This window comes from Streptomyces sp. NPDC031497 (assembly GCF_055580905.1).
Genome location: NZ_JBVIKO010000031.1, coordinates 1 through 55,640, shown reverse-complemented (window position 1 = coordinate 55,640; position 55,640 = coordinate 1). Strand labels below are relative to the sequence as shown.

Genomic DNA, 55,640 nt, shown 5'->3' with positions numbered 1-55,640 from the left:
GGCCCGGGCCGGGCACCAGGTGACCGGCATCGAGCGGGAACCGACGATGATCGCGGCCGCGCGGGAGGCCCTGGCCGGTGAGCCCGAGGGCATCCGCGAGCGGGTGCGGATCGTCGAGGGGGACGGCCGGGACACCGGCGTCCACTTCCTGCCGGGCAGCTTCGACGTGGTGCTCTGCCACGGGGTGCTGATGTACGTCGAGGAGCCGGACGCGCTGCTGGCCGGACTGGCCCGGATGCTGGCCCCGGGCGGACTGCTGTCGCTGCTGGTGCGCAACGCCGACGCGCTGGCCATGCGGCCGGGACTGAGCGGGGACTGGACGGGCGCGATGGACGCCTTCGACACCGTCTCCTACCGCAACCGGCTGGGCCTTGAGGTGCGGGCCGACCGGCTGACCACCCTCACCGCCGCGCTCGCCGGCATCGGTGCGCCGCTGCACTCCTGGTACGGCGTACGGGTGTTCACGGACACGGCCGCGGACGGCGCCGAACCGCCCGCCGGCCTGGAGACGCTGCTGGCGGCGGAGGAGCGGGCCGGACGGACGGATCCGTACCGGGCGGTCGCGGCGCTGCTGCACCTGTGCGGGGTCCGCGGCTGAACCCGTCGCGTGCTGCTCGTTCGGGTCAGCAGCACGAGCCGGACCGGCACCCCGCCACGAGACTCGGGAGCATGGACGCTTCCCGTACCCGTCGGATCCTCCGGACGGCCGCCGTACTCGGCTCCTGCTGTCTCGCCCTCGTCGCCGGCTGCTCCGCCTTCGGCGACGACACGGCCGAGGACGGCTCGACCACCCGGGCCGCCCAGATGGCGGCCGTTCCCGTGGCGGCGGCCGATCTGCAGAACCAGTACCAGAAGGTGATCAAGGAGGTCCTGCCGTCGGTCGTGCAGATCCAGGCCAGCAGCGATCTGGGCTCCGGCGTGGTCTACGACGGCAGCGGACACATCGTCACCAACGCGCACGTCGTCCAGGGCGAGAAGAAGTTCAAGGTGACGACCGCCAACAACGAGGAACCGCTCACCGCGACGCTCGTCTACTCCTACCCCGAGCAGGACCTGGCGGTCATCAGGCTCGACAAGGTCCCCGGCGGGCTGAAGGCGGCCACCTTCGGGGACACCGGGAAGGTCGAGGTCGGGCAGATCACGCTCGCCATGGGCTCGCCGCTCGGGCTGTCGTCCAGCGTCACCGAGGGCATCGTGTCGGCGACCGGACGGACCGTCAGCGAGAACCAGGAGGGCGGCGGCACCGGCGCCACCATCCCGAACATGGTGCAGACCTCGGCCGCCATCAACCCCGGCAACAGCGGCGGCGCCCTGGTCAACCTGGACGGCGAGGTCATCGGCATCCCGACGCTCGCCGCGAACGACCCCGACCTGGGCAACGCCGCGGCGCCGGGGATCGGGTTCGCGATCCCGGGGTCGATGGTGAAGACGGTCGCCGACCAGATCATCAAGCAGGGCAAGGTCGTCGACTCGGGGCGGGCCGCGCTCGGCATCAGCGGGCGGACCGTGGTCGACGTGAACTACCAGCCGGCCGGGGTGGCCGTGGTGACCGTGAAGCCGGGGGACGCGGCCGACAACGCGGGCATCCGGCCCGGGGACATCATCATCCGAGTGGGTGACGACGACGTCACCACCATCACCTCACTGGCCGAGTCGCTCGCCACGGACCGGCCGGGGCAGAAGACGAAGGTGACGTACAGCCGGAACGACGTCGAGCGGACGGTGGATGTGACGCTGGGCGAGCAGTGACGGCGGGGCGGCCCTCGGTGGGCCGCCCCTGACCGGCACCGCTCAGGACTCGTTCGCGTGCAGGCTCATCGGGCCGTAGATCTCGGTGGCGTCCTCGAAGAGCCGCACCTGGTCGGCGCCGCCGGCCAGCAGCTCCTTCCACTGCTCGCCGATCCAGGACTCGGCGTCGCCCTGGGTGGTGAACTCCTCGGGCTCCACCGCGGGCTGGACCTCCGTCCCGTCGGCCTTCTCGAACCGCCACGTCCATGCCGCCATGTAGGCCTCCTTTGATCCAACTGGTGCATCGTATGTGGTCAGTGCAGGGCGCAGGACCCCTTCGGGACTACCACTGAGGGCAGGACTCATCGCGTCGGGTGAAAATCAGGGCGTGGAAGTGACTTTGCTCGGTACCGGTGCTCCCGCGGGTCTGCCCCGCCCGGACTGTCCCTGCGCGGCCTGTGCCTGCGCCGTCGGGGCGGACGTCCGGGCCGCCACGGCGGCGCTCGTCGACGGAACGCTGCTGCTCGATCTGACGCCGGGCGCGGCGTTCGCGGCGGCACGCGCCGGGCGGTCGCTCACCGGCGTACGGCAGGTGCTGCTGTCGCATCCGCACGACGGGCCCGCCGTCGAGGTGCCGGCCGGGCTGCCGCAGCCGGGGCGGGTGCCGGACGGCCGGGAGCTGGCGCTGCTGACCGGGCACCGGGTGCGGGCGCTGGCGATGGACGCGGGCGGCACCGGATACGCGGTGACCGGCCCCGACGGGCAGCGGCTGCTGTACCTGCCGCCGGGCGGCGCGCCGGCCGGGCTGGAGAACGGGAGCGGGAGCGCGGAGTCGTACGACATGGCGCTCCTGGATGTCGTGGGCCGCCCGGACGCGCTGGCGCGCCTGCGGGCGGTGGGGGCGGTGGGCCCGGCCACCGACGTCATCGCCGTCCATCTCGACCACGACGTGCCGCCCGGCCCGGAGTTGCGGCGGCGGCTGGCGGCGGCCGGGGCGCGGGCGGTGCCGGACGGTACGACGCTGACGGTGGGGGTGTACGAGGACGTGCCCGACGTGCCGCGCCGGACGCTGGTGCTGGGCGGGGCGCGGTCCGGGAAGTCCGTGGAGGCCGAGCGGCGGCTGGAGTCCTTCCCCGACGTGCTGTACGTCGCCACGGGCGGGACGCGCGGCGGGGACACCGAGTGGGCGGAGCGGGTCGCCGTGCACCGGGAGCGGCGGCCGGGGTCGTGGCGTACGACAGAGACGTGCGACCTGGTGCCGTTGCTGACGCAGGACGGGCCGCCGTTGCTGGTGGACTGTCTGTCGCTGTGGCTGACGGACGCGATGGACTCCGTCGGGGCGTGGGACGACACGGAGTGGGCGTCGGGCGGGGAGAAGGCGCTGCGGGAGCGGGTGCGGGAGCTGGCGGAGGCGGTGCGGGCGACCCGGCGGACGGTGGTCGCCGTCTCCAACGAGGTGGGGTCGGGGATCGTCCCGGCCACGGCGTCGGGACGCCGGTACCGGGACGAACTGGGCAGGTTGAACGCGGCGTTCGCGGACGAGTGCGAGCAGCTGGTGCTGGTGGTGGCCGGGCAGGCGGTGGTGCTGCGGTAGTGGAGGGTGCGGGGGGGTGGAGTGCGGGGGTCAGCGCCCCTTTCTCGCGATGATCCGGTACCCGTTGGAGAACGGCGTGCGGCACAGCAAGGGGGCCAACGCGTGGTCGACGGCCGCCGCCACGGCCACCAGCGGGGCCGTGGCGCGTACCGCTCGCCTCGGCAGCACCCGGCCCAGCACCAGCGTGAGCGCCGCCGAGATGTCGTACGGGATGTGGGGCGATTTCCGGTCGGCTTTCAGGATCTCGCAGCCCAGGGATTCCAGCTCGGCCCGCAGGTTGGCCGGCGGCAGCAGATGCAGATGGCGGGGCTGGCCGTACGGGATCCACCACTTGCCGAGGAGCGCGCCGAAGGCGCTGCGCGGGTTGGCGATGTCGATCAGGAGGTGCCCGCCGGGGCGCAGCGCCGCGAGCGCGGCGCGGAGTTCGGCGCGCGGGTCGGGGGCGTGTTCCAGGTGCCGGAACATGCTGACGACGTCGTAGCGGGCGCGCAGCCGGACCAGCATGTGCGGGGCGGTCAGGTGGCCGCAGTGGGCCTCCTCGACGTGCTCCTCGGCCTGGGCCCACGTCACCCGCAGGGTCGAGTCCAGGCCGTCGAACGACGTGTACGGGAAGAGTTCCTTCGCCGTGCGCGGGAAGTGGGCGCGGCCGGTGCCGACGTCCAGCCAGCTCTCCGGCTCCGTCAGCGCCTGCATCGCGCGGGCGGCGGCGCGGTGCCGGCGGCGGCCGCCGGGGGTCGCGAGCAGGCGGTCGGTGTAGTCCTCCAGACGGCCCTCGTAGTAGTCCCGGTGGTAGAGCGTGAAGCCCTCCGCGGTCAGCCGGGGGTTCTGGAAGGCGTGGGCGCAGTCGCGGCACTCGTCGACGGCGAACGTCCCGGGCCGGTGATGGAGGAGGTCGGGCGTGCGCAGCCGGGTGCGCAGGCGTCTGGAACCGCACCAAGGGCAGTCCTCGCGGCGCGGCTCGTGGAACCGGTCGGTGCCCGGGAGGAGTTCGGGTGTGGGCGGCATGGGCGGCTCCCTGTGCTCCCTGTACGCAATCCACTGCAAAACGGAACGTATGGGATACCGATCTTGCCTGCCAAGACGCCGTGCGGGTGTGGTGGCGATCTGGCACCGAACCGTTAGTTCGGTGCCGGTACTGTTCGGCGAATGAGCTCGCTTAATCTCGACGACTTCACCGATCTGATCGAGCGCCCCGACGGCGGAGTGCGCCGTGACGCAGAGGCGCGCCGGGAGCGGCTGATCGTGCCGCCCGGGTCGCTGGGCCGCCTCGACGACCTGGGTGAGTGGCTGGCCGCCGCACAGGGTTCCGTGCCGGTACGGCCGGTCGAACGGCCACGGGTCCTGCTCTTCGCCGGTGACCACGGCGTCGCCGAACTCGGCGTGTCCGCGCGGCCCGCGGGAAGTGCCGGGCTGCTGGTGCGGGCGATCCTGGAGGGGGCCAGCCCGGTGGCGGTGCTGGCCCGGCGGCTCGGGGTGCCCCTGCGGATCGTCGACATGGCGCTGGACTGCGACCCGGACACGCTGCCCGCGGAGGTCGTACGGCACCGGGTGCGGCGGGGCAGCGGCCGTATCGACATCGAGGACGCGCTGACCCTGGAGGAGGCGGAGGCGGCCTTCCGGGCGGGGACGGCGCTGGCCGACGGGGAGGCCGACTCCGGGACCGATCTGGTGGTGCTCGGCGATGTGAGCGTCGGGGGGACCACGGCGGCCTGCGTACTCGTCGCGGCGCTGTGCGGGACCGACGCGTCCGTGGTGACCGGGCGGGGCGGGCTCGCCATCGACGACCTCGCGTGGATGCGCAAGTGTGCGGCGATCCGGGACGCGTTGCGGCGGGCGCGGCCGGTGCTCGGGGACCAGTTGCAGTTGCTGGCGACCGTCGGCGGGGCCGACCTCGCGGCGATGACCGGGTTCCTGTTGCAGGCGGCGGTACGGAAGCTGCCGGTGGTGCTGGACGGGGTGGTGGCCGCCGCGTGTGCGCTGGTCGCGCAGCGGATCGCGTTCCGGGCACCGGACTGGTGGCTGGCCGGCCACGACAGCGGGGAGCCGGGCCAGGCCAAGGCGCTGGACCGGATGGCCCTGGAGCCGCTGCTGGAACAGGGTCTGACGGTCGGTGAGGGAGCGGGAGCGTTGCTCGCCCTGCCACTGGTCCAGTCCGCGGCAGCCCTGGCGGCGGAACTCCCGGAGAAGCCGGAGGATCCGGAGCCGGACGAGAAGCCGCAGGAGTAGAAACCGACGAGCCGAGGCCGCACGGGCACCGCCGAACCACACCGTCTCGGCCGAGCACCGTCGCGGCGGGAAAGAAAGACCGGCGGAGCAGACGTCCCGGGGGGACGAAAGGACCGGCGGGCACGACGGGCCGGGGGGCGGAAGAGACCGGTGGGCGAGAGGGGCCGGGGGGACGGAGAGACCGGCGGGCACGACGGGCCGGGGGGCGGAAGAGACCGGTGGGCGAGAGGGGCCGGGGGGACGGAGAGACCGGCGGGCACCACGGGCTGGGGGGCGGAAAAGACCGGCGGGCACCACGGGCCGGGGGACGGAAGAGACCGGCGGGCACGACGGGGCGGGGGACGGAAGAGGTCGGCGGGGGGCGGTGCGGTCTGGGTGGGTGACGGTGTTCGTTGCGGGGCGCCCATATGATCCATCTCCATGGGAGATGTCCGAATTGCCGTTGAGCGGTGTGGTGGACGTGCGGTGGGGCGGCGGGCCGGCGGGGTTTCCCGGCGGGGCGCCGCCTTTGCCGTGTGGTACTTGCGAGCCGTCGCCTTCGTCAACTTCCTCAGCGCGGTGTGGGTGTCGTTGGGTCAGGACGTGCGGCGGCACAACCAGGAGGACTTCTTCACGCCGTACCTGCTGACCGCCGGCTTCGCCTCCGGCGTGTTCACCGCGTTCCTCGCGATCACGATGCGGCGCCGCAAGCGGGCCGCCTGGATCCTCAACCTCGTCCTGAGCGGCCTGTTCCTCGCGCTGTTCGCGTTCGCCATGGCGTTCCCGGAGATCCGGCGGTACCCGCAGAACTGGCTCTCCATCGCGCTGACCGCCGCCTTCGTGGGCGCACTGCTCGCCGGCCGCCGGGAGTTCTACGCCAAGGGCGACCGGTCGAATCCCCGGCTCGCCGCGACCGTGGCCGTCGGCGGCGGCCTGCTCGCCTCGCTGCTCGCCGCCCTCCTCGTGACCGTCACCAACCAGGCCCCGCACGCCGCCCGTTCGACGTTCGCGGAGCGCTGGCACTACGGCACCCTGCGCCTGGTCTCGGTCGCCGCCGACCCCTCCCGGTTCCCGTACATCGCACCGCCCAACTGGGTGAACGTCTCCGTCAACGTGCTGAGCACGCTCCTCGTCCTCACCGTCCTGTACGCCGCCTTCCGCTCCCGCCGCGCCGTCGACCCGATCACCGAGGACGACGAGAAACGGCTGCGGGCGCTGCTGGAGCGGCACGGCGACCGGGACTCGCTCGGGTACTTCGCGCTGCGCCGGGAGAAGAGCGTGGTGTGGTCGCCGACCGGGAAGGCGGCGGTGGCCTACCGGGTGGTCGGCGGGGTGTCGCTCGCCTCCGGGGATCCGATCGGGGATCCGGAGGCCTGGCCGGGGGCGATCGTGCCGTGGCTGGCCGAGGCGCGGGCGCACGGGTGGATCCCGGCGGTGATGGGGGCGAGCGAGGAGGCCGGGACCGTGTACGCGCGGCACGGGCTCGACGCGCTGGAGCTGGGTGACGAGGCGATCGTCGAGGTCGCCGAGTTCACGCTGGAGGGGCGGGCCATGCGGACCGTCCGGCAGGCTCACAACCGGGTGGGGCGGGCGGGCTACTCGGTGCGGATCCGCCGGCACGAGGACATCCCCGCGGACGAGATGTCGTACCTCCTGCGGCGCGCCGACGACTGGCGGGACGGCGCCACCGAGCGCGGGTTCAGCATGGCGCTGGGGCGGCTCGGGGACGGGCGGGACGGGCGGTGCGTGATGCTGGAGTGCACCGACGGGGAGGGCCGGCTGCGGGCGCTGCTGTCGTTCGTGCCGTGGGGTCCCGGCGGGCTCTCCCTCGACCTGATGCGGCGGGACCGGGACTGCGACAACGGGCTGATGGAGTTCATGGTCATCGAGTTGCTGCGGCGCGCCGGGGAGATCCGGATCACGCAGGTCTCGCTGAACTTCGCGATGTTCCGGTCGGTCTTCGAGCGTGGCGCGCGGCTCGGCGCGGGGCCGGTGCTGCGGTTGTGGAGGTCCTTGCTGAGCTTCTTCTCCCGGTGGTGGCAGATCGAGTCCCTGTACCGGGCCAACGCCAAGTACCGGCCCATCTGGGAACCCCGGTTCCTGCTCTTCGAGAAGAGCGCGGACCTGCCGCGCATCGGCCTCTCGTCGGCTCGTGCGGAGGGGTTCCTGGAGACGCCGGTGCTGCCGAGATGGCTGCGCCGACGGCACCTGGACACGGACCGGGACTCCCGCCGGTGAGGACCACCGCATGAAGTCGCTCGCCCGCCGGGCCCGCGCCGAGTGGGGTCCGCTGTACACCACCGTGCGCGGCGCGCTGGCGAAGCGGCGGCTGCGGGCGGTGCCGATGGCGGTCGCGGCGGTGTGTCTGACGGCGCTGCTGCAGTTCGTCCAGAACCAGTCGTGGGGCTACCGGTTCGTGCAGGACATCGGGGGCGTGCGCGCCGCGGACCCGCTCTGGCTGGCCCTGCTGCGCACTCCCCTGTCGCTGTTCGTCCCGGCGCTGGACCTGCCGGTGTGGGGCGCGCTGGCGCAGATCCTGGTCGTGTTCGGCATCGCCGAGGTGTGCCTGGGCTGGTGGCGGACGCTGACCGTCGCGTACGTCGCGACCCTCGCCGGCACGCTGTACGCCCGCGTCGGCATCGCGCTGGGTCCGCACAGCCCCCTGGGCCTGCCCGCCTCGGACGCCTGGGTGGTCGACACCGGCCCCTCGGCCGCCGTCGTCGGGCTCGCGGTCGTCCTGGGATGGCGGTACGGCGCGTACGTCACCGCGGGTGCGGTGGCGGCCGCGATGGTGGTCGAGGTGGCGCTCAAGGACAACCTCGCCGGCAAGGAGCACCTGGCGGCGATCGCCGGCGTGGTGGCGCTGTACGCGGCGGTGGCGGCGGGACGGCGGCTGCGGCGGCGGTGGCGTCAGCGGCGGCCGGGCAGCCGGGCCGGTTCGGGGCGGTCGGGCTTGCCGCCGATCCAGTCCTGAAGGGTCCTGCTGAGCCGGGCCCAGCGGAGGTCGTGGTGGTAGGCGCGCAGCCCGGCCCTGGCCCGGGCGCGCGGGCGGTTGCCGTAGAAGCGGCGGGCCCAGGCCGAGCCGGGACGGGCCAGGCGGACCGCGCCGACCAGACCGACGAACGGGACGACCACCCCGAAGATCGCGAGACGGGCCTTGCCCTTGCTCAGGGCGACGAGCGAGAAGAGGAAGTTCGCCACGGTGTTCGCGATGACGGCGCCCCGGTCCTGGAGTTCGTCGGCCGAGATGTCGTTGACGCCGAACGGCGAGAACCCGGCGAGCAGCAGCCCGACCATCGCGGCGGTGATGACGACGACCTCGACGCTCTGGCGGCCCTCCTCGGTCCAGTAGACGTCGTCGAGGTGCAGGATCAGGGCGAACTCGTCGAGCACGAGCCCCGCGCCGATACCGAAGACGATCGCGGCGAGGGCCGCGCCGAAGCCCTGCCGGCCGCCGGCGACCGCGCCGAAACCGCCGATGACGACGAGGACGACCCCGGGGACCACATGGTGGATGTGCAGGCCGCCGGCCTTCACGTTGCCGAACGGGCCCTTCCCGGCGCGGATCAGCCGGGTGACGACCCGTGTGATCACGAAGGTCAGGACGAAGGCGGTCAGGGCGAGCAGCATGGGGAGTTTGCCCGGCTCGATGACGTTCCGCTCCAGCCAATGTCCCATGTGCGCACTTTATCCCCGGCCCTGGCGGGGACCCTCCTGACCACCGGGTAACCTGCGCCGGTGGCTGCGACCTCTGCGACTCCCTGGCGTGACGGCCTGCGCTTCGCCTTCGGCACGCTCACCGTCTTCCCCGTGAAGGTGACCCGCTGGGACCGCGAGGCCGCCCGGGGCGGCATGCTGCTCGCGCCGCTGGCCGGCCTCGCCGTCGGGCTCTGCGCGGGCGCGGTCGGCGCGCTGCTGGTCCTGGCCGGGGCGAGTGCGTTGGTGGCCGCGGTCGCCGCGGTCGCGGTACCGGCCGTGCTCACCCGGGGGCTGCATCTGGACGGGCTCGCCGACACCGCCGACGGGCTGGGCAGCGGCAAGCCCGCCGAGGAAGCCCTGCGGATCATGAAGCAGTCGGACATCGGGCCGTTCGGCGTGATCACGCTCGTCCTCGTGCTGCTCGGCCAGGTGGCCGCGCTGGCCCAGGCCTACGGCGGCTCGTGGCAGCACGGGATGCTGGCCGCGGTCGTCGCCGCCACGGTGGCCCGGCTGGCGATGAGCCTGGCCGCGGTGGAGGGGGTGCCCGCGGCCCGGCCGGAGGGGCTGGGGGCGGCGGTGGCCGGGGTGGTGCCGAAGGTGGGGGCGTCGGTGGTCACGGTCGCGGTGATGGTGGTGGCGGCGGGGGCCGGAGCGCTGGTGGGGTCGGCCGACAGTCTGCGGGCGCTGCTCGCGGTGGTGGTGGCGGAGGCGGCGACGGATGTGCTGCTGCGGCTGTGCCGGCGGCGGTTCGGTGGGGTTACGGGGGATGTGTTCGGGGCGCTCGCCGAGACGGCGGCGACCACGGCGCTTCTGGTGTTTTCTTTGGGGGGCTGAAGGTCGAGTCACGTCTGAGGCGTCCTCAACAGGTTCTGCGCCACACCCCCAGCTCGTACTTCTTCTCCAGTGAGCTCAGTTTCAGCTTGCGCGACTGGGCGCAGAACTTCGCCGTCGGCAGTTCGTACTCCACGTGGAAGACGGCCTTGTCCGCCTTGATGAACGGCTTCAGGTCGTCGCACTCGCCGTACTGGGCGCACTGCTCGTTGACCGCGAAGTCGAAGTCGGCGACCAGCTGCGGGATCTGGTCCAGGTCGTTCTTCAGGCCCACCGACATGCCCCGGTCGTGGGCCAGCCGGGCGATGAGCCGGTTGTAGCGGAGCTGGTCGGCCGCCTTGAGGGGGAAACCCGTGCGGTTCTTGTAGCCGTCCATGTTGTCGGGCTCCACCGCGTCGAAGCCCTTGTCCTTGCACATGTCGAAGCGGGCCGCCATCAACGGCTCCAGGACGTCCGTACGGCGGATGTCCAGCCAGCGCTCGCCCTTCCAGCCGTTGCCACGCCCCAGCACCGACCCGGGGAACTTCTTCGCGTCGGGGCGCCAGTCCTCGAAGGCGCCGGTGGAGAGGTAGCAGATGACCTTGCGGCCCTTGCCGTGCAGGGTGCCGACCGTCGCCCTGGACTGGTCGAAGCCGTCAATGTCGTACACCGACGCCCGCACGGACGTGTCCACACGGCCGCTCAGTTGCCACTGCCAGGTGGCCCCTGGGCTCGGCTGCCACCGCCCGGCGTCGTCCGGGGCCGGGGCCCCGGTGCAGCCGGCGAGCAGGGCCAGCGGGACGAGCAGGGGTGCGGTGGTGCGGATTTTCACCGGGCGGGCTCCAGGGTGTGCGACAGGGACCCCGTCGATGATCTCCCACCCCGGGTACCGCCCGGCACACCGAGGCCCACGCGCGGGCCTCGGTGTGCCGCGGTCGCTCCGCGGGGTTGCGCCTACGGCAGTTTCAGCGAGACCGCCGACTGCGGGAGCCCCGTGTGGTCCAGGCCGAGCGCGCACCGGCGTACGACGTTCCGAACGTCTGCGCGGCGACCAGGAGTTGCTGTTTCGTGCCCTCCGGCGCGGTAACCGGGACCTGGATCCCGGAGGGGGCCGTGACGGTGACCGGGCTGCCGACGCGGTAGGCGGTGACCTTGCCGGCGTCCGGTGCGGCCTGCCACGGGATCAGTGGAAATCATGCGAAGTGGCAGGCTGCCCCACCCACCGGAACGCGACGAGTGTGGCCCAGGTCACCAAGCGCGAGAGGGGGAAGTGGCCATGACGCCACCCTCAGGTGAACGCCCGCAGGAATGAGCGAACGCATCCACACGCGTAGGCTCGTCCCGGGTGTTCGCCGACAGGGTGAAGGCCCCGGTGGCAACGCGCCCCCAGGCCACTGCCTAGGGTCGCTTCCCGGGCCCGGTCGACCCACCCACTCGGCCACAGCAACTCAACATCGGAAGCGAGATTCCACCACCGTGACTGCTCTCAATCTCAGCACCTCAGCGGCGCCCGGCCTCCGGGCCGACGCGATCGTGATCGGTGTCGCCAAGGGCACGGGTTCCCGGTCCGGGGACCTCGTCGTAGCGCCGGGCGGCGAGGCCGTGGACAAGGCCTACGCCGGCAAGCTCGCCGACGTCCTGGAGACCCTCGGTGCCTCGGGTGCCGAGGGCGAACTGACGAAGCTGCCCTCGCCGGCCGGCTTCAAGTCCCCGCTCGTCATCGCGGTCGGCCTGGGCGCCGAGCCCGACGGCGACGCCGGCTACGACGCGGAGGCACTGCGCCGAGCGGCCGGCGTCGCGGCCCGCACGCTCAACGGCGCGAAGAAGGCGGCCTTCGCGCTGCCCGTCGAGGACACGGCCGCCGTCGGCGCGATCGCCGAGGGTGTGCTGCTCGGCGCCTACTCCTTCGACGTCTACAAGGACAACGGCGGCAACGGGAAGGCGAAGAACGGCAAGGCGCCGCTCGCCGAGGCCACGCTGCTCGGCGGCAAGCCGCGGGACGCGGCCCACAAGGCGGCCCTCGCCCGCGCCATCGCGGTCTCCGAGGAGCTCAACCGTGCCCGCGACCTGATCAACACCCCGCCGAACGACCTCACCCCGGCCGCGTTCGCCTCGATCGCCCAGGAGGCGGCCAAGGAGCACGGCATCAAGATCCAGGTGCTCGACGACAAGGCGCTCGTCAAGGGCGGCTACGGCGGCATCCTCGGCGTCGGCGGCGGCTCGGCCGCGACCCCGCGGCTGGTGAAGCTGTCGTACACGAGCCCCGAGGCGGACAAGCACCTCGCCTTCGTCGGCAAGGGCATCACCTACGACTCGGGCGGTATCTCGCTCAAGCCGGCCGGGCACAACGAGACGATGAAGTGCGACATGAGCGGCGCGGCGGCGGTCTTCGCGGCCGTCGTCTCGGCGGCGCGCCTCGGCCTGCGGGTCAATGTGACCGGGTGGCTGGCGCTCGCCGAGAACATGCCGTCCGGCTCCGCCGTGCGCCCGGGTGACGTGCTGCGCATGTACAGCGGCAAGACGGTCGAGGTGCTCAACACGGACGCCGAGGGCCGGCTGGTCCTCGCCGACGCGCTGTGGGCGGCGTCGGCGGAGAACCCGGACGCGATCGTCGACGTGGCGACGCTGACCGGGGCCATGATGCTGGCGCTGGGCAGCCGGACGTTCGGGATCATGGGCAACGACGACGCGTTCCGTACGGCGATCCACGAGGCGGCCGAGGAGGTCGGCGAGCCGGCGTGGCCGATGCCGCTGCCGGAGCACCTGCGCAAGGGGATGGACTCGCCCACGGCGGACATCGCGAACATGGGTGAGCGGATGGGCGGCGGCCTGGTGGCCGGACTCTTCCTGCGCGAGTTCGTGGGCGAGGGGATCACCTGGGCGCACCTCGACATCGCCGGGCCCGCCTTCAACGAGGGCGGTGCGTTCGGTTACACGCCCAAGGGCGGGACGGGGTCGGCGGTGCGGACACTGGTGCGGCTTGCCGAGCTGACCGCCGAGGGTGACCTGGGCTGATGTCACCGACGGGACCCCGCGCGCGGGTAGGGCGGGGTCCCGTCGCCCACTGACCCGGTCCGCTCCGTCGTCAGGCGACCGCGGGCCGTGGGGGTTGCTCGCGCGGTTCCCCGCGCCCCTGAGGGGCGCTGCGTGTGGCGTCTCACACCCCAGCCCGGCGTCTCGTTCACCTCCGACAAGTGCGAAGATGGGGCTCGGCAGGACAGGGCCCCCACCACAGGGCCGAAGAAGAGCGGCCGGACACCAGCCGACCGACCGGTCAACCACCCGTATGGGAAAAAGGTGCCCGGCGTACGGCGCACATGCATGGAGGACGTGACGTGGCGAACGACGCCAGCACCGTTTTCGACCTAGTGATCCTCGGCGGTGGTAGTGGCGGTTACGCCGCGGCCCTGCGCGGGGCGCAGCTGGGCCTGGACGTCGCCCTGATCGAGAAGGACAAGGTCGGCGGTACCTGCCTGCACCGGGGTTGCATCCCCACCAAGGCCCTGCTGCACGCGGGCGAGATCGCCGACCAGGCCCGCGAGAGCGAGCAGTTCGGCGTCAAGGCCACCTTCGAGGGCATCGACGTCCCGGCTGTCCACAAGTACAAGGACGGCGTCATCGCCGGTCTGTACAAGGGCCTGCAGGGTCTGATCGCCTCCCGCAAGGTGACGTACATCGAGGGCACGGGACGTCTCTCCTCCCCGACCTCCGTCGACGTGAACGGCCAGCGCGTCCAGGGCCGCCACGTCCTCCTCGCGACCGGCTCCGTGCCGAAGTCGCTGCCGGGCCTGGAGATCGACGGCAACCGCATCATCTCCTCCGACCACGCCCTCGTCCTGGACCGCGTGCCCAAGTCCGCGATCATCCTGGGCGGCGGGGTCATCGGCGTCGAGTTCGCCTCCGCCTGGAAGTCCTTCGGTGCGGACGTCACCGTCATCGAGGGCCTCAAGCACCTCGTCCCGGTCGAGGACGAGAACTCCTCCAAGCTTCTTGAGCGCGCCTTCCGCAAGCGCGGCATCAAGTTCAACCTGGGCACCTTCTTCTCGAAGGCCGAGTACACCGCCGACGGTGTCAAGGTCACCCTCGCCGACGGCAAGGAGTTCGAGGCCGAGGTCCTGCTCGTCGCCGTCGGCCGCGGCCCGGTCTCGGCCGGCCTCGGCTACGAGGAGCAGGGCGTCGCCATGGACCGCGGTTACGTCCTGGTCGACGAGTACATGCGGACGAACGTCCCGACCATCTCCGCCGTCGGTGACCTGGTCCCGACACTGCAGCTCGCGCACGTCGGCTTCGCCGAGGGCATCCTGGTGGCGGAGCGTCTGGCCGGTCTGAAGACCGTTCCGATCGACTACGACGGTGTCCCCCGGGTCACGTACTGCCACCCGGAGGTCGCCTCCGTGGGTATCACCGAGGCCAAGGCCAAGGAGATCTACGGTGCGGACAAGGTCGTCGCCCTGAAGTACAACCTGGCGGGCAACGGCAAGAGCAAGATCCTCAACACCGCGGGCGAGATCAAGCTCGTCCAGGTGAAGGACGGTGCCGTGGTCGGCGTCCACATGGTCGGCGACCGCATGGGCGAGCAGGTCGGCGAGGCCCAGCTGATCTACAACTGGGAGGCGCTGCCCGCCGAGGTCGCCCAGCTCATCCACGCCCACCCGACGCAGAACGAGGCGATGGGTGAGGCGCACCTGGCCCTGGCCGGCAAGCCGCTCCACTCGCACGACTGACCCTCGGTCGACACACGCGACGACTCAGACTTCCGCAATTCGTAAGGAGCAACCGAAACCATGGCGGTTTCCGTAACCCTTCCGGCGCTCGGCGAGAGCGTCACCGAGGGCACCGTCACCCGCTGGCTGAAGGCCGAGGGTGAACGCGTCGAGGCCGATGAGCCGCTGCTCGAGGTCTCGACCGACAAGGTCGACACCGAGATCCCGGCCCCCGCGTCGGGCGTGCTCGCCTCGATCAAGGTCGCCGAGGACGAGACCGTCGAGGTGGGCGCCGAGCTGGCGATCATCGACGACGGCACCGGCGCGCCCGCTCCGGCCGCCCCGGCCCCGGCCGCCGAGCCGACCCCGGAGCCGGCCGCTGCCCCCGCCCCGGCCCCGGTGGCCGAGGCCCCCGCCGCTCCCGCCCCGGCCCCCGCCGCCGCCCCGGCCGCGCCGGCCGGTGGCGCCTCGGGCACGGACGTGGTCCTGCCCGCGCTCGGTGAGTCCGTCACCGAGGGCACCGTCACCCGCTGGCTGAAGTCGGTCGGCGAGGAGGTCGCGGAGGACGAGCCGCTGCTCGAGGTCTCCACCGACAAGGTCGACACCGAGATCCCCGCGCCGGTCGCCGGTGTGCTGCTGGAGATCGTGGTCGCCGAGGACGAGACCGCCGAGGTCGGCGCCAAGCTGGCCGTCATCGGCGCCCCGGGTGCCGCTCCGGCGGCCGCCCCGGCTCCGGCCGCGCCCGCTCCGGCGCCCGCCGCCGCTGCCCCGGCACCCGCCCCGGCCGCCCCCGCGGCCCCGGCACCCGCGCCCGCCCCGGCCGCCCCGGCTCCCGCGCCGGTCGCCGCAGCTCCGGCTCCGGCCGCCCCGGCCCCCGCGCCGGCGGCTCCGGCCCCGGTCACCCCGGCCGCGGCTCCGGCCCCGGCCGCTCCGGTCGACGAGGGTGCCTACGTCACCCCGCTGGTGCGCAAGCTCGCCGCCGAGAACGGTGTCGACCTCGGCGCCGTCAAGGGCACGGGTGTCGGCGGCCGGATCCGCAAGCAGGACGTCATCGCCGCCGCCGAGGCCGCGAAGGCCGCCGCGGCCGCTCCGGCCCCCGTGGCCGCCGCCGCTCCGGCCGCCGGTGCGAAGAAGACCCCCAAGCTGGAGGTCTCCCCGCTCCGCGGCCAGACCGTCAAGATGCCTCGCATCCGCAAGGTCATCGGCGACAACATGGTCAAGGCGCTGCACGAGCAGGCGCAGCTGTCCTCGGTCGTCGAGGTCGACGTCACCCGCCTGATGCGCCTGCGCGCCCAGGCCAAGGACTCCTTCGCCGCGCGTGAGGGCGTCAAGCTCTCCCCGATGCCGTTCTTCGTCAAGGCGGCGGCCCAGGCGCTGAAGGCCCACCCGGCCATCAACGCCCGGATCAACGTGGAAGAGGGCACGATCACCTACTTCGACACCGAGAGCGTCGGTATCGCGGTGGACTCCGAGAAGGGCCTGATGACCCCGGTCATCAAGCACGCGGGCGACCTCAACATCGCCGGTATCGCCAAGGCCACCGCCGAGCTCGCGGGCAAGGTCCGGGCGAACAAGATCACCCCGGACGAGCTGTCCGGCGCGACCTTCACCATCTCCAACACCGGTTCGCGCGGCGCGCTGTTCGACACGATCATCGTGCCGCCGAACCAGGTCGCGATCCTCGGCATCGGTGCCACGGTCAAGCGTCCGGCCGTCATCGAGACGGAGGAGGGCACGGTCATCGGCGTCCGCGACATGACGTACCTGACCCTGTCCTACGACCACCGCCTGGTGGACGGCGCCGACGCGGCCCGTTACCTGACGGCCGTCAAGGCGATCCTGGAGGCGGGCGAGTTCGAGGTCGAGCTCGGCCTGTAAGCCTTCCGAGAAGTCGTACGGTGCCCCGTCCGGAGCTGCTCCGGGCGGGGCACCGTCGTCTCACCCGGGCGTCAGCCGGGCGTCCGACCAGCCGACGAGCGTGGCCACCCACACGTTGGGGATGTCGAGGTGGGGTGCCGGGGTCAGGTGCCGGGTCCGGTAGGCCCTGAGGACGTCGTACGTCGCGTCGAGGCAGTCCCGGGAGGTCAGCTCCCCGGTCCTCGGGTCGATGCCGACGAGGAAGCCGCGCCCTTCGACGGTACGGATCATCTTCCGGGCGGCGGGGACGTCGCTCGTCGAGGACGACGTGCACCGGTAACGGCTGTAGGGGTGGGCGGACTTGCCGGGATAGTTGGCGTCGGTCGACATGTCGTGGAGCATCTGCCGGTACGACCCCTGGGCGTGCCAGGCCCCGATGTCGCCGCCGGGCGGGGTGTAGAGCCTGCCGCTGGGGTTCTCGACGGCGCCGTACTCCCACCGGTCCGTGCCGGTGATCCGGAAGCCCCACCCCACGTGGCCGAACTTCTGCGCGCCGTCGGGTTTGACGAAGACGCAGGCGCCGCCGGCGTCGCCGCGCGGCCGGGTGCCGAGGAGAGCCGTCCCGACGGCCGGGGCGGCCATGCTCCTCACTTTCCCGGCCTTGCCGCCGTGCGGGCCGGTGCCCGTCGGTCCGCACGCCGTGATCCCCAGGACCGCCGCGACGGCCGCCGCGGTGACCGCCCAGCCGGTCCGTCCCCCGATGTTCATTTCGCCCCCAGTGCCACGGAGGGGCCGCCCCTGCCGGAGCCCCTCTGCACACCGCGACAGCGAACGGCCCGCGCGGGTTCTGCCGGTGACACGGCGGTGACGACTCCGCAGCGACCCCGGTACGGGGCTTTACGGATCCGGCCCGCCTGGGAAGCGTGTAAGTCTCGTCTCACCTGCGCGAAAGCGCCCCCGTGCGCCTCTCCCGAGAGGCGGTCCGGCCGTATTGTCTAAACGTCAACGCCCTTAAGGAGCTCCCATGACCGCGCCCGTCGTCCACTCGCTGCGCGAACAGATCCGCGAGCACATCGTGGAGGGAATCGTCAGCGGGCGCTGGAAGCCGGGCGAGCGGATCGTGGAGCGACGGATCGCCACCGAGCTGGAGGTCAGCCAGACTCCGGTGCGGGAGGCGTTGCGGGAGCTGGAGTCGCTGCGGCTGATCGAGTCCGCGCCGAACAAGGGCGTACGGGTGCGGAACCTGACGGCGGCCGACCTGGAGGAGAGCTACCCGGTGCGGGCCGGTCTGGAGGCGATCGCGGCGGAGCTGGCGGCGGAGCGGCTGGCGTCGGACTGCTCGGCGCTCGACCCGCATGTCACGGCGCTCTACGAGGCCGACCGGAACGCCGACGGCACGGCGCAGGTCCGCCACACGGTCGGCTTCCACCGCGAGCTGGTCCGGGCGGCCGGCAACTCGGTGCTGCTGCACACCTGGGAGGGCCTGGGCATCGAGGTCTTCACGGCGCTGTCGATCCGCTGGCTGGGGACGGTCCAGCAGTCGTACGCCGAGGAGCACGAGGAGCTGGTGGCCGCGTTCCAGCGCCGGGATCCGCGCATCGCCGATATCGTGAAGGCCCATGTGCTGGGGTGCGCGCCGCGGCCGTGAGCCTCCACCGGAAGCCGTGAGCCCCCGGGGCTGCGGCGAACCCGCCACCCGGAAGCCGTGAGCCCCCGGACTTGCAGCGAACCCGCCACCCGGAAGGCATGAGCCCCCGGCCTTGCGGCGAGTTCGGTGCCGCCGAAGAGCGCCGTCGCGGCCGATCACCGTCGCGGCGGAAGAGAACGCTTGGCCGACCGCCGCTTTCGCCAAGGCCGACGATGCTTCAGACGCCTTAGGTCAGTATCCCGCCGCAGCGGTGCTCAGCCGTCGCGGCGCGCTCCGGCGGTGCCGGACCCCCTCGGTCGTCTCTCGTGCCCCCTCCCCACACAAGAGCACTCCCTCGCTCAAAACACCGTCTCACCTGCAGAAACCCCGCCCCGGAAGCGTCACCCGGTGCCACCGCCGGAGGCACCCCGTGCCGACTTTCTCGGAATCGAGAAGTTTTGCCCCTCAACCCTTTGATCGATCATCGATCAGGGAGTTATTGTCGCCGACGGGCCCGCACCCGGGCCCGCCGCCCTGTCCTGCCAAAGACCAAGGGCACCCCCGAACCCTTACCGATGAGGGAACCCCCTTCGACTGAGGAAGGCGGCGACATGACCGACCCCCAGGCCATCCAGCCGAGCGCGCTCGACCAGCTCCCCGACCGGGACCCGGAGGAGACCGCCGAATGGCGGGCCTCACTGGACGCCGTGGCCAGGGAGGCCGGGCCGCATCGCGCCGCGTACCTGATGCGCCGCACGCTGGAGCGCGCCGAGGCGGGCGGCATCGCGCTGCCGAAGCTGCTGGAGACCGACTACGTCAACACCATCCCCACCGCCGCCGAGGCAGCCGTCCCCGGCGACGAGGAGATGGAGCGGCGGATCACCGCGTGGAACCGCTGGAACGCGGCCGCGATGGTCACCCGGGGCAGCAAACACGGCGTCGGCGGCCACATCGCCACCTTCGCCTCCGCGGCCTGGCTCTACGAGACCGGCTTCAACCACTTCTTCAAGGGCAAGGAGTCGCAGGAGGCCGCCGGCAGCGGGGACCAGCTCTACATCCAGGGCCACGCCTCCCCCGGCATCTACGCCCGCGCCTTCCTCGACGGCCGCCTGACCGAGGCGCACCTCGACAACTTCCGCCAGGAGGCCGGCGGCAACGGCCTCCCGTCGTACCCGCACCCCCGCCGTCTCCCCTGGCTGTGGGAGTTCCCGACGGTGAGCATGGGCCTCGGCCCCCTGTCGGCGATCTACCAGGCCCGCTTCAACCGCTACCTGACGGCGCGCGGCATCAAGGACGTCTCGTCCTCGCACGTCTGGGCGTTCCTCGGTGACGGCGAGATGGACGAGCCGGAGTCCACGGCCGCCCTCGCACTCGCCTCCCGTGAGGGCCTGGACAACCTGACCTTCGTCATCAACTGCAACCTGCAGCGCCTCGACGGCCCGGTGCGCGCCAACTTCAAGATCGTGCAGGAGCTGGAGGCCCAGTTCCGCGGCGCCGGCTGGAACGTCGTCAAGTCGCTCTGGGGCAACGCCTGGGACGAGCTGTTCGCGCTCGACACCACCGGTGCGCTGGTACGGCGGCTGCGCGAGGTACCGGACGCGCAGGTGCAGACGTACCAGACCCGGGACGCCGCCTACATCCGCGCCGACTTCTTCGGCAAGGACCCGGCGCTCGCCGAGCTGGCGAAGCTGATCAGCGACGACAAGATCATCGAGTGCTTCCACCTCTCGCGCGGTGGTCACGAGGCCCGCAAGGTGTACGCGGCCTACAAGGCGGCCCTGGACCACAAGGGCGCGCCGACCGTGATCCTCGCCCAGACCGTCAAGGGCCACACCCTCGGCCAGGGCTTCGCGTCGAAGAACGCCAACCACCAGATGAAGAAGCTGACGGTGGACGAGTTCAAGCAGATGCGTGACCTGCTCGAACTGCCCATCAAGGACAGCGACTTCGTCGACGGTGTGGTGCCCTACGGCCACCCGGGCGCCGACTCCGCCGAGGTGCGCTACCTCCAGGAGCGCCGCGCTGCCCTCGGCGGCCCGGCCCCCGCCCGCCGTACGCACGCCCTGGCCCCCCTGCCGGCCCCCGCCGACAAGGCCTTCGCCTCCTTCGACAAGGGCTCCGGCTCGCAGAACGTGGCGACGACGATGGCCTTCGTGCGGCTCGTCAAGGACCTCGTCCGCGACAAGGAGACCGGGAAGCGCTGGGTGCCGATCGTCCCGGACGAGGCGCGCACCTTCGGCATGGAGAGCCTCTTCCCCTCCCTGGGCATCTACTCGCCCAAGGGCCAGACGTACGAGCCGGTCGACCGTGACCAGCTGATGTACTACAAGGAGGCCAAGAACGGCCAGATCCTCAACGAGGGGATCACCGAGGCCGGTTCGATGGCCGACTTCATCGCCGCGTCGACCGCGTACGCGACGCACGGCGAGGCGATGATCCCGTTCTACATCTTCTACTCGATGTTCGGCTGGCAGCGCACCGCCGACCAGATGTGGCAGCTCGGCGACCAGCTCGGCCGCGGCTTCCTCGTCGGCGCGACCGCGGGCCGCACGACCCTGACGGGCGAGGGCCTCCAGCACGCCGACGGCCACTCCCCGGTGATCGCCGCGACCAACCCGGCCGCGCTGTCGTACGACCCGGCGTTCGCCTACGAGATCGCGACGATCGTCAAGGACGGTCTGCGCCGGATGTACGGCGAGCCTGCCCCGGGCGAGGACCCGAACGTCTTCTACTACCTGACCGTCTACAACGAGCCGCTCCCGCAGCCCGCGAAGCCGGCCGGGCTCGGCATCGACGAGGGCATCGTCAAGGGCCTGTACCGCTTCAACACGGCGGAGTCGGCCGGGCTCTCGGTGGTGGCGAACGCCCCGCGCATCCAGCTGCTCGGCTCCGGTACGGCGATCCACTGGGCGCTCAAGGCGCAGCGGCTGCTCGCCGAGGAGTGGGGCGTGGCGGCCGACGTCTGGTCCGCCACCTCCTGGACGGAGCTGCGGCGTGACGCCATGGAGGCGGACGCGGCCCTGCTGCGCGGCGAGGAGCGGGTGCCGTACGTCCGGCAGGCCCTGCAGGGTGCCGAGGGCCCGGTGCTGGCCGTCTCCGACTACATGCGCCAGGTCCCGGACCAGATCGCGCAGTGGGTCGAGCAGGACTGGTCCTCCCTGGGCGCCGACGGCTTCGGCCTCTCCGACACCCGGGACGCGGCCCGCCGCCACTTCGGCGTCGACGCCGAGTCGGTCGTCGTCGCGGCCCTGGCCCAGCTGGCCAGGCGCGGCGAGGTCAAGGCGACCGCGGTGAAGGAAGCGCGGGAGAAGTACGGGCTGTAAGCCGACCGAGGGTTGTTCCGGTGAGTTCGGCACCGCCGGACCGCACCGTCTCGGCCGAGCGCCGTCGCGGCGAGGAAGGGTGACCGGGTTTCGACGTCCGGCAGCCTTCCTCCGCCACGACGGCGCTCAGCCATGACGGCGGTTCCCGGCGGTGCCGGATCATGTCCGGCCCCGGCTGGGCGGTTTCCGGCGGTGCCGAACCGCGGCCGGCCCCGGCTGCCGGCGCACCCCGGCATCATGAGACGTATGCGTGCCGCCCGGCTCATCAAGATGGTGCTTCTTCTGCAGTCCCGGTCCGCCATGACCGCCGGTGAACTGGCCGCCGAGCTGGAGGTGTCCGAGCGGACCGTGATGCGCGACGCGCAGGCCCTGTCGGAGGCGGGGGTGCCGGTGTACGCGGACCGGGGCCGGGCGGGCGGGTACCGGCTGGTCGGCGGGTACCGGACGGGGCTGACGGGGCTCGGGCGGAGCGAGGCCGAGGCGCTGTTCCTGAGCGGGGTGCCCGGGGCGCTGCGGGAGATGGGGCTGGCGGACGCCGCCAGTGCCGCCCGGCTGAAGGTGTCCGCCGCGCTGATGCCCTCGCTGCGGGACGCCTCCCGGACCGCGGCCCAGCGGTTCCACCTGGACGCGCCCAACTGGTTCGCCGAGCCCGGGACACCCGCGCTGCTGCCCGCCCTCGCCGACGCGGTGTGGGACGACCGGCGGGTCGTCGCGCACTACCGGCGCGGGGAGTCGGAGGTACGGCGGGAACTGGAGCCGTACGGGCTCGTGCTGAAGGCCGGCGTCTGGTACCTGTGCGCGCGGGTCACGGAGACCGACTCCTACCGGGTCTACCGGATCGACCGGTTCACCTCGGTCGAGGCCGGCGAGGAGCGGTTCGCGCGGGACGAGGAGTTCGACCTGCCGGGGTTCTGGGACCGGCGGGCGGAACAGTTCGCGCGGTCGATCCTGCACACCGAGGTGGTGGTGCGGCTGTCGGCGGTCGGCCTGCGCAGACTGCCGTACGCCGTCGACCCGGTGGCCGCGCGGCAGGCGCTCGCGGGCGCCGGCACCCCGGACGCGCGGGGGTGGGTGACGGTGACCCTGCCGGTGGAGAGCGAGGAGGTCGCGCACGGTCAGCTGACCGCGCTCGGACCGGAGGCCGAGGTGCTCGCGCCGCCGGAGCTGAGGGCGCGCTTCGCGGCGGACGCGCGACGCCTGGCGGGACTGTACCCACCGGCGGGGGACGGCTGATAACAATCCGCACCACTCCGCGTGCGCCCCCGGCGCACAGGCACGATGCTGGACCCGTGATGGACGAGACGGAGTTCTGGGAGCTGGTCGACGGCACCCGCGAGGCCGCCGAGGGCGACCCGGAGGACCAGGCGGACCTGCTCGTGGACCGGCTGCTCCAGCTGGACCCGGACATGGTGCTGGACTTCGCCCGTCACTTCGAGGCCCGCTACAACCGCGCCTACCGCTGGGACCTGTGGGGGGCCGCGTGGGTGCTGCTCGACGGGGCCAGCGACGACGCGTTCGACTTCTTCCGGTGCTGGCTGATCGGCCAGGGCCGGGAGGTCTTCGAGGGCGCCCTGCACGACCCGGACGGGCTGGCGGAGGCGCTGGGCGACTTCGACGAGGAGATCGACGGCGACGGCGAGGAGCTCGGGTACGCCGCGGACGAGGCGTACGAACAGCTCACCGGGACCGTGGCCCCGGACCTGGGCATCGCCCCCGCACCCTCCGAACCGGAGGGCAGCCCGGTCGACTTCGAGAACGAGCAGGCGCTCGCGGAACGGTTCCCCAGACTCTGGGAGCGCTTCAAGGAGTGAGTACTACGCCGCGCGGCGCCGGGTCACGTCCGACGGGATGTACGCCTGGGTCTGCTCGGCCCTGACCGCGTGGTGCATCGGCGCCGCGTTGGCCTGGTCGAGGGCGGACGCGGTGACCGCGGCCGGGCCGAGGACGACCGTCGCGACCGCGCAGACCACGGCCCAGGGTCCGCGCGCGGACCTGACCCAACCGTCCTGCTCCTTGGTGTCCTTGATGTCCTTGCGGGCTTCGGTACGACTGCTGTTCATGATCCCCGCCTCCGGTCGGCCTGTGTTGTCCATGACGTTAGGACGCGGGGATCTGAACGGCCTGCGTGCCGCCTATGGCGTTCCTGTGGACGCTTCCACGGGTGCCTTCAGGAACCTGAGGGGTACTTCGAGGGGTGGCATGAGAGGCGCTTTGAGAGGTGTCGTCAGGGGTGCTCGGGCCGGGGCCGCGGGGGGCGTGTCCGGCGGAGTCCCCGCGGGTGTGCCCGGCGGGGTCGCCGTGGGCGGTCCCGGCGGGGTCGCCGTGGGCGGTCCCGGCGGGGTCGCTGTGGGCGGGGCCTGCGGTGTCACCGGGGGCGGGGCCTGCGGCACCCTGCCCTGGAGCCGGGCCGCCGCCTCCCTGATCCCGGGGAGGCTGGCGGCGAGGGCGGCGCCGGGGCAGTTGGTCATGTAGCCGTCCTGGTGGCCGGCGACCGCGGGCAGGGCGACGACGGTGCCCTCCCGGTACCGGCTGAGCCCGTTGCTGGAGACCAGGCGGGCCCTGGTGCGCGGGTCGACGTCGGCCAGGCCGAGCTTCCAGGCGGCGAGGGCGGCGATCGAGTCGGTCATGGCGCGCGGCACGGGCACCCCGGCGGTGAAGGTGCCGAGGGCGGCGATACCGGCGGTGCGGTGGTTGAAGCCCTGGGTGTGGGCGCCGACGACCGCTCGCTCGGTGCCGCCCGCGCGCCCCTCGTAGATGGTGCCGCAGCGGTCGACGAGGAAGTTGTAGCCGATGTCGTCCCACGCCCGGTCGCCGGTCTGGCCGGTGTAGAGGCGGCGGATGATCTCGGGCACATCGGCGCAGGAGTAGCCGTTCGGCGAGTCGGTGTGGTGCACGAAGACGGCGACCACCTTGTCGTCGTAGCGCGGCGGCGGCTGGATGCGGCGGACGGTGTTGTCCAGCCAGGCCGAGCGCGGCACGATACGCGGCCGGGGCGCCCGGAAGCGGGTGGCGGGGCTGGCGGGCGCGGGCGCGGCGAGGTGGATCGCGACGGGGCGGTCGGCTCCCTGGGCGCACAGCACCAGCGCGAGGGCGGCGGCGAGGCCGGGCAGACAGCCGAGCAGGGTCAGGACGGCGATTCTGGTGCGCCGCCCGGCTCTGGGGAAGACACGCATGGCATCCACTCTCGGGTTGATCCACTTGGCCCGCGATGTGTGCTGTGCCACCTGGTGGAACCAACGTCCTGGTCCGAGGCGTTTCAGGTGGTACACGTACGCGTGGTCGGTTCCCGGGGTTCTCGCGCGTTGGACTGATCACTGGACCTGTCCCGACCGTATTAAGGGCACCGAGAGAAAGGCGGCTCAGTGGACCTGCTCGACCTGGTGCTCGTACTGGTGGTCCTCGTCTACGCGGCGTCCGGTTACCGGCGCGGGCTGGTGGCCGGCTGTGTCTCGCTGGCCGGGTTCGTGGGCGGCGCGGTCATCGGCGTGTGGGTGCTGCCGTGGGTGATGGAACTGGTCACCCGGGGGACGGCCACGGCGACGGTGGTCGCGGTGCTGACGGTGCTGGTGCCGGGGGTGGTCGGGCACGAGCTGGCGGGTCGGCTGGCGCTGCGGCTGCGCCGTGAGCTGGACCAGGGGCCGCTCCGGGTGGCCGACGGGGTCGGCGGGGCGGCGGCCAACTCGGTGGCGGTGCTGATCGTGGCCTGGGTGGCGGCGAGCGTGCTGGGCGCGTCCTCGTCGGCGGCGGTGACGACGGCGATACAGGACTCCAGGCTGCTCGGCGCGGTCCAGAACACCATGCCGGACACCACGCCGGCCTGGTTCTCGCGGGCCACCTCGGCGCTCACGGAGGCGGGCTTCCCGCAGGTCTTCAACCCGTTCGAGAACGAGTCGACGGCCCGGGTCGCCAAGCCGACGGGCGACAGCGTCACGGGGGCCGCCACCGACGCGGCCAAGCGCAGCACGGTCAAGATCGAGGGTGTCTCGGGCACCCAGGGCCGTGAGGGCAGCGGGTTCGTGTACGCGCCGGAGCATGTGATGACCAACGCGCACGTGGTGGCCGGCATCACCGACCCGAGCGTGCGGATCGGCGGGGTCGGGGCGTCGTACGAGGCACGGGTGGTGCTCTTCGACCCGGACCGGGACGTGGCGGTGCTGTACGTACCGCGGCTGCGCGCGCCGGTGCTGGGGTTCGACACCGGTGCGGCGCGCGGCGACTCGGCGGTGGTGGCCGGCTATCCGCAGGACGGCGACCTGAACCTCCAGGCGGCCACCGTGGCGGCCAAGGTGCCGGCCACCGGCCGGAACATCTACAACGACGCCACCGTGACCCGCGAGATCTACTCGATCCGCTCCACGGTCCGCCCCGGCAACTCCGGCGGCCCGCTGCTGACCACCGGCGGCAAGGTGTACGGCGTGGTGTTCGCCCGCTCCACGTCGGACGACGAGACGGGGTACGTCCTGACGGCCGACGAGGTGACCTCGGACGCCACCCGCGGGGCGACCGCCACGGCGGCGGTGGACACCGGCGAGCTGATCACGTCCTGACCGTCACGTCCTGCCTGTCACGTCCTGACCGTCACAGCGCCCGGCCCATGATCACGTCGTCGACGTACTCGCCGCCCAGCAGGAACTCCCCCGGCAGCACTCCCTCGACGGCGAAGCCCTCCGACTCGTAGAGCCTGCGTGCCGGGGCGTTGTGCCCGAGGACGCCCAGCCGGATCCGGCGGGCGCCACGGCGGCGGGCCTCCTCCATCACCGCCCGCAGCAGCGCCCGGGCGACCCCGTGGCCGCGAGCCTCCTCGGCGACCGCGAGGCCCTGGATCTGCCGGACATGCGCGTTGGAGGCGATGTTGTGGGCGAAACCGAGGCGGACATAGCCGACGATGCGCCGGTCGAGTTCGGCGACCAGGGTGTCCTCGGGGGCGTGGCGCCCTCTGAAGAAGGGGCCGTACGGCGGCTGCGGCTCGGGGAGCACGGCGTGCAGATACGACCAGGTGGCGCGGTCGAGCGCGGACAGCTCCTCGTCGTCGTCGGGCAGGGCTGCGCGTATGTACGGTTCCGGCATGGGGTCACCCTAAATCGGGTGGCCCCCGGGTCCCAGAAGTATTCCGGCGCGTGTCCCGGCATGCTGGGACACATGGAACGCTCTCGTATCGCGGTGGCCGGCGCGTCCGGTCTGATCGGCAGTGCCCTGGTGCGGTCCCTGCGGGCGGACGGGCACGAGGTGGTGCGCCTGGTGCGGCGCGGGGCCCACGGCGCCGGTGAGGTCTGCTGGGACCCCGAGGGGCAGTACGTGGACACGGCCGGGCTGGCCGGCTGCGACGCAGTGGTGAACCTCGCCGGGGCCGGGATCGGCGACCGGCGCTGGACGGCCGCCTACAAGCGGCGGATCCGGGACAGCCGGGTCCTCGGCACGGCCGCGCTCGCGGAGGCGGTGGCCGCCCTGGACGTGCCGCCACGGGTGTTCGTGAGCGGCAGCGCGATGGGCTTCTACGGCGACACGGGCGACCGGGTCGTCGACGAGGACGCGCCGCCCGGGGACGGCTTCCTGCCGTCGCTGTGCGTGGAGTGGGAGGAGGCGGCGGCCCCGGCGCGGGAGGCGGGCATCCGGACGGTGTTCGTCCGCACGGGACTGGTGGTGGCCCGCGGCGGCGGGGCCTGGGGCCGGCTGTTCCCGCTGTTCAAGGCGGGACTCGGCGGACGGCTGGGCGACGGCCGGCAGTACTGGTCGTTCATCGCGCTGCACGACGAGGTGGCCGCGATCAGGTTCCTGATGGACACCGAGGGCCTTGAGGGCCCCTTCAACCTCACCGCGCCGCACCCGCTGACGAACCGTGAGATCACCGCGGCGATGGCCCGGGTGCTGCGCCGCCCGGCCCCCTTCCCGGTCCCCTCGGCGGCGCTGCGGCTGGCGCTCGGCGAGATGGCCGAGGACGTGCTGGGCAGTCAACGCGTGGTGCCCAAGCGGCTGCTGGAGTCGGGGTTCACCTTCGCGTTCCCGGGCATCGAGGACGCGATCCGCGCGGCCTGACAACGCATGTGACCGTATGCGACCGTCGTGCGACCGTGCCCTGTTCATGCGCGACTGTCCCTGACCGATCACCGTCCTAACCTCGACCCGAACTCGGGTATCCCCGGAGCTGGTTGGGGGCATCACGTCTCCACCGGACGCGCAATCGAGGAGGGGCCTCGTGCATGAGCCCGCGTACCAGGCGGACGTCGTCATCGTGGGAGCCGGTATCGCCGGACTCTCCGCGGCTCATCGGCTGAACAGCGCAGGAGTAACGACCGCGGTCCTGGAGGCCGCCCCTTACGTCGGCGGCCGTATGTCGACCGAGAAGGTCGACGGCTTCCGGCTCGACCGGATAGGACAGCTCCTGTCCACGTCCTACCCGGAGCTACGGCTGACACCGGGACTGGACGCCCTGGTTCTGCGCCGGTTCGCGCCCGGCGTACTGCTGCATCGCGACGGGCGCAGGCACCGGGCCGGCGCTCCGGCGGGCGGCGGGAGCGCGAGGGGCGCACTGTATGCGGTGCGCGCCCTGGCAAGCGCCCCCAGGGGCGGCTCGGCCGTGTCGCCCGCGCGGGCGACCGCGCCGATGGGCAGCGCGGTCGACCAGGCGCGGCTCGGTGCGGCGCTGGGGCGGATCGCCACCACCCCGGTGGAACGCATCCTCGCCCGCCCCGAACTCCCGGCCGCGCACGCCCTCGCGGCGCGCGGGGTGCCCGCCCGTACGATCGACGGCTTTCTGCGCCCGCTGCTCGCGGCCCTGCTCTGCGACCCCGAGCTGACGACGTCCAGCCGGTGCGCGGACCTCGCCCTGCGCTCCTTCGCGAGCGGGCGGCTGTGCGTGCCGGAGGGAGGCGCCGAGGTCCTTCCGGAACTCCTCGCCCGCGCCCTCCCGCCCGGCACGGTGCACACGGGCGTCTGGGTCACCTCGGTCTCGACGACGTCCGTGACGACGGCCGAGCACGGTGTGATCCGCTGCCGGGCGGTGCTGCTGGCGACGGACGCGCGGGCCGCCGCCGGGCTGCTGCCGGGGCTGCGCGTGCCGGACTTCCACCAGGTGACGGTGGTCCACCACACGACGGACGAACCGGCGGCGCTCACGACGGGGACGTCGCTCCTCCTCGACGCGGACCGGGGCGGGCCCGTCTCCCACACCTCGGTCGTCAGCACCATCGACCCGAGCCGGGCCCCGCAGGGCCGCGCCCTGATCTCCTCGACGGTGCTCGGCCCGCCGCCCTCCGACATCGACACGGCGGTCCGTATGCACCTGGCCCGGCTCTACGGCACGTCGACGCACCGCTGGGAGACACTGGCCGTCCATCACACGCCGGAGGCGATCCCGGCGATGCGCCCCCCGCACGACCTCCGCCGCCCGGTCCGCCTGATGGCCGGCCTCTACGTCTGCGGCGACCACCGGGACACCAGCACGGTCCAGGGAGCGTTGCACTCGGCCCACCGGGCAACGGCGGCGATCCTGACGGACCTGGGTGTATCGGGCTCGATGCACACGGCGGAGCCGATGCAACGCCGGGCGGCGTAGCCGCGCCCTTCAGGGGCGCGGGGCTGCATTCGGCAACGACGAGTGGCACCGGCCGGCCCGGCAGCCCCAGCACCGAGCCGGACGCGGGGCAGGGTAGACGCGCGCCTTTAGGGGCGCGGGGAACTGCGCGACAAGCCACGACGGCGCGACACCCGGCGACCCACCGGAACCGGCAACGGCGAGTGGCACCGGCCGGCCCGGCACCGCCGGACCACGCCGTCGTGGCCGACCACCGCCGCGGCGGAAAGAAATTCCAGCCGCGGCGGAAAAGAGACCCAGGGCCGCCGACCCCAGCACCGAGCCGGACGCGGGCTGCCCCGACGCCGAGCCGATTGCCGGGCTGGGCCGGCGCCGAGTCAGGTGCCGGCCGGCTCGGCGTCCAGCCGCGCTTCGGTCAGTTCAGGGCGGCGACCTTGTCCCGGTAGGCCCTTGCCGGTGCTGCGTCCTTGTACGGCTCCAGGCGGCGTTCGAAGTCCTTGACGTACTCGATCGCGCGTACCGAGCGCATCTCCGCCGCGGCGCCCGCCGCCTCCGCGCCGAGCGCGCACGCCTGGTCGAGTTCGCCGAGGCCCAGGCGGGCCGTGGCGAGGACGACGCGGCAGAAGAGGCGGCTGCGCGCGTAGGAGGGCGCACGGAGCTGTAGCGAGCGCTCCGCGTGCTGCGCGGCCGCCCGGAACTGCTGCAGATCCCGGTGGCAGTGGCCGAACTCGTCGGCGAGCTGTGCCTCGTCGAAGAAGCGCGCCCAGTGGGGGACTTCGTCGCCGGGCCGGGCCGCCTCCAGGGCGCGTTCGGCCCGGACCAGTGCGCCGGTGCACGCCCGCACCTCGCCGAGGACTCCGTGGGCGCGGGCCTCGGCCGCGTGGAGGAGTGCCTGGACGACCGGCGGGGCGTTGGTGCCCACGCCCTGCTGGGCCACCCGCGCCAGCTGCACCGCCTCCCGGCCGTGGCCGAGGTAGACGGCCTGGCGGCTCATGGTGACGAGGACGTAGGAACCGTAGGAGCGGTCCCCGGCCGCCTGGGCGAGGCGGAGGGACTGGACGAAGTAGCGCTGGGCGAGACCGTGCGCGGCGATGTCGTACGACGTCCAGCCCGCGAGCCGGGTCAGGTCGGCGGCCGCGGCGAACAGCTTGCGGCCGGTCTGCTCGCCGTACATGCCGCGCAGCATCGGCTCGCACTCGTGCTCCAGATAGCGCACCAGGGCCTGCCGGGCGTGCCCGCCGCCGTACGTGTCGTCGAGCGTGCGGAACAGCTCGCCGACCGAGCGGAGCGCGGCGATGTCCCCGCCGGTGACCCGCTGGCCGGGCGCGCGTTCGGCCTGCCCGCGCGGGCGTCCCGGCGGGGCCGGCTGTTTGGCCGCGGCGGGCCGGATCTGGGCCGGCACCCGGACGGGCGCCGGCGGTACCGTCTCGCCGCGGGCCACCCGGTCGTCGGCGCGGCCGATCAGCCAGTCCCGGCTGGGCACCACGAGCCCGGCCGGGGTGAACGCGATCTTGCGGAGCTCGGCGTGGCTGCCGGAGTCCTTGCGCCACAGCCCGCTGACGATGTCGACGGCCTCCTCGGGGGTGGCCGCGAACTCCAGCCCGGCGTACACCGGGGCGCAGGCGTCGAGGCCCAGGTCCTGGGCGGTGAGCCGGCGGCCGAGGCGCCGCGTGAAGACCTCGGCGATCAGGGCGGGGGTGGTGCCCCGGGGCTGCTGGCCGCGCAGCCATCGGGTGACCGACGTCTTGTCGTATCTGAGATCCAGCCCGTGTTCGAGACCGAGCTGGTCGACCCGACGGGCCAGACCCGCGTTGGAGAACCCTGCTTCTGCGATGAGCGCGGCAAGCTGGCGGTTGGGGGTGCGCTGCGCGGGTCGGTCCGTCATCTGCGGTGCGGTCTCCTGCCTTCTGGCTCAGCTCGGTAGCTTGTGCCCGGATTGCCGGTGAGCAGCCCTTTTGGCGCTCGTGGACGGCGCGAATGTAGCGGAGAGTGAGCAGCCGATCGCACATTTCGACGTTCATTCATCCGATCGTGTGAGGATTGACCCCAGGGCTGACGCGCGACGGGCGGACGTACAGTGGCTTGGGCGCGTTATGTGCCTGACACACCCATCGCCCGAGGGAGGCGCTTGCCGTGAGTGAGTTGCGGTTCGTCCGCATGGGGTTCGGCGCGGACGCCGTCGAGTACCAGGAGGCGTGGGACGAGCAGCGCCGGGTGCACGCGGCGCGGTTCACCGACGAGGTGCCCGACACGGTGCTGCTGCTCGAACACCCCCCGGTGTACACGGCGGGCCGGCGCACCGCGGACAACGAGCGGCCGCTGGACGGCACCCCGGTGATCGACGTGGACCGCGGCGGCAAGATCACCTGGCACGGCCCGGGCCAGCTGGTGGGCTACCCGATCCAGAAGCTCCCGCGCCCGGTGGACGTGGTCGCGCACGTACGGCGCCTGGAGGAGGCGCTGATCCGCGTCTGCGCCGAGTTCGGCCTGGAGACCACCCGGGTCGAGGGGCGCAGCGGGGTGTGGGTCCTCGGCGACCCCGTCGAGCAGCGGCCGCAGGCCCTCGGAGGCCTCTCCCTGGACTTCGACCCCCGGCTGACGGACGAGGAGTTCGACCCGCGTCTGAACGGCCCGGAGTACGCCCCGTCCAACGCCGGGCAGCGCCGCGAGGACCGGAAGATCGCCGCGATCGGCATCCGGGTGGCCAAGGGCGTCACGATGCACGGCTTCGCGCTCAACGTGAACCCGGACAACAAGTGGTTCGACCGGATCATCCCGTGCGGCATCCGGGACGCGGGCGTCGCCTCGCTCGCGGGCGAGCTGGGCCGGGACGTGACCATCGAGGAGGTGCTGCCGGTGGTGGAGCGCCACCTGACGGACGTCCTGGAGAACGCGGAGCTCAAGCCGCGCGAGATCGAGAAGACCCCCGCCTGACCGAGGGAATGCGCCCTGCGGCCGAGGGGTTGGCCTCCACGGAAGGGCCCAGCAATCACGGGCGTACCCTGGTGTACGCCGAGGAATCGAAGTTACAGGGAGCCGACGTGTCCGCAGTCTCACCCGACGGACGCAAGATGCTGCGCCTGGAGGTCCGGAACGCCCAGACCCCCATCGAGCGCAAGCCCGAGTGGATCAAGACCCGGGCGAAAATGGGTCCCGAGTACACGAAGATGCAGAACCTCGTGAAGAGCGAGGGCCTGCACACGGTCTGCCAGGAAGCCGGCTGCCCGAACATCTACGAGTGCTGGGAGGACCGCGAGGCGACCTTCCTCATCGGCGGCGACCAGTGCACCCGGCGCTGCGACTTCTGCCAGATCGACACCGGCAAGCCCGAGGCGCTGGACCGCGACGAACCGCGCCGCGTGGGTGAGTCCGTGGTCACCATGGACCTGAACTACGCCACCATCACCGGCGTCGCCCGCGACGACCTGGCGGACGGCGGCGCCTGGCTGTACGCCGAGACGGTCCGGCAGATCCACCAGCAGACGGCGGACCGCGAGGCCGGGCGTACCAAGGTCGAGCTGCTCGCCCCGGACTTCAACGCCGTTCCGGAGCTGCTGCGCGAGGTCTTCGAGTCCCGCCCCGAGGTCTTCGCGCACAACGTCGAGACGGTGCCCCGGATCTTCAAGCGGATCCGTCCCGGCTTCCGCTACGAGCGCTCGCTGAAGGTCATCACCGAGGCCCGCGACTTCGGCCTGGTCACCAAGTCCAACCTCATCCTCGGCATGGGCGAGACCCGTGAGGAGATCTCCGAGGCACTGCGCCAGCTGCACGAGGCGGGCTGCGAGCTGGTCACCATCACGCAGTACCTGCGCCCGAGCGTGCGGCACCACCCCGTGGAGCGCTGGGTCAAGCCGCAGGAGTTCGTGGAGCTGAAGGAGGAGGCCGAGCAGATCGGCTTCTCCGGTGTGATGTCCGGACCGCTGGTCCGTTCTTCGTACCGGGCCGGACGGCTCTACCAGATGGCGATCGAGAAGCGCGGCACGTTCGTCGCCGTACAGGCTGTGTGAATTCGCGCACAAGTTGCTACCGGCCAGTAATGACCGAATGACCGCGGTCCTGACCGTCCTCGCTGATGAGGACGCCCGTCAGGACCGCGTCAGCGTGCGGGGCCCGCGTATCAAGGTTTCATTGGTGTTTGACCGGTCGGTCACGCCCTGGTAACACCAAACAGTGACGCTGGTATCACAGCACGTACACCCACTTCGAGGGGGACCTCCACCATGCAGGCCGCGCCGGTTCGCGCCACCGCCATCCCGTCCTTCACCGACGCGCTGCGCGCCGTCGAGTCCCTCCTGATGAGCGGCGGCCAGCGCACCGCCCGCCAGAACGCCTGGACCTCCGTGCTGGAGGACCGCCGTCGCGCCAAGGACCGGGTGGAGACGCAGCTCTTCCTGGAGCAGGCCGCCGGCCGCTCCTGACGGCTCCCCCGGCCCCTTTCCCCGGGCACCGCCGTCGTCGGCGCTCCCGGAGACACGTAGACTTCGGGGCATGGCGAGGAAGGAACCCGCAGCGGACGCTGCGAATGCCGGGCGACTGAAGCAGATCGTCCTGACGTACAAGATGACCCGCAAGGCCGATAAGACGATCGGTCTGGTACTTGCCGGTGTCGGTCTCGGCATCCTTGCCGTCTTTCTCGTGATCGGCTTCCTGATCGGCCACCCGGTCTATCTGGGCATCCTGGGCCTGCTGCTCGCCTTCCTCGCGACGGCGATCGTCTTCGGCCGCCGTGCCGAGCGGGCGGCCTTCGGCCAGATGGAGGGCCAGCCGGGCGCCGCGGCCGCCGTTCTGGACAACATCGGGCGGGGCTGGACGACGACACCGGCGGTGGCGATGAACCGCAGCCAGGACGTGGTGCACCGGGCCGTCGGCAAGGCCGGCATCGTCCTGGTCGCCGAGGGCAACCCGAACCGGGTGAAGACCCTGCTGGCCGCCGAGAAGAAGAAGATGGCCCGGATCGTGGCCGACGTGCCGGTGCACGATGTGATCGTGGGCACGGGCGAGGGCCAGGTCGGGCTGAAGAAGCTGCGGACCACGATGCTGAAGTTCCCCCGCGTGCTGACCGGTCCCCAGGTGACGACCACCAACGACCGGCTGCGGGCGATGGGTGACCTGATGAGCAACATGCCGCTGCCCAAGGGGCCGATGCCGAAGGGCATGCGGATGCCCAAGGGCGGGCAGCGGGGTCGGTAGACACACCCGAGAACCTCGGGACGCGGCGGTCGCTGATACGACCGCCGCGTCTTCGTGTTTTCCGGCCCCGTTCGTTTTTCGGCCCCGTTCGTTTTCCGGCCCCCGTTCGCCGCGGCGCCGATGACACGCCGCCGAACGGCGTATCCAGCGGGTAATCGGGTCATCGGCTCCTAGCCTGCTAAATGTGACAAAACGCCATATCACATACCTCGCCTGCGCCGCCGCCCTGTGCGGCTCCCTCCTCGGCGCCGCCCCGGCCACCGCCACCCACCGCACCCTCGTCGTGCATCCGGGTGAGTCGATCCAGAAGGCCGTGGACGCGGCCCAGCCCGGCGACACCGTCCTCGTGCTGGCCGGCACGTACCACGAGAGCGTCAAGGTGACCACGCCCGACCTCACCCTGCGCGGCGCGGGCCAGGAGACCGTGCTGCAGCCGGCCAAGAAGGCCAAGAAAGCCAAGAAGGCCATGCCGCAGAAGGCCGCCGCCCAGAAGTCGTGCGCGGAGATGGGCAACGGCATCTGCGTGGTCGGCACCAAGAGCCGGCCCGTCGAGAACGTCACCATCGCCCGGATGACCGTGACCGGGTTCTCCCGGACCGGTGTCATGGCGGTCGGCGCGGCCAACCTGAACGTGCACGGCGTGGCCGCCGTGAAGAACGGGCAGTGGGGCATCGCCGAAGAGCGCTCCGTGCACAGCTCCTACCGGGACAACGTCGCCCGGAGCAACGGCGACGCGGGCCTGTTCCTCGCCAACACCATCACCGCGGAGAAGGGCTCCACCGACACCGACGGCACGGTGGTCGAGCACAACCTGCTGGAGAAGAACCGGATCGGCGTCACCGTGCGCCGGCTGCGCAACCTGACCGTCTCGGACAACTCGGTCAGCGGCAACTGCGCGGGGGTGTTCGTCGTCGGCGACGAGAACAAGCCGAAGGCCGGTCACATCGTCGTCGCCGACAACCAGATCGTGAAGAACAACAAGTACTGCAAGAAGACCGCCCGGCTGTCCTTCCTGCAAGGCTCCGGCATCGTCCTGACCGGCGCCGAGGACACCCTGGTCACCGGCAACACGGTCACCGGCAACTCGGGCAAGTCCCCGATGTCGGGCGGTGTCGTGGTCTTCAAGAGCTTCGTGGGCGCCACCAGCGACAAGAACCGGATCACCCGCAACAAGCTGTCGGGCAACGCCCCCGCCGACCTGGTCAACCAGGAAGCCACCAAGCACGGCAACGCCTTCAAGGACAACACCTGCAAGAAGTCCAAGCCCGCCGGTCTGTGCTGACCTGACGGCCGTACGACACCCCCCCACAAGGAAGGTAGGCGGCACATGACCGCACCAGCACGCGACCTCTCGGCGCCGGAGAAGGACCCGACGCGGGGCGACGCACCGCCGCCGTCGATGCGGCTGCGCGAGCTCGTGTTCGGGGCGGCCTGTGCCGCCGCCGTCCGCGCGGCCGCCCGGCTGCGCGTCGCCGACGCGCTCGGGGACGCCCCGATGACCGTGGAGAGCCTGGCGTCCGCGGTGAAGACCGACCCCAGGCCGCTGCGCCGGCTGTTGCGCGCCCTGTCCTGCTACGGCGTCTTCGCCGAGCGCCCGGACGGGACGTTCGCCCACACCGAGACCTCCCGGCTGCTGCGCGAGGACGACCCGCACAGCCTGCGCTACATCGCCCTGTGGTGCACCGAGCCGTGGACCTGGGACGCCTGGCCGAAGCTCGACGAGGCCGTGCGCAGCGGCCGCAACGTCATCGAGGACCTCTACGGGAAGGAGTTCTTCGTCTACCTGAACGAGGACGCCCCGGAGTCGGCGGACGTCTTCAACCGGGCGATGACCACCTCCAGCGAGCAGTCGGCCCGTGAGGTCGCGGCCCTGCTCGACCTGTCCGGCAGCCGGTCGGTCGCGGACCTCGGCGGCGGCCAGGGGCACGTGGTGGCCTGTCTGCTGGACAAGTACCCGGCGATGAAGGGCTATCTGCTGGACCTGCCCCGGGTGGTGGAGAAGGCCCTGCCGCGGCTGCGCCCGGGCGGTGACCTGGAGGACCGGGCGCGCATCGTGCCGGGTGACATCCGGGAGGCCGTGCCGGTCGACTCGGACGTCTACATCATCAAGAACATCCTGGAGTGGGACGACGAGTCCACCGCGCAGCTGCTGGCCAACGTGGTCGCGGCGGGCGGTCCCGGGTCCCGGGTCGTGGTGATCGAGAACCTGGTCGACGACACCCCGTCGATGCGGTTCAGCACCGCGATGGACCTGCTGCTGCTCCTGAACGTCGGCGGGGCCAAACACACCACCGACAGCATGGTGCGCCGGCTGACGGAGGCGGGGCTGAGCGTCAACGACATCCGCCCGGTCAACCCCTATCTGCACGCCTTCGACTGCACGGTGCCCGCCTGAGGCAGGTCCCGGACACGCCGGTGCCGGGCCCGCGTTCTGCGCGGGTCCGGCACCGTTGGCGTACGGCGGTACGACGGTTCACACGCCGCCGTCGCGCTCCCAGAGGTAGAAGCGCTGTGCCATCGCGTCCTTCGGGGAACGCCAGGTCTCCGGGTCGTACGCGCTGACGTACGCCGTGAGACGGTCGCTGATGTCCCTGAACTCGGGGTGCGAGGTGACCTTGGCGATGGCGGGTCCCGGCTCGCGCTCGGACTCGACGAGGTGCATGTACACATCGCCGAACTGGAAGAGGCTGCGCCGGACCACCCCGACGAGGTGCGGCAGCTCTCCCCGGTCGGACTCCGCGAACACCTTCGCGATGTCGGGGGCGGAGCCCGGTGCCATACGGGCGACGATCAGGGCCTGGTGCACGTGTCTCTCCGTTCCTGTCTTCCCGGCGGCCGGCTCAGTCGGCCAGGGCCGGGTCGGGGCGCCGGCCGGTGGCAGCCTTCTCGATCTTGTCCCGGATCAGGGCCATCTGGACCTTGGAGTTCCGGTTGATGTTGTCGGTCATCCACTCGTCGTCGACGGGGGCTTCCGGCTTCATCGCGAAGTCCTGGGTCCAGACCATCCGGGTGCCGGCGGGGACCTCCTCGTACTGCCAGAGGATGTCCATGTGCGCGAACGGGCCCGTCTCGACCCGGCGGGCCTTGACGCGGAGGCGGGCGCGGTCCGTCTCGCGCTCGGAGACCCAGCTCCACACCTTGCCGTTCTCGTCGGGGTGCATGGTCAGCCGGAAGGTGACCTTGTTCCCCTCCTCCTCGAGGATGTCGGCACTGGCGTACTCACTGAAGAGCTGGGGCCAGTTGGCCACGTCGTTGGTCATGTCCCAGACCAGGTCGACGGGCGCGGCGATGGTGATCTCGTTCTGGGTGTGTCCGGTCATGTCAGGCTCCCGCGGGCATGGCGCTGTTGACGAGGTCGAGGAACTGGCGAGGGGTCTTGCACCGCTCGGCGTCCACCGGCATGGGCACGCCGTGCCGGTTCTCCAGCTCGCCGACGATGCCGAGCAGGCCGAGCGAGTCGACGCCGAGGACGTCGAAGCCACTGTCGGCGCGGTCCTGGAGGTCGGCCGGGGCGACGGTGACGCCGGCCGCCTTCTTCATGAGTTCGGACAGTTCGTCCACGGTGATGCTCATTGGGACTCCTTCTTCTTCGCTGCTGGGCAGCTGTTTCTTTCTCCGGATCACCCGGCCGTGCCGTGGCGCAGCACGAGTGCCGAGTTCGACCCCATGAGTCCCCGGCTGAGGACCAGCGCCGTGCGTGGTGCGGCGGCGCGGGCGCTGCCGGTCACGAGGTCGAGGTCGTGGCAGATGTCGTGGACACCCGGGGTCGGCGGGATCAGACCGTGTTCCATGGCGAGCACCGCGGCGGCGGTGTCCAGGACGGGGGCCGCGCAGTACCCCCGGCCGATCCCGGCCTTGGGCGCGGTGACGGGCACCCGCCGGCCGTGCGCGCCCAGGGTGTCGGCGATGGCCAGCGCCTCCGCCCGGTCGGCCTCCGGGACGCCGAGGGCGTCGGCGAAGACCACGTCGACCTCCTCCGGGGCGCAGCCGGCCTCGGCGAGGGCGCCGCGGATCGCCTGGGCGAGCCCGGCCCTCGACTCGGCCCAGCGGGAGGCCCCGGTGAAGGTGGACGCGTGTCCGTCGAGGGTGGCCCGTACCGGCAGCCCGCGTTCCCGGGCCGAGCCGATGTCCTCCACGATGAGCATGGCGCCGCCCTCGGCCGGCACGAACCCGCAGGCCTGCTCGGTGAACGGGCGGTAGGCGCGGGCCGGGTCGGTCTCCCGGCTGAGCTCCTGGTAGCCGAGCTGGCAGACCATCGAGTACGGAGCTATGGGCGCCTCGGTGGAGCCGGCCACGATGACGTCGGTGCCGCGTCGCACCGCGCGGGCGGCGTGTGCCAGGGCGTCCAGGCCGCCGGCCTCGTCGGCGGCGACCACCGAGCAGGGCCCCTTGAAGCCGCGCCGGATGGAGATCTGGCCGGTGCTGGCCGCGTAGAACCAGGCGATGGACTGGTAGGGACCGACGTACCGGCTGCCCTTGCCCCAGAGTTGCTGGAGCTCGCGCTGGCCGAACTCGCCGCCGCCGGATCCGGCCGCGGTGACCACGCCGATGTCGAAGGGCGAGCCGTCGGTGTCGGCGCGGCCGAGCCGGGCGTCTTCGAGTGCCAGGTCGGCCGCGGCCATCGCGAAGTGCGTGAAGCGGTCGGTCTGGACGATGAGACGTTCCTCGACAGCGGCCGCCGGGTCGAAGTCGCGGACTTCTCCGGCCACCTTCATGGGCAGGTGCTCGCAGCCGTCGCGGGTCACCTTGTCGAGGACGTTGCGTCCCTCCTGGACGGATTTCCAGAAGGTCTCGGTGCTGGTTCCGTTGGGCGCGACGACACCGATACCGGTGACCGCAGCCCGCCGAGGACGGGATCCGCTCATCGTGTCCTTGTCCTTCCTCTCGGCCGGGTCAGGACCACCGCGGACTGGAAACCGCCGAACCCGCTGCCCACGGACAGGACGCCGCCCAGGGGCCGTTCGCGGGCGACCCGTGGCACGTAGTCGAGGTCGCACTCGGGGTCGGGGGTCTCGTAGTTCGCGGTGGGCGGGACCACCTGGTGGGCCAGGGCGAGCACGCAGGCGACGACCTCGATCGCGCCGATGGCGCCGAGCGAGTGGCCCACCATGGACTTGATGGAGCTCATGGGCGTGCTGTACGCGTGCTGCCCGAGCGCCTTCTTCACGGCCGCGGTCTCGTGGCGGTCGTTCTGCCGGGTGCCGGAGCCGTGCGCGTTGACGTAGTCGATGGCGGTGGGGTCGAGGCGGGCGTGGTCGAGGGCGGTCTCGATGGCGCGGGCCATCTCCAGTCCCTCACTGGTGAGACCGGTCATGTGGTAGGCGTTGCCGAAGGTGGCGTAGCCGTCGAGCTGGCAGTAGATGTGCGCGCCGCGGGCCTTGGCGTGCTCCAGCTCCTCCAGGACGAGCACCGCGCCGCCCTCGCCCATGACGAACCCGTCACGGCGGTTGTCGAAGGGACGCGAGGCGTGCTCGGGGTCGTCGTTGTTCGGGGAGGTGGCCTTGATCGCGTCGAAGCAGGCCATGGTGATCGGGGAGATCGGGGAGTCCGAGGCACCGGCGATGCAGATGTCGGCGCGCCCCTCCTGCACGGTGTGGAAGGCGTAGCCGACGGCGTCCAGGCCCGAGGTGCAGCCGGTGGAGACGGTCTGCACCGGACCCTGGGCGCCGAAACGTTCCGCCACCGCGGAGGCGAGGGTGCTCGGCGAGAACGCCCGGTGCAGCTGGGGTCCCGCCTGCCGGTGGTCCACGTCCCAGTGCTGGCCGCCGGCGCTCACCAGGACGTAGTCGTGCTCCAGACGGGTGGTGCCGCCGACGGCCGTGCCCAGGGAGACCCCGATCCGCCAGGGGTCCTCCCGGCCGAAGTCGAGACCGGAGTCCCGGACCGCCTCGTCACCGGCGACCAGGGCGAACTGTATGTACCGATCCGCCCGTTCGATCTCCTCGGCGTCCAGGCCGTGCGCCACCGGGTCGAAATCGCACTCGGCGGCGATCCGCGACCTGAGGCCGGAGGGGTCGAAGAAGGTGATGCCGCGCGTCGCGGTCCGGCCGGAGGCGAGCAAGTCCCAGAACGCCGGTACGCCCACACCCCCCGGAGCCACGATGCCTATGCCCGTAACCGCCACGCGCCGGGTCACGACCGGACCTGCCCCACGGCGACGGCGGCTTCCGTCTCCTCCGTGTCGACATGACCCTGACTCGGGCGCGGGGCCAGCGGGCCGAGGTGGAAGACGATCCGGGCCTCGACATCGCCCACGTTGCGGAAGCGGTGGCGCATGTTGATGGGGATCATCAGCCCCTGCTCGGGCCGCAGCGGGTGCGGCTCGCCGTCCAGGTCGACCTCCATCTCACCGCAGACCACGTACACGAACTCCTCGGAGTACGGGTGGTAGTGCTCGGCGATGCGGTCGCCCGGCTGCACGAGGGCCACACCCATGAAACCGCTGGTGGAACCCACCGTGGCCGGGGTGAGCATGGCGCGCAGATCGCCGCCGCGCCGCGTGTTGGGCTCGATCTCGCTGAGGTCCACGATCTTTGGAATGGGCTTCATCTCTAGGTTCCTCCGTGAGGGTGATCCGGCGGTGGTGGGGGGTCAGGCGTCGGGCGAGCGACGGTCGGTGAGGAGCTTCATCCGCACCGTGTCGCCGTCCAGCAGGGCGGTGAGCGCGTGGGCCGGGACGTCGTCCACAGGGGTGCCGGGCCGCTGCTCGACCAGCCGTACGACGACGTCGTCGCGCTGGAAGACCGTGCTGTGCAGCACCGGGCTCGCCGGGTCCTCGGCCGCGGCCTCGTCCTGCTGCGCGAGCAGCTCGGCGAGCCGCATCCCGCAGCCCGGGCGGGCCGGGTAGTACAGCGCGTGGCGGTCGCCCTCGGCCAGCTCCTCGGCGCCGACGTGGTGCACGGCCGGCAGCGCCGCCCGGGTGAAGAACACCCGTGCGGAGTCCTGGTCGTCGAGGTCGCGGTCCTGCTCCAGATAGGGGTTGATGGCCTCCTCGACGGCCCGCACCTCGGGCTGCCGGGCGACATGGCGCAGGGCGGCCATCAGGTCGCCGCGCACCTCGATGGCCCGTACCACCCGGTTGCCGTGCATGAACAGGGAGGTGCGGCACAGCCGGGTGGAGTCGTCGACCTCGGCCTTGGGCGAGGCGTAGTTCGAGAGGAGCTTCGCGACCTGGGCCTCACTGCCCGGCCGGACCGTGAAGGTGAGCGCGTGGCGGATCACGCCGTCGCCCATCCGCGGCTCGGCCTGCAGGACCCGCACCGCGTCCGCCGCCGGCCCGCCGGTCTCGCGGACGACCTGGAAGCGCAGCGAACGGGTGTCGCGCACGCAGTTGTGCAGCGGCTTGACCATCTCGACGTGCTCCTCGCTGTTCACCCAGGCGAGGAACGGCGGGGCGCTCTCCCACTCGCTGGTGATCAGCCACTGCGAGGGGTTCTCGATCGACTGGCAGAGCTGGTCGCTGACGTGACCGGGCACCTGGGCGACCTGGTTGCACAGCTCCTCGTAGGCCTCCAGGAACTGCTGCTGCGCGCCGTCGTAGACGTCCACCAGCAGGACGACCCGGAGCCGGGAGCCGTCGAAGACGGACTGGGAGACCCGTTTCGACACCGGGCGAGTCAGCTTTTCCGAAACCTTTTCCGAGATCGTCGTCATGCTTCGCACATCTCCTTCGCGGGGGCAGCGGCCTGCGCCTTCGCCGATGACGCGGCGTCAGCGCTTTTTGATCCTGTGCCGGTCCTCCGAAGCGCGCGACTCGCGTGAACCAGGTGGGTGATTGAGCACGCGGAACCCCTCCGGAAGGGGCATGGAAGTTCCAACGCACCTGACGCACCACCACCCGCCCCTGGAGTCCCCGATGCAGCAGAGAACCGATCATCAGGTCCCCGTCCTCGTCGTGGGCGGCTCCCTCGTCGGCCTGTCCATGTCCCTCTTCCTGGGCCGCCTGGGCGTACGCCACATGCTCGTCGAACGGCACTCCGGGACCTCGATCCATCCACGCGGCCGGGGCAACAACGTGCGGACGATGGAGCTGTTCCGGAAGGCAGGCATCGAGCCCGCCATCAAGTCCGCGGCCTCACTCCTCGCCGACAACCACGGCATCCTGCAGACCCCGACGCTGGTCGGCGACGCCGGCGAATGGCTGTTCAAGGAGATCGATCCCGGCGGCGGAATCGCGAAGTTCAGCCCTACGGGTTGGTGCCTGTGCAGCCAGAACGACCTGGAGCCGGTACTCCGCCAGGCGGCCGAGTCCCTCACCGGCGACCTGCGCTACTTCCACGAGATGGAGTCCTTCGAGCAGGACCCCGAAGGTGTGACGGCGTACGTCCGCGACCGTGACTCCGACCGGATGTACACCGTCCGCGCGGACTACCTGGTCGCCGCCGACGGTCCGCGCAGCCCGGTCCGGGGCCGGCTCGGCATCGGCCAGACGGGCCCCGGCGACCTGTTCGCCAACGTCAGCATCACCTTCCGCTCCAAACTGCTCGCCCACACCGTCGGGGACCGGCGGTTCATCTGCTGCTACCTCACCGACCCCGAGGCGGACGGCGCGCTGCTGCCCGTCGACAACAAGGAGCACTGGGTCTTCCACGCCCCGTGGCACCCCGAACGCGGCGAAACGCTCGACGAGTTCACCGAGGAGCGCCTCACCCGGCACATCCGCCGGGCCGTCGGCGTCCCCGACCTCGACGTCGAGATCACCGGCCGCGCCTCCTGGCGGGCCGCCGAACGGGTCGCCGAACGGTACGGGGACCGGCGGGTCTTCCTGGCCGGCGACTCCGCGCACGAGATGTCCCCGACCGGCGCGTTCGGTTCCAACACCGGCATCCAGGACGCGCACAACCTGGCGTGGAAGCTGGCGGCCGTCCTCGACGGCTGGGCCGGCCCCGGGCTGCTGGAGTCGTACGACGCCGAGCGCCGCCCGGTCGCCCTCGCCACCAGCGCCCGTGCCTCGGCCCGCTCGGTGGAGCACAGCCACCCCGGCTTCGCGCCCGCGCCCGGCATCGGCGCCGGCAAGCGCGGCGGCATCCTCAACATCGTCCTCGGCTACCGGTACCTGAAGGGCGCGGTCGCCGGCGCGGACCCCGGCCGGCCTGTCGTACCCGATGGGATGAACCTGACCGGCCAGCCGGGCAGCCGGGCCCCCCACCTGTGGCTGCGCCGCGCGGACGAACGGCTCTCGACGCTCGACCTGTACGAGCGGTCCCTGGTACTGCTCAGCGACGCGGGCTCGACGGCGGGCGGGGCCTGGCACGCGGCCGCCCGCCGGATCGCGGACACGGAGCGGCTACGACTGGACACGTACCGGATCGGGGCGGCGGGGGCGGACCTCGTGTACGACGAGGAGGGCATGGACTGGGCGGCGGCGCACGGGACGACGGCGGACGGCGCGGTGCTGGTACGGCCGGACGGATTCGTGGCCTGGCGCTCGGAGGGCGCGGTACCGGACCCGGAGGGAGAACTGCGGGACGTACTGGCCCGACTGCTGCGGAGACGGTGAGCCGGGGGGCGGGGCTGGGGTGGGGGCGCTTCCCGGCGCCTGCAGGGTGCCTCCCCCACTCTCGGCTTCGCTCGAGCGGGGGACCCCCATCGCCCACCCGTGCCGCCTGGGGGCATTTCTCAGGCCCTCAAGGCACTGGGGGAGGCACTGCCCGCGGCTGTGGAGAGGCGGCGGGGAAGCGCCCCTTCGGGGGGGCGGGGCTGTATCGATGTGCGGCTCCGCCGCGCGGGCGCGGCCAGCCCCCACTCACCCGCACTCAGACTCAGATGCGGACCTCGACGGTCTTCGCAAGGCGGTCGTGCAGCCCCCTGCCGTCCCGGTCCCACACCAGCGCCGGGATCGCGAGGCACAACAACACCGTGCGGGCCAGCGCCCGCAGCGGCTGCACCCGCCCCGTCTCCACGCCGACCACCCGCAGCCGGAACAGCCGCTTACCCGGCGTGAAGCCGAGCGTACCGACGGTCAGGATGCCCAGGACGAAGAAGACCAGCAGCGCCCAGTTGCTGGTAGCCGGGCTGTAGCCGTCGGTGATCAGGCCGTATGCGATCAAGACGCACAGCGCCCAGTCCACGACCAGCGCGCCGAGCCGCCGTCCCGGACGGGCGATGGAGCCCGGCCCGTCCTCCGGCAGACCGAGCTGCTCGCCCCGGTACCCGAACTCCGCACCGGCCTCTTCCATGGCCGCGCGGGGTCCCGAGAGCCACGATCCCAATGCTTGCCTGTTGTCCACCCGAACACGGTACTGCCCGGGCAAACCCGCGGGGTCCGGCGGGGTGCCCCGGGGCTACGGTGGAACAAGGGCGGTTAACTTCAGCGAAACAAATGGGTCACGCCCGAGAAATCACCCGTCCCTAGGGTCGAGGACAGCGTGTGCCACCGCACTGGCCGCACGAACGAACTACCACCCCGGCGCGGGAACGCCCGGAAGTAGGAGGAGCTGGATGTTCCAGAACGCCGACGAGACCAAGAAGTTCATCGCTGACGAGGACGTCAAGTTCGTCGACGTCCGGTTCTGCGACCTGCCGGGCGTCATGCAGCACTTCACGGTGCCCGTCGATGCGTTCGACCCGGACGAGGAGCTCGCCTTCGACGGATCCTCGATCCGCGGCTTCCAGGCGATCCACGAGTCCGACATGGCGCTGCGCGCGGACCTGTCGACGGCCCGGGTCGACCCCTTCCGCCGCGACAAGACGCTCAACATCAACTTCTTCATCCACGACCCGATCACGGGCGAGCAGTACTCCCGTGACCCGCGCAACGTGGCGAAGAAGGCGGAGGCGTACCTCGCGTCGACGGGTATCGCCGACACCGCGTACTTCGGCCCCGAGGCCGAGTTCTACGTGTTCGACTCCGTCCGCTTCGCGACCACCGCGAACGAGTCCTTCTACCACATCGACTCCGAGGCGGGTGCCTGGAACACCGGCGCCCTGGAGGACAACCGTGGTTACAAGGTCCGCTACAAGGGCGGCTACTTCCCGGTCCCGCCGGTCGACCACTTCGCCGACCTGCGCGCCGAGATCTCCCTGGAGCTGGAGAAGAACGGCCTGAAGGTCGAGCGCCAGCACCACGAGGTGGGCACCGCCGGCCAGGCGGAGATCAACTACAAGTTCAACACGCTGCTCGCGGCCGCCGACGACCTCCAGCTCTTCAAGTACATCGTGAAGAACGTGGCCTGGCGCAACGGCAAGACCGCGACCTTCATGCCGAAGCCGATCTTCGGCGACAACGGCTCGGGCATGCACGTGCACCAGTCGCTGTGGGCCAACGGCGACCCGCTGTTCTACGACGAGGCCGGCTACGCGGGCCTGTCGGACACCGCCCGCTACTACATCGGCGGCATCCTCAAGCACGCCCCGTCGCTGCTGGCCTTCACCAACCCGACGGTGAACTCGTACCACCGCCTGGTGCCCGGCTTCGAGGCCCCGGTGAACCTGGTGTACTCGCAGCGCAACCGCTCGGCCGCGATGCGTATCCCGATCACGGGCTCGAACCCGAAGGCCAAGCGCGTCGAGTTCCGCGCGCCCGACTCCTCCGGCAACCCGTACCTCGCCTTCTCGGCACTGCTGCTCGCGGGCCTGGACGGCATCAAGAACAAGATCGAGCCGGCCGAGCCGATCGACAAGGACCTCTACGAGCTGGCCCCCGAGGAGCACGCGGGCGTCCCGCAGGTCCCGACCTCCCTCCCGGCCGTCCTCGACTCCCTGGAGCGCGACCACGAGTTCCTGCTCGCCGGTGACGTCTTCACGTCCGACCTGATCGAGACGTGGATCGACTTCAAGCGCACCAACGAGATCGCCCCGCTGCAGCTGCGTCCGCACCCGCACGAGTTCGAGCTGTACTTCGACGTGTGACAGACGCCGTTCGCGGCTCTCGACGCCCCCGTTCCTGGTTTCTCAGGACGGGGGCGTCGTCGTATCGTGCGGTGTACTCATGTTCGAGACGGGGGGAATCATGACGTCCCAACAGGATGACGAGGAGCGGGAGTTCGACCTGCGCTGGGCCGACCGGGCGGAGCACAAGGAGCCGTCGGCGCGGGCCCGGATGCTGGCCGCGCGCTGGAAGGAGAACCCACCCGGCCCGGTACCGTTCCGGGCGGACCCGGGGCCGGCGGAGCCACGCCGGTCGTCGTGGGTGTCCACGGTCCTGGTACTGGGGGGTGTGGCGGCGGTGATCCTCCTGCTGGGGTACCTGCAGACCCGGTCGCCGTACTGACCCGGTCGACGTACTGACCCGGTCGCCGTCCCGAGGGCCCCGCGCGTTCACAGCTACCTTTTGCCGCTACTAGGTACGTTCGGGGCCTCCTCATTGCCCCCGGCAGGTGCACACTGGACAGCGGGACGAGTGCCTGACTGCGGGGTGATGGCAGATGCAGAGCCGCTTCCGGAGCGACCGGCGACTGACCGTGCGAATGACGGTCACGCTGTTCCTGCTCGGGTTGTTGTACGTCGGCTTCGTTGCCGCGTTGATCGTGTTGCTGAAGTCGTGGCTGCTGGTCGTCGTACTGGTGGGCGCGGTGTTCGTGGCACAGTTCTGGTTCTCCGACCGGATCGCGATGTTCGCCATGCGCGGGCGGGTCGTGGAGCGGGAGGAGTATCCCGAGCTGCACGCGGTGGTGGACCGGCTGTGTGCCATCGCCGACATGCCGAAACCCGTGGTCGCCGTGTCCGCGATGGACATGCCGAACGCGTTCGCCACCGGGCGGAATCCCGATCACGCCGTGGTCTGTGTGACCACGGGCCTGCTGCGGCGGCTGGAGCCGGCCGAGCTGGAGGGGGTGCTCGCGCACGAGCTGTCGCACGTGGCGCACAAGGACGTCGCCGTGATCACGATCGCGTCGTTCCTGGGTGTGATCGCCGGGCTGGTCGTGCGGTTCGCCTTCTACTCGCAGATCTTCGGCGGGGGCAGGCGGGACCAGAACACGGCCGCCGTCTTCGCCATCGTGATCGGGGTCTCCGCGGCCGTGTACGCGCTCAGTTTCCTGCTGATCAGGGCACTGAGCCGGTATCGGGAGCTGGCCGCCGACCGGGCGGCCGCCCAGCTCACCGGGCGCCCCTCCGCGCTGGCGTCGGCGCTCACCAAGGTCTCCGGTGACATCGCCCGGATCCCGACCAAGGACCTGCGGACCGCCCAGGCCTTCAACGCGTTCTACTTCACCCCGGCGACCGGCAAGGAGCCCGGCATCGAGCGCTTCTTCTCCACCCACCCGACCCTGGAAGCACGGCTGGAGCAGCTGGGGCGGATCTCGGCGGAGCTGGGTGAGGCGGCGACGCCCGGGAAGGCCGGGTGAGCATGGGCTTCCTGGACATCCTGCTCGGCCGCACCAAGCCCGTCGCTCCCGACCTCGACCAGCTGTTCGCGCTGCCGTCGGCGGCGGTGACCCTGGAGGCGGCGGCCGGGTTCCGGCCGACCGGCCTGGGCGCGGTGTGCTTCGCCACCGTGGAGGGCGCGGCCTTCGAGCAGACCCACCGCGAGGTGCAGGCCCTGCTCGACGCGGACACCGAGCGGGGCGACTTTCCGGTCGAGCTGCACCAGGACGACTACGGCTACTCCTGGCTGGTCTCGCGGCGCACCCCCGACCAGCTTCCGCAGCTGGTCAACGACCTGCACGCGGTGAACAGTTCGATGGAGGTCAACGGCTTCGGCCCGCAACTGCTCTGTTCCCTGGCCTCCTTCGAGGACGAGCGCGGGCGCGGGCTCGCGCTCGTCTATCTCTACAAGCGGGCGACGTTCTACCCCTTCGCGCCGCTGCCCGGGTCCGGTGAACGGCGGGACAGCGCACTGGAGTTGCAGGTGAAGGCGACCCTCGCGAACGACCTGCGGATCGAGCAGGACCTCAGCCGCTGGTTCCCGGTGTGGGGCGCCCCCGGCCTCTGAACCGGCCGGGGACACCCGCCTACAGGCCCTTACTGACCCTTGTTCCGCTCCTGACGCCGGAACTCCAGGGGGCGCTCGCGACGGTAGCGGCGCTCCCACTTGGCCTGACGGTCACGGCGGTCGCGGTATGTCTTGTAGTCGTTCGGCATGCCCCCGCCCCCGCCGGACGGACTGCCCGACGAGGATGCCGACGACGAGCCGCGCCCGTAGTGGACGTACAGGAAGAGCAGGGCGACGGCGGCGAGCCACCAGTTGTGGTTTCCGAATCCGAGGATGACCAGAACGACAGTTCCGGAGAGGACGATGGTGCCCATGACGGGTCTCCGTGGCGTGGGTGTGTGAGCGGTCGACGGATCCGACGGCACGCGGGGGACGGGCGGCCGTCCGTCGGTGCGTAGCAGAGTAGCCCCGAGTCCCCGGGGCGCGGTCGGCCCTTGGGAAAGCGGAGGTGGACTGCTCCGGAACGCATCTCCAGCGTAGGGATCCGGTCACTCGGCGTGCATCCCGTTTTCGGGACCGCCCCCATGACGGCAGCACCCGCACAAGTGGACGGGCCGGCTCAGACTCCCGGTGCCGCCGTCAGGACGCCCGCCGTGACGGCCGCGTCGAGGACGGCGTGGTCGGTGGTGGTCTGGTGGGCGTAGGCGAGGGCGAAGTCGGTGATCGCCCGGTCGAAGGCGTCGGTGCCGCCCAGGTAGGCGGCGATGGCGATGCGGTCGCCGGAGCGGGCGTGGGCGCGTGCCAGGGCCGTACCGCACAGGGCGGCGTAGCCGCGCAGACCCTTCGGGTCCATGGCGGCGATCTCCGCCGAGCCCTTCATGTCCCGCAGCTGGCGCCAGTAGAAGGCGCGGCCCTGGGGGCCGGTCGTCCAGCCGAGGAAGATGTCCCCGGCGGCCTGGAGCAGCCGCTGCCCGGCGACGACCCGGTGGCCCGGGTGGGCGTACGGCCCGTTCGGCAGATGCTGCTCGAGCACGGACTTGCGGGCCTCCTTGATCTGGAGGAACAGCGGGTCGTCGGCGTCCCGGCCGGCCAGCAGCACGATGAAGCAGCGGGTGCCGACACTGCCGACGCCGACGACCTTGCGGGCCGCGTCGACGAAGCGGTAGCGGTCGAGGAGGAGCCGGCGCTCCTCGGCGAGGGTGGAGCGGTAGTCGCTGAAGATCTTGCGCAGCGAGGCCATGTCGGGGGCGCCGGCGGGTTCGAGCAGCGGCGGGTCCTGGATGATGCGGCGCCGGCCGCCGACCACCTCGGTGAGCGTGCCGAGCGCGTGCAGGCTGGTATGGCGCCGGGCCCGGGTCAGGCTGTCCTCGATCCGGCACCGGCGGCGCGCGGAGCGGACCAGGTGCGGCAGCCCCTCGGCGTCGACCCGCTCGTGCCAGACGGCGAGTTCGCCGAGCCCCGCCAGCCGCCGCATGGCGGTCCGGTACCCGGCCACCGCCGCCCGGGCCGCCGCCCGCGCCCGCACCTCGCTGTGCCCGTTCTCGCGGGCGGCGACGGCGACCGAGACGGCGAGCCGTTTGACGTCCCACTCGAAGGGCCCGGGGAGCGTCTCGTCGAAGTCGTTGAGGTCGAAGACCAGGGTCCGCTCCGGGGAGGCGTAGAGCCCGAAGTTCAGCAGATGCGCGTCGCCGCACAGCTGCACGGTGAGCCCGGTGTGCGGCTGGGCGGCGAGGTCGGCGGCCATCACGGCGGCCGCGCCGCGCAGGAACGCGAAGGGCGAGGCGGCCATCCGCCCGTACCGGATGGGCAGCAGCTCGGGCACCCGGTCCCGGCCCTGGCGCTCCAGCACGGCGACGGGGTCACGCCGGTCGACGGCGGGCAGCCAGAGGGCGTGCGCGGAGCGGGGAGCGCGCTTGCGCGCGGCTTTGCCGCGGGCGGCCCGCTCGGCCGGTGTGGTCATACGGCGCTCCCCTGTGTCGACTGCTCCCTCCGACACCTGCTGATCGCAGTGAAGGGCGTCCGGGGGGAGGTCCGCATGCCGGGGCCAGCGAACGGGTGACCGGGGGCGGGAGCCTCCCGTGACGGGAGCGCCGGGAGCCTCGGTGACGAAGGCGCCGGGGACCGTGCCGGACGGACGGCACCCGGCGCCACCGGCTCACCGTGAGTAGCGCATCAGGGCCCGCACCATGTGGCACGTGGTGTCCGACGGTGGATGGAGGCCGATGCTCTCCGCCGTGCTCCGGATCGTCTCGTCGCGCGCCTGGTTGGGCAGGTAGACGCCGGAGTCGAGCAGGGCTATGGCGAGGCGCATGGCCTTGAGGCGGCGGTTGTGCATGACGTACCACTCGCGTGGCCGCCCGGCCGGCAGCGGGCGCTTCTCCGCCGGCGCGTAGGGCGAGTCGAGCAGGACGGCACGCTTCGCGGTGGACTGGGTGGGCAACGGCTTCGGCTTCAGTGCGGCAGCGGGCACGGGCATCCTCCTGTCGCGGTCAGAGGGCCTCCGGACTCCCCGGCGACTCTCTCGAACACTGCTTCCAGTGTACCGGCCGCCACTGACAATCGGGGGTCCTGAACGATCCGTCAAAACAGCAGGTGGTGAAGGGAATTACGGTTCCGGTTCAGCGGTTTCGGGTGATGCGCGTGGGGTGGCAGAAATTCGAACAAGGCTAGCCGTCGGCGGCTTGTACGCGGCCGGATCCGAGCACGCTGACGCCGCGCAGGACGACATCCCCACGGGGACGGTCGCCCGACCCGGTGGGAGTCGCGGCGATGGCGTCGACGACCCGCCGGCCGGCCGCGTCGAGGACGTCGCCGAAGATGGTGTGCTTGCCGTTCAGCCAGGTGGTGGGTGCCACGGTGATGAAGAACTGCGAGCCGTTGGTGTTCGGGCCGGCGTTGGCCATCGCCAGCCGGTACGGCCGGTCGAACTTCAGGTCGGGGTGGAACTCGTCCCGGAACTGGTAGCCGGGGCCGCCCGTTCCGGTTCCCAGCGGGTCGCCGCCCTGGATCATGAACCCCTCGATCACCCGGTGGAAGACGGTGTCGTCGTAGAGCCTGGCCCGGGTTCTGCGGCCGCTGAGCGGGTCGGTCCACTCCCGCTTCCCCTCGGCGAGTTCGACGAAGTTCCGTACGGTGTCGGGCGCGTGGTCCGGCAGGAGCCGCAGCGAGATGTCGCCCACGCTGGTGTGCAGGACGGCGTGGAGTTCGCCGACGGGGACGCGATGGCGGGCCGGCCCGCCGGAGGGCGCCCGGTCGAGCTGCCCCGGTGACTGGACAGGTGCCGCGGCGGCCGCCCCGGCAGCACCCGGGTCGAGCGGCACCGCCGACTGGACGGGTGCCGAAGCGGCCGCCCCGGCCGACGCCTTCGAGCCGCCGCCCGTCCTACCGGTCCTCCGGGTGGCGGTTTTCGGGCGGCCGCGCGGCACCGCGGCCGTCCCGCCGGCCCCCGCCGTGTCCGCTCCACCGGCGCCCGCCGCGCCCGTCCCGCTCTCGGTCCACCGGTTCCGTACGAGCGTGATGCCGTGTCCGCCGTTGCGTGCGCGTTGCTGCGGCTTCGGTCTGGACTTGGCGGTGAGTTCCCGGTGGACGTGCCAGAACAGGGTGTCCATCTGCAGGAGTTCGGCGCCGCCGGGCACGCCCTGGTCGAGCGCGGCGATCAGTTCGCCGGTGAACGCGGTGTACCTCTCCCCCTCCGGCGCCCAGGCCGTCCTGGTCTCGGTCGCGGCCGTCATCAGATAGGTGCCGTCCGCCTCGGCCAGGGTGGCGAGCGTGCCGTCCGCTCCCAGGTGGCCGGTCATCGCCCGGCCGCTGTAGCAGCAGTCGAGGATGACGACCTTGCGGGGCGCGTCGCACTCGTACACCAGCATCCGGCGGATCGCGTCGTAGGGCACCGCCCGGTAGAGCCGGCTCGCGTCCGCGCGGGGCAGGGCCAGGTACAGGTCGCCGTCCTGGGACACCAGTCCATGGCCCGCGAAGTACACCAGCATCAGGTCGGTCGCCTCGGAGGCGGCGTCGTGGACGGCGTCCAGGACCGCTTCCGGGGACGCGGGATCCTGCAGGACGCGGCAGTTGGGGCGGCGCAGTCCCCACAGGTCGGCGGCGCCGAGCAGGGCCGCGAGGTCGTCGACGCCGTCGGCCACGGAGGGCAGTTTGGGCAGGGTGGCGTAGTCGCTCACGCCGATCAGCAGCGCGCGGGAGGCGCCCGGGTCGGGCAGGCCCATCACGCCCCTCCCGGGGTTCCCGGCGTTCCCGCCCCTGCCCCGTCCGGGTCCGCATCCGGGGCCGGGGCTGGGGCCGGGCCGACGGCCGAAGCCGGGCCCACGACCGGACCCGGACCCACGCCCGGAGCCGGATCCACGACCGCAGCCGGGCCCACGACCAGGCCCGGATTCGCGGCCGGAGCCGGATTCGCGGCTGCGTCCGCGGCCTGCGGACGGTCGGACGGTTCCTCCAGGGCGGCGACGATGCGGCGTACGGTCTCGGCCGAGCCGTCGTGCACGGTGACGGATCGGCCGTCCCCGAGCTGGATGACGATCGGCGGGGCGGTCGGCCGCTGGCCGCGCCAGGCGGCGTACGCGAGCGCCAGGTTCAGCGCCGAGAAGCCCTGGCCGAGGACCAGCTCGATGATCTCGACCGCGCCCATGGCGGTGCCCGGGCGCTGTCCTGCCGCGTCCGGTGCGGGCACCAGCGTGGGCGTCGCCGAGCGGCGCACGTCGGGATCCTCGCGCAGCCATCGGTACAGATCTCGTACGGCGTCCTGCCCGCCGTCCGCCGCAGTCGTCGCCATCAGGACCCGCATCGCTCCCCCGATTCCGTTCGCCGTCCGACCACGATAGGGAAAATGGCCGCCGAGGGTGATCCGTCCGCGCCGCCGGGTCACCGGTGCGGAGAGCGAAGCCGCGGTTTGGCTACCGTGGCCGGTATGGAGATCTGGATCAACCCCGCCTGCTCGAAGTGCCGTACCGCGATCGGCCTGCTCGATGCCGAGGGGGCCGACTACACCGTCCGCCGCTATCTGGAGGACGTGCCGAGCGAGGGCGAGATCAGGGCCGTACTGGAGCGGCTCGGGCTCGAACCCTGGGACATCACCCGCACCCAGGAGGCGGCGGCGAAGGAGCTGGGACTGAAGGGGTGGGCGCGCAACGAGGCGGCGCGCGACCGCTGGATCACGGCGCTCGCCGAGCACCCGAAGCTCATCCAGCGGCCCATCATCACCGCGGACGACGGGACGGCGCTCGTCGCCCGCACCGACGAGGCCGTGCAGGAAGCGCTGGCCAGGAGCACGAGCTGAACAGCCCTCAACTCGGATGTGACGTAGGTTACTTCAGTGACTCCTGTAACCGCTGAGTAACGGCGTTCGGTACCTCGTACATAGCGGCGTACGCTCCCCCACCCCCTTTCAGGAGGCGCGCATGTCGCGTAGGAGAACTCTCGGCGCCAAGAAGTCGATCGCACTGCTGGTCGGCGCCGCAGCCGTCGCCGGCGGCGGGGCCTTCGTCCTGGCGTCCACCTCGAACGCCGCGCAGTCCCCGCAGAACGCCAAGACACTGTCGTCGGCCGCGGACTCGACCGTCTGCTCGGGGCTGGCCACCGCCCTCGGCAACAACCAGAAGTTCATCGCGGACCAGAAGGCGAACCCGGACGCCCAGTCGGCGGCCCGGATCACCAACCGCGAAGCGGTGATCGCGCAGATCAAGGTCCAGCAGAAGGCGTCCGGTTGCGTCGTTGGGGAGTCGGCTCAGGGCTCCCAGGCGGCGAGCGGTGCGCAGACGGGCCAGACCGGTCAGACGGGCCAGCAGGCCGCCACGCCGGCGCCCTCGAAGAGCGCGGCCACCGGGAACACCGGAGGCGGTGCCGCCGCCGCGGGCCAGCAGGTCTGCAACGGCTCGACCGTCACGCTGTCCGGCGAGGCCGGCGCCCCGGCCGCCTCCAGCAACCAGTTCCCGGCGGGAACCACGCTGAAGGTCACCAACCTGGACAACAACAAGTCCACGACGGTGAAGGTCACCTCGGTGTCCGGCAGTTGCGTGCTGCTCAACAACGCCGCCTTCGAACAGGTCCGGGAACCCGGCAAGTTCCTGATCCGCCGGGCCCTGATCCAGAAGGTCGGCTGATCGACGACACGGGCTGTGGCTCGGCCGCCGGCTTTCACGGAGGGAAAGCCGGCGGCCGCCGCGCCGGGCCGAACGCGGTGCCCGAAATGGGCTCCGTACCCCGCCCGCCCGCGCCTCACAACGTGAGTCGCACCACAGAACCGCCAGGTAACACCGGGTTCACATTCGAGCAATGATCGGGAAATCGCCTGTTGACAGGCTGCCGGGCAACACCGAGGCGCCCCAGTGCCGTAGCGCCACTGCACCCGCAAGTGCGCCCGACCCACCCCGAAGGATGTGGCCCGTGACCTTCAAGGCTGAGTACATCTGGATCGACGGCACCGAGCCGACGGCCAAGCTGCGTTCGAAGACGAAGATCATCGCGGGCGCCCCCGCCGGTCTCGACGCGCTGCCGATCTGGGGCTTCGACGGGTCCTCCACGAACCAGGCCGAGGGGCACTCCTCGGACCGTGTGCTGAAGCCGGTCTTCACCTGCCCGGACCCGATCCGCGGCGGCGACGACGTGCTCGTCCTGTGCGAGGTCCTGGACATCGACTTCACCCCGCACGCCTCCAACACGCGTGCCGCGCTGGTCGAGGTCGCGGAGAAGTTCGCCGCGCAGGAGCCGATCTTCGGCATCGAGCAGGAGTACACCTTCTTCGACGGCGCCCGTCCGCTGGGCTTCCCCGAGGGCGGCTTCCCGGCCCCCCAGGGCGGCTACTACTGCGGTGTCGGCGCCGACGAGATCTTCGGCCGCGAGATCGTCGAGGCCCACCTGGACAACTGCCTGAAGGCGGGTCTGGCGATCTCCGGCATCAACGCCGAGGTCATGCCCGGCCAGTGGGAGTTCCAGGTCGGCCCGGTCTCCCCGCTGGAGGTCTCCGACCACCTGTGGGTGGCCCGCTGGCTGCTGTACCGCACCGCCGAGGACTTCGGGATCTCCGCCACCCTCGACCCCAAGCCGGTCAAGGGCGACTGGAACGGCGCCGGCGCGCACACCAACTTCTCCACCAAGGCGATGCGCGAGGGCTACGACGCGATCATCACCGCCTGCGAGTCGCTCGGTGAGGGCTCCAAGCCGCTCGACCACGTCAAGAACTACGGCGCCGGCATCGACGACCGTCTGACCGGCCTGCACGAGACCGCCCCGTGGAACGAGTACTCCTACGGCGTCTCCAACCGCGGCGCCTCGGTCCGTATCCCGTGGCAGGTCGAGAAGGACGGCAAGGGCTACATCGAGGACCGCCGCCCGAACGCCAACGTCGACCCGTACCTGGTGACCCGGCTGATCGTCGACACCTGCTGCACCGCCCTGGACAAGGCCGGCCAGGTCTGATCCGCGCACTCCCCGCGGGGGGGGAAACCACCCCACCGGGGGGGCCCCTTCCCCCCCCACGGGCGTCTCAGTGTTTTTCTTTTCGGTCCTCTCCTTCCCAATCCTTCCCTCTCTCGTTTCGTTATCTTTTTT

At 71.8% G+C, this 55,640-nt stretch carries 53 protein-coding genes and 1 pseudogene (1 of these 54 running past the window's edge); 31 read left to right on the top strand and 23 right to left on the bottom strand.

Features of this window, described 5'->3' with window-relative positions; translation table 11 throughout:
* Together ACZ5K7_RS41240 and ACZ5K7_RS41235 are read left to right on the top strand one after the other, a co-directional pair.
* Positions 1-598: the 3' portion of a class I SAM-dependent methyltransferase gene (locus ACZ5K7_RS41240; protein WP_351712796.1), read on the top strand. It extends 104 nt beyond the left edge of the window; the window shows 598 of its 702 coding nt (coding positions 105-702); its start codon lies beyond the left edge, outside the window; it ends in the stop codon at positions 596-598.
* Between the two features lie 71 nt (positions 599-669).
* Positions 670-1,749 (top strand): S1C family serine protease, encoded by a 1,080-nt coding sequence (locus ACZ5K7_RS41235; protein WP_468922358.1) that lies wholly within the window; start codon positions 670-672, stop codon positions 1,747-1,749.
* A gap of 42 nt (positions 1,750-1,791) precedes the next feature.
* On the opposite strand, the gene ACZ5K7_RS41230 is transcribed toward ACZ5K7_RS41235, so the two are convergent.
* Entirely contained in the window at positions 1,792-2,004 is a 213-nt protein-coding gene (locus ACZ5K7_RS41230) for a hypothetical protein (protein WP_351712792.1), read from the bottom strand.
* A 112-nt stretch (positions 2,005-2,116) separates the two neighbouring features.
* On the opposite strand from ACZ5K7_RS41230, the gene ACZ5K7_RS41225 reads away from it, so the two are divergent.
* Positions 2,117-3,322: a bifunctional adenosylcobinamide kinase/adenosylcobinamide-phosphate guanylyltransferase gene (locus ACZ5K7_RS41225; protein ID WP_468922354.1), complete on the top strand. Its 1,206-nt coding sequence runs from the start codon at positions 2,117-2,119 to the stop codon at positions 3,320-3,322.
* Positions 3,323-3,352: 30 nt separating this feature from the next.
* On the opposite strand, the gene ACZ5K7_RS41220 is transcribed toward ACZ5K7_RS41225, so the two are convergent.
* Positions 3,353-4,327: a class I SAM-dependent methyltransferase gene (locus ACZ5K7_RS41220; protein ID WP_468922351.1), complete on the bottom strand. Its 975-nt coding sequence runs from the start codon at positions 4,325-4,327 to the stop codon at positions 3,353-3,355.
* 141 nt (positions 4,328-4,468) lie between these two features.
* Here ACZ5K7_RS41220 and cobT point away from each other — a divergent pair, with 141 nt between their 5' ends.
* From cobT to ACZ5K7_RS41205, 3 genes are all read left to right on the top strand, one after another.
* Positions 4,469-5,548, top strand: a complete 1,080-nt coding sequence (gene cobT / locus ACZ5K7_RS41215; RefSeq protein ID WP_351712786.1) for a nicotinate-nucleotide--dimethylbenzimidazole phosphoribosyltransferase — start codon at positions 4,469-4,471, stop codon at positions 5,546-5,548.
* Between the two features lie 420 nt (positions 5,549-5,968).
* Entirely contained in the window at positions 5,969-7,765 is a 1,797-nt protein-coding gene (locus tag ACZ5K7_RS41210; protein ID WP_468922348.1) for a phosphatidylglycerol lysyltransferase domain-containing protein, read from the top strand.
* 10 nt (positions 7,766-7,775) lie between these two features.
* A complete protein-coding gene (locus ACZ5K7_RS41205) occupies positions 7,776-8,501 on the top strand; it encodes a hypothetical protein (RefSeq protein WP_468922345.1) in 726 nt (241 codons plus the stop codon).
* Here ACZ5K7_RS41205 and ACZ5K7_RS41200 read toward each other — a convergent pair.
* Positions 8,438-9,205 carry a hypothetical protein gene (locus tag ACZ5K7_RS41200; protein WP_468922342.1) on the bottom strand — a complete coding sequence of 256 codons (768 nt, stop codon included), beginning with the start codon at positions 9,203-9,205 and terminating at the stop codon, positions 8,438-8,440. The two genes, ACZ5K7_RS41205 and ACZ5K7_RS41200, sit on opposite strands and share 64 nt — an antisense overlap.
* A 60-nt stretch (positions 9,206-9,265) precedes the next feature.
* On the opposite strand from ACZ5K7_RS41200, the gene ACZ5K7_RS41195 reads away from it, so the two are divergent.
* Positions 9,266-10,060 (top strand): adenosylcobinamide-GDP ribazoletransferase, encoded by a 795-nt coding sequence (locus ACZ5K7_RS41195; protein ID WP_468922340.1) that lies wholly within the window; start codon positions 9,266-9,268, stop codon positions 10,058-10,060.
* 25 nt (positions 10,061-10,085) lie between these two features.
* Here ACZ5K7_RS41195 and ACZ5K7_RS41190 read toward each other — a convergent pair whose 3' ends face one another.
* Positions 10,086-10,862: an endo alpha-1,4 polygalactosaminidase gene (locus ACZ5K7_RS41190; RefSeq protein ID WP_468922442.1), complete on the bottom strand. Its 777-nt coding sequence runs from the start codon at positions 10,860-10,862 to the stop codon at positions 10,086-10,088.
* A gap of 650 nt (positions 10,863-11,512) precedes the next feature.
* Here ACZ5K7_RS41190 and ACZ5K7_RS41185 point away from each other — a divergent pair.
* The 3 genes from ACZ5K7_RS41185 (at position 11,513) to sucB (ending at position 16,617) form a co-directional block, all read left to right on the top strand.
* A complete protein-coding gene (locus ACZ5K7_RS41185; RefSeq protein ID WP_468922337.1) occupies positions 11,513-13,051 on the top strand; it encodes a leucyl aminopeptidase in 1,539 nt (512 codons plus the stop codon).
* A 320-nt stretch (positions 13,052-13,371) separates the two neighbouring features.
* Positions 13,372-14,760: a dihydrolipoyl dehydrogenase gene (gene lpdA / locus ACZ5K7_RS41180; protein WP_351712770.1), complete on the top strand. Its 1,389-nt coding sequence runs from the start codon at positions 13,372-13,374 to the stop codon at positions 14,758-14,760.
* A gap of 60 nt (positions 14,761-14,820) precedes the next feature.
* Complete coding sequence (gene sucB / locus ACZ5K7_RS41175; RefSeq protein ID WP_468922334.1) at positions 14,821-16,617, top strand: 2-oxoglutarate dehydrogenase, E2 component, dihydrolipoamide succinyltransferase; 1,797 nt, start codon at positions 14,821-14,823, stop codon at positions 16,615-16,617.
* A gap of 60 nt (positions 16,618-16,677) precedes the next feature.
* Here the strand turns inward: sucB and ACZ5K7_RS41170 are convergent, their stop codons facing one another.
* Complete coding sequence (locus ACZ5K7_RS41170; RefSeq protein ID WP_351712766.1) at positions 16,678-17,364, bottom strand: hypothetical protein; 687 nt, start codon at positions 17,362-17,364, stop codon at positions 16,678-16,680.
* 256 nt (positions 17,365-17,620) lie between these two features.
* On the opposite strand from ACZ5K7_RS41170, the gene ACZ5K7_RS41165 reads away from it, so the two are divergent.
* From ACZ5K7_RS41165 to ACZ5K7_RS41150, 4 genes are all read left to right on the top strand, one after another.
* Complete coding sequence (locus ACZ5K7_RS41165) at positions 17,621-18,244, top strand: GntR family transcriptional regulator (protein WP_351712764.1); 624 nt, start codon at positions 17,621-17,623, stop codon at positions 18,242-18,244.
* 590 nt (positions 18,245-18,834) lie between these two features.
* Positions 18,835-21,546 (top strand): pyruvate dehydrogenase (acetyl-transferring), homodimeric type, encoded by a 2,712-nt coding sequence (gene aceE, locus ACZ5K7_RS41160; protein ID WP_468922330.1) that lies wholly within the window; start codon positions 18,835-18,837, stop codon positions 21,544-21,546.
* A gap of 246 nt (positions 21,547-21,792) precedes the next feature.
* The gene (locus tag ACZ5K7_RS41155; protein WP_351712816.1) at positions 21,793-22,779 is read left to right on the top strand and encodes a helix-turn-helix transcriptional regulator; all 987 of its coding nucleotides are present in this window, start codon (positions 21,793-21,795) and stop codon (positions 22,777-22,779) included.
* Between the two features lie 59 nt (positions 22,780-22,838).
* Positions 22,839-23,357: a DUF4240 domain-containing protein gene (locus tag ACZ5K7_RS41150; protein ID WP_351712814.1), complete on the top strand. Its 519-nt coding sequence runs from the start codon at positions 22,839-22,841 to the stop codon at positions 23,355-23,357.
* A 3-nt stretch (positions 23,358-23,360) separates the two neighbouring features.
* On the opposite strand, the gene ACZ5K7_RS41145 is transcribed toward ACZ5K7_RS41150, so the two are convergent.
* Entirely contained in the window at positions 23,361-23,606 is a 246-nt protein-coding gene (locus ACZ5K7_RS41145) for a hypothetical protein (RefSeq protein ID WP_468922327.1), read from the bottom strand.
* A 72-nt stretch (positions 23,607-23,678) separates the two neighbouring features.
* Complete coding sequence (locus ACZ5K7_RS41140) at positions 23,679-24,719, bottom strand: peptidoglycan recognition protein family protein (RefSeq protein WP_468922324.1); 1,041 nt, start codon at positions 24,717-24,719, stop codon at positions 23,679-23,681.
* Positions 24,720-24,908: 189 nt separating this feature from the next.
* On the opposite strand from ACZ5K7_RS41140, the gene ACZ5K7_RS41135 reads away from it, so the two are divergent.
* Complete coding sequence (locus ACZ5K7_RS41135; protein ID WP_468922321.1) at positions 24,909-26,093, top strand: MarP family serine protease; 1,185 nt, start codon at positions 24,909-24,911, stop codon at positions 26,091-26,093.
* A gap of 31 nt (positions 26,094-26,124) precedes the next feature.
* Here the strand turns inward: ACZ5K7_RS41135 and ACZ5K7_RS41130 are convergent, their stop codons facing one another.
* Positions 26,125-26,613: a GNAT family N-acetyltransferase gene (locus tag ACZ5K7_RS41130; protein WP_468922318.1), complete on the bottom strand. Its 489-nt coding sequence runs from the start codon at positions 26,611-26,613 to the stop codon at positions 26,125-26,127.
* Positions 26,614-26,685: 72 nt separating this feature from the next.
* Here ACZ5K7_RS41130 and ACZ5K7_RS41125 point away from each other — a divergent pair, with 72 nt between their 5' ends.
* Positions 26,686-27,579 carry a TIGR01777 family oxidoreductase gene (locus ACZ5K7_RS41125; RefSeq protein WP_468922316.1) on the top strand — a complete coding sequence of 298 codons (894 nt, stop codon included), beginning with the start codon at positions 26,686-26,688 and terminating at the stop codon, positions 27,577-27,579.
* A gap of 160 nt (positions 27,580-27,739) precedes the next feature.
* Positions 27,740-29,098 (top strand): NAD(P)/FAD-dependent oxidoreductase, encoded by a 1,359-nt coding sequence (locus ACZ5K7_RS41120; protein WP_468922313.1) that lies wholly within the window; start codon positions 27,740-27,742, stop codon positions 29,096-29,098.
* Positions 29,099-29,492: 394 nt separating this feature from the next.
* Here ACZ5K7_RS41120 and ACZ5K7_RS41115 read toward each other — a convergent pair whose 3' ends face one another.
* The gene (locus ACZ5K7_RS41115) at positions 29,493-30,962 is read right to left on the bottom strand and encodes a regulator (RefSeq protein WP_468922310.1); all 1,470 of its coding nucleotides are present in this window, start codon (positions 30,960-30,962) and stop codon (positions 29,493-29,495) included.
* 248 nt (positions 30,963-31,210) lie between these two features.
* Here ACZ5K7_RS41115 and lipB point away from each other — a divergent pair, with 248 nt between their 5' ends.
* The 6 genes from lipB (at position 31,211) to ACZ5K7_RS41085 (ending at position 36,662) form a co-directional block, all read left to right on the top strand.
* Positions 31,211-32,011, top strand: coding sequence for a lipoyl(octanoyl) transferase LipB (gene lipB / locus ACZ5K7_RS41110; protein ID WP_351712748.1), 801 nt, complete (start codon positions 31,211-31,213; stop codon positions 32,009-32,011).
* 107 nt (positions 32,012-32,118) lie between these two features.
* Positions 32,119-33,084 (top strand): lipoyl synthase, encoded by a 966-nt coding sequence (gene lipA / locus ACZ5K7_RS41105; RefSeq protein WP_468922307.1) that lies wholly within the window; start codon positions 32,119-32,121, stop codon positions 33,082-33,084.
* 213 nt (positions 33,085-33,297) lie between these two features.
* Entirely contained in the window at positions 33,298-33,495 is a 198-nt protein-coding gene (locus tag ACZ5K7_RS41100; RefSeq protein WP_351712744.1) for an SCO2195 family GlnR-regulated protein, read from the top strand.
* Between the two features lie 70 nt (positions 33,496-33,565).
* Entirely contained in the window at positions 33,566-34,267 is a 702-nt protein-coding gene (locus ACZ5K7_RS41095) for a DUF4191 domain-containing protein (RefSeq protein WP_351712742.1), read from the top strand.
* A gap of 184 nt (positions 34,268-34,451) precedes the next feature.
* Positions 34,452-35,549 (top strand): right-handed parallel beta-helix repeat-containing protein, encoded by a 1,098-nt coding sequence (locus ACZ5K7_RS41090; RefSeq protein ID WP_468922302.1) that lies wholly within the window; start codon positions 34,452-34,454, stop codon positions 35,547-35,549.
* Between the two features lie 45 nt (positions 35,550-35,594).
* Positions 35,595-36,662 (top strand): methyltransferase, encoded by a 1,068-nt coding sequence (locus ACZ5K7_RS41085; RefSeq protein ID WP_351712738.1) that lies wholly within the window; start codon positions 35,595-35,597, stop codon positions 36,660-36,662.
* A gap of 78 nt (positions 36,663-36,740) precedes the next feature.
* On the opposite strand, the gene ACZ5K7_RS41080 is transcribed toward ACZ5K7_RS41085, so the two are convergent.
* Genes ACZ5K7_RS41080 through ACZ5K7_RS41050 form a run of 7 tightly spaced genes read right to left on the bottom strand, consistent with a single transcriptional unit; the run spans position 36,741 to position 41,920 of the window.
* A complete protein-coding gene (locus ACZ5K7_RS41080; RefSeq protein ID WP_450971745.1) occupies positions 36,741-37,073 on the bottom strand; it encodes a TcmI family type II polyketide cyclase in 333 nt (110 codons plus the stop codon).
* 34 nt (positions 37,074-37,107) lie between these two features.
* Positions 37,108-37,587 (bottom strand): SRPBCC family protein, encoded by a 480-nt coding sequence (locus tag ACZ5K7_RS41075; RefSeq protein ID WP_351712734.1) that lies wholly within the window; start codon positions 37,585-37,587, stop codon positions 37,108-37,110.
* A gap of 1 nt (position 37,588) precedes the next feature.
* Entirely contained in the window at positions 37,589-37,840 is a 252-nt protein-coding gene (locus ACZ5K7_RS41070) for an acyl carrier protein (RefSeq protein ID WP_351325347.1), read from the bottom strand.
* A 47-nt stretch (positions 37,841-37,887) separates the two neighbouring features.
* The gene (locus ACZ5K7_RS41065; protein ID WP_468922297.1) at positions 37,888-39,132 is read right to left on the bottom strand and encodes a ketosynthase chain-length factor; all 1,245 of its coding nucleotides are present in this window, start codon (positions 39,130-39,132) and stop codon (positions 37,888-37,890) included.
* Positions 39,129-40,403 carry a beta-ketoacyl-[acyl-carrier-protein] synthase family protein gene (locus ACZ5K7_RS41060; protein WP_351712730.1) on the bottom strand — a complete coding sequence of 425 codons (1,275 nt, stop codon included), beginning with the start codon at positions 40,401-40,403 and terminating at the stop codon, positions 39,129-39,131. The genes ACZ5K7_RS41065 and ACZ5K7_RS41060 overlap by 4 nt, the downstream gene beginning before the upstream one ends.
* The gene (locus ACZ5K7_RS41055; RefSeq protein ID WP_351712728.1) at positions 40,400-40,816 is read right to left on the bottom strand and encodes a cupin domain-containing protein; all 417 of its coding nucleotides are present in this window, start codon (positions 40,814-40,816) and stop codon (positions 40,400-40,402) included. The genes ACZ5K7_RS41060 and ACZ5K7_RS41055 overlap by 4 nt, the downstream gene beginning before the upstream one ends.
* A gap of 42 nt (positions 40,817-40,858) precedes the next feature.
* Positions 40,859-41,920: a SchA/CurD-like domain-containing protein gene (locus ACZ5K7_RS41050; RefSeq protein ID WP_468922294.1), complete on the bottom strand. Its 1,062-nt coding sequence runs from the start codon at positions 41,918-41,920 to the stop codon at positions 40,859-40,861.
* A gap of 202 nt (positions 41,921-42,122) precedes the next feature.
* On the opposite strand from ACZ5K7_RS41050, the gene ACZ5K7_RS41045 reads away from it, so the two are divergent.
* Positions 42,123-43,766, top strand: coding sequence for an FAD-dependent monooxygenase (locus ACZ5K7_RS41045; protein WP_468922291.1), 1,644 nt, complete (start codon positions 42,123-42,125; stop codon positions 43,764-43,766).
* A 262-nt stretch (positions 43,767-44,028) separates the two neighbouring features.
* Here ACZ5K7_RS41045 and ACZ5K7_RS41040 read toward each other — a convergent pair whose 3' ends face one another.
* The gene (locus ACZ5K7_RS41040; RefSeq protein WP_351712722.1) at positions 44,029-44,496 is read right to left on the bottom strand and encodes an RDD family protein; all 468 of its coding nucleotides are present in this window, start codon (positions 44,494-44,496) and stop codon (positions 44,029-44,031) included.
* A 211-nt stretch (positions 44,497-44,707) separates the two neighbouring features.
* On the opposite strand from ACZ5K7_RS41040, the gene glnA reads away from it, so the two are divergent.
* The 4 genes from glnA to pspAB all read left to right on the top strand — a co-directional run bounded on the left by glnA (position 44,708) and on the right by pspAB (position 48,140).
* A complete protein-coding gene (glnA, locus tag ACZ5K7_RS41035) occupies positions 44,708-46,117 on the top strand; it encodes a type I glutamate--ammonia ligase (protein ID WP_351712720.1) in 1,410 nt (469 codons plus the stop codon).
* Between the two features lie 100 nt (positions 46,118-46,217).
* Positions 46,218-46,478 (top strand): SCO2583/SCO2584 N-terminal domain-containing protein, encoded by a 261-nt coding sequence (locus ACZ5K7_RS41030; RefSeq protein WP_351712718.1) that lies wholly within the window; start codon positions 46,218-46,220, stop codon positions 46,476-46,478.
* Between the two features lie 154 nt (positions 46,479-46,632).
* Positions 46,633-47,553: a zinc metalloprotease HtpX gene (gene htpX / locus ACZ5K7_RS41025; protein WP_468922286.1), complete on the top strand. Its 921-nt coding sequence runs from the start codon at positions 46,633-46,635 to the stop codon at positions 47,551-47,553.
* 2 nt (positions 47,554-47,555) lie between these two features.
* Positions 47,556-48,140, top strand: a complete 585-nt coding sequence (gene pspAB / locus ACZ5K7_RS41020; RefSeq protein ID WP_468922437.1) for a PspA-associated protein PspAB — start codon at positions 47,556-47,558, stop codon at positions 48,138-48,140.
* A gap of 29 nt (positions 48,141-48,169) precedes the next feature.
* Here the strand turns inward: pspAB and ACZ5K7_RS41015 are convergent, their stop codons facing one another.
* The 6 genes and pseudogenes from ACZ5K7_RS41015 to ACZ5K7_RS40990 form a co-directional block, all read right to left on the bottom strand.
* Positions 48,170-48,454 carry a hypothetical protein gene (locus ACZ5K7_RS41015; RefSeq protein ID WP_351712715.1) on the bottom strand — a complete coding sequence of 95 codons (285 nt, stop codon included), beginning with the start codon at positions 48,452-48,454 and terminating at the stop codon, positions 48,170-48,172.
* A 245-nt stretch (positions 48,455-48,699) separates the two neighbouring features.
* Positions 48,700-50,040 (bottom strand): DUF2252 domain-containing protein, encoded by a 1,341-nt coding sequence (locus ACZ5K7_RS41010; protein WP_468922282.1) that lies wholly within the window; start codon positions 50,038-50,040, stop codon positions 48,700-48,702.
* Between the two features lie 195 nt (positions 50,041-50,235).
* Positions 50,236-50,550, bottom strand: a complete 315-nt coding sequence (locus ACZ5K7_RS41005; protein ID WP_351712711.1) for a hypothetical protein — start codon at positions 50,548-50,550, stop codon at positions 50,236-50,238.
* Positions 50,551-50,746: 196 nt separating this feature from the next.
* The gene (locus ACZ5K7_RS41000) at positions 50,747-51,271 is read right to left on the bottom strand and encodes a peptidylprolyl isomerase (RefSeq protein WP_468922434.1); all 525 of its coding nucleotides are present in this window, start codon (positions 51,269-51,271) and stop codon (positions 50,747-50,749) included.
* Positions 51,272-51,652: 381 nt separating this feature from the next.
* A pseudogene (locus tag ACZ5K7_RS40995) lies at positions 51,653-52,300 on the bottom strand (caspase family protein); the annotation flags it as partial.
* Positions 52,300-52,866, bottom strand: coding sequence for an effector-associated constant component EACC1 (locus ACZ5K7_RS40990; RefSeq protein ID WP_468922279.1), 567 nt, complete (start codon positions 52,864-52,866; stop codon positions 52,300-52,302). The gene ACZ5K7_RS40990 and the pseudogene ACZ5K7_RS40995, both read right to left, overlap by 1 nt.
* A gap of 135 nt (positions 52,867-53,001) precedes the next feature.
* Here ACZ5K7_RS40990 and ACZ5K7_RS40985 point away from each other — a divergent pair, with 135 nt between their 5' ends.
* The 3 genes from ACZ5K7_RS40985 (at position 53,002) to glnII (ending at position 55,508) form a co-directional block, all read left to right on the top strand.
* Positions 53,002-53,370: an arsenate reductase family protein gene (locus ACZ5K7_RS40985; RefSeq protein ID WP_351712707.1), complete on the top strand. Its 369-nt coding sequence runs from the start codon at positions 53,002-53,004 to the stop codon at positions 53,368-53,370.
* Positions 53,371-53,491: 121 nt separating this feature from the next.
* Positions 53,492-54,193, top strand: coding sequence for a hypothetical protein (locus ACZ5K7_RS40980; RefSeq protein WP_351712705.1), 702 nt, complete (start codon positions 53,492-53,494; stop codon positions 54,191-54,193).
* A gap of 283 nt (positions 54,194-54,476) precedes the next feature.
* Entirely contained in the window at positions 54,477-55,508 is a 1,032-nt protein-coding gene (glnII, locus tag ACZ5K7_RS40975) for a glutamine synthetase (RefSeq protein ID WP_351712703.1), read from the top strand.
* Positions 55,509-55,640: the final 132 nt, after the last annotated feature.

Excerpts from the sequence above, each read along its gene's own strand:
- ACZ5K7_RS41130 (WP_468922318.1), bottom strand. The coding sequence starts at position 26,613 with ATGCCGGAACCGTACATACGCGCAGCCCTGCCCGACGACGACGAGGAG.
- ACZ5K7_RS41230 (WP_351712792.1), bottom strand. The coding sequence starts at position 2,004 with ATGGCGGCATGGACGTGGCGGTTCGAGAAGGCCGACGGGACGGAGGTC.
- ACZ5K7_RS41085 (WP_351712738.1), top strand. The coding sequence starts at position 35,595 with ATGACCGCACCAGCACGCGACCTCTCGGCGCCGGAGAAGGACCCGACG.
- ACZ5K7_RS41170 (WP_351712766.1), bottom strand. The coding sequence starts at position 17,364 with ATGAACATCGGGGGACGGACCGGCTGGGCGGTCACCGCGGCGGCCGTC.
- ACZ5K7_RS41145 (WP_468922327.1), bottom strand. The coding sequence starts at position 23,606 with ATGAACAGCAGTCGTACCGAAGCCCGCAAGGACATCAAGGACACCAAG.
- sucB (WP_468922334.1), top strand. The coding sequence starts at position 14,821 with ATGGCGGTTTCCGTAACCCTTCCGGCGCTCGGCGAGAGCGTCACCGAG.
- ACZ5K7_RS41235 (WP_468922358.1), top strand. The coding sequence starts at position 670 with ATGGACGCTTCCCGTACCCGTCGGATCCTCCGGACGGCCGCCGTACTC.
- ACZ5K7_RS41115 (WP_468922310.1), bottom strand. The coding sequence starts at position 30,962 with ATGACGGACCGACCCGCGCAGCGCACCCCCAACCGCCAGCTTGCCGCG.
- ACZ5K7_RS41155 (WP_351712816.1), top strand. The coding sequence starts at position 21,793 with ATGCGTGCCGCCCGGCTCATCAAGATGGTGCTTCTTCTGCAGTCCCGG.
- ACZ5K7_RS41210 (WP_468922348.1), top strand. The coding sequence starts at position 5,969 with ATGGGAGATGTCCGAATTGCCGTTGAGCGGTGTGGTGGACGTGCGGTG.
- ACZ5K7_RS41165 (WP_351712764.1), top strand. The coding sequence starts at position 17,621 with ATGACCGCGCCCGTCGTCCACTCGCTGCGCGAACAGATCCGCGAGCAC.
- ACZ5K7_RS41140 (WP_468922324.1), bottom strand. The coding sequence starts at position 24,719 with ATGCGTGTCTTCCCCAGAGCCGGGCGGCGCACCAGAATCGCCGTCCTG.
- ACZ5K7_RS40985 (WP_351712707.1), top strand. The coding sequence starts at position 53,002 with ATGGAGATCTGGATCAACCCCGCCTGCTCGAAGTGCCGTACCGCGATC.
- ACZ5K7_RS41205 (WP_468922345.1), top strand. The coding sequence starts at position 7,776 with ATGAAGTCGCTCGCCCGCCGGGCCCGCGCCGAGTGGGGTCCGCTGTAC.
- ACZ5K7_RS41065 (WP_468922297.1), bottom strand. The coding sequence starts at position 39,132 with ATGAGCGGATCCCGTCCTCGGCGGGCTGCGGTCACCGGTATCGGTGTC.
- ACZ5K7_RS41030 (WP_351712718.1), top strand. The coding sequence starts at position 46,218 with ATGACGTCCCAACAGGATGACGAGGAGCGGGAGTTCGACCTGCGCTGG.
- htpX (WP_468922286.1), top strand. The coding sequence starts at position 46,633 with ATGCAGAGCCGCTTCCGGAGCGACCGGCGACTGACCGTGCGAATGACG.
- ACZ5K7_RS41125 (WP_468922316.1), top strand. The coding sequence starts at position 26,686 with ATGGAACGCTCTCGTATCGCGGTGGCCGGCGCGTCCGGTCTGATCGGC.
- ACZ5K7_RS41100 (WP_351712744.1), top strand. The coding sequence starts at position 33,298 with ATGCAGGCCGCGCCGGTTCGCGCCACCGCCATCCCGTCCTTCACCGAC.
- ACZ5K7_RS41015 (WP_351712715.1), bottom strand. The coding sequence starts at position 48,454 with ATGGGCACCATCGTCCTCTCCGGAACTGTCGTTCTGGTCATCCTCGGA.
- ACZ5K7_RS41150 (WP_351712814.1), top strand. The coding sequence starts at position 22,839 with ATGGACGAGACGGAGTTCTGGGAGCTGGTCGACGGCACCCGCGAGGCC.
- pspAB (WP_468922437.1), top strand. The coding sequence starts at position 47,556 with ATGGGCTTCCTGGACATCCTGCTCGGCCGCACCAAGCCCGTCGCTCCC.
- ACZ5K7_RS41075 (WP_351712734.1), bottom strand. The coding sequence starts at position 37,587 with ATGACCGGACACACCCAGAACGAGATCACCATCGCCGCGCCCGTCGAC.
- ACZ5K7_RS41220 (WP_468922351.1), bottom strand. The coding sequence starts at position 4,327 with ATGCCGCCCACACCCGAACTCCTCCCGGGCACCGACCGGTTCCACGAG.
- ACZ5K7_RS41010 (WP_468922282.1), bottom strand. The coding sequence starts at position 50,040 with ATGACCACACCGGCCGAGCGGGCCGCCCGCGGCAAAGCCGCGCGCAAG.
- ACZ5K7_RS41050 (WP_468922294.1), bottom strand. The coding sequence starts at position 41,920 with ATGACGACGATCTCGGAAAAGGTTTCGGAAAAGCTGACTCGCCCGGTG.
- ACZ5K7_RS41045 (WP_468922291.1), top strand. The coding sequence starts at position 42,123 with ATGCAGCAGAGAACCGATCATCAGGTCCCCGTCCTCGTCGTGGGCGGC.
- ACZ5K7_RS40990 (WP_468922279.1), bottom strand. The coding sequence starts at position 52,866 with ATGGCGACGACTGCGGCGGACGGCGGGCAGGACGCCGTACGAGATCTG.
- ACZ5K7_RS41200 (WP_468922342.1), bottom strand. The coding sequence starts at position 9,205 with ATGGGACATTGGCTGGAGCGGAACGTCATCGAGCCGGGCAAACTCCCC.
- ACZ5K7_RS41055 (WP_351712728.1), bottom strand. The coding sequence starts at position 40,816 with ATGAAGCCCATTCCAAAGATCGTGGACCTCAGCGAGATCGAGCCCAAC.
- glnA (WP_351712720.1), top strand. The coding sequence starts at position 44,708 with ATGTTCCAGAACGCCGACGAGACCAAGAAGTTCATCGCTGACGAGGAC.
- ACZ5K7_RS41070 (WP_351325347.1), bottom strand. The coding sequence starts at position 37,840 with ATGAGCATCACCGTGGACGAACTGTCCGAACTCATGAAGAAGGCGGCC.
- aceE (WP_468922330.1), top strand. The coding sequence starts at position 18,835 with ATGACCGACCCCCAGGCCATCCAGCCGAGCGCGCTCGACCAGCTCCCC.
- cobT (WP_351712786.1), top strand. The coding sequence starts at position 4,469 with ATGAGCTCGCTTAATCTCGACGACTTCACCGATCTGATCGAGCGCCCC.
- ACZ5K7_RS40980 (WP_351712705.1), top strand. The coding sequence starts at position 53,492 with ATGTCGCGTAGGAGAACTCTCGGCGCCAAGAAGTCGATCGCACTGCTG.
- ACZ5K7_RS41095 (WP_351712742.1), top strand. The coding sequence starts at position 33,566 with ATGGCGAGGAAGGAACCCGCAGCGGACGCTGCGAATGCCGGGCGACTG.